The sequence below is a fragment of the Photorhabdus australis DSM 17609 genome, from assembly GCF_000711895.1.
Taxonomy (GTDB): Bacteria; Pseudomonadota; Gammaproteobacteria; order Enterobacterales; family Enterobacteriaceae; genus Photorhabdus; species Photorhabdus australis.
In genome coordinates this window covers 1-57,571 of the sequence record NZ_JONO01000037.1, presented here as the reverse complement: position 1 = coordinate 57,571, position 57,571 = coordinate 1, and the positions used below count along the sequence as shown (strand labels likewise).

Below are 57,571 nucleotides of genomic sequence, written 5' to 3'. Positions count from 1 at the left end.
GTATTCCTGAACAAATGTGACATGGTAGACGACGAAGAGCTGCTGGAACTGGTAGAGATGGAAGTTCGTGAACTGCTGTCTCAGTATGATTTCCCAGGCGATGATACGCCAGTTATCCGTGGTTCTGCTCTGAAAGCGCTGGAAGGTGAAGCAGAGTGGGAAGATAAAATCCTTGAGCTGGCAGAAGCCCTGGACAGTTACATCCCAGAACCAGAGCGCGCAGTTGACCAGCCATTCCTGCTACCAATCGAAGACGTATTCTCTATCTCAGGCCGTGGTACAGTGGTAACCGGTCGTGTAGAGCGTGGTATCGTTAAAGTGGGTGAAGAAGTTGAAATCGTGGGTATCAAAGAGACGGCGAAGACCACTTGTACGGGTGTAGAAATGTTCCGCAAACTGCTGGACGAAGGTCGTGCGGGTGAGAACGTCGGTGTTCTGCTGCGTGGTACCAAACGTGACGAAATCGAACGTGGGCAGGTACTGGCAAAACCAGGTTCAATCAAGCCACACACCACATTTGAATCAGAAGTTTATATTCTGAGCAAAGACGAAGGTGGCCGTCATACTCCATTCTTCAAAGGCTACCGTCCACAGTTCTACTTCCGTACAACTGACGTGACCGGCACAATTGAATTGCCAGAAGGCGTAGAAATGGTAATGCCAGGTGATAACATTCAGATGAAAGTTACCCTGATTGCACCAATCGCGATGGATCAGGGTCTGCGTTTCGCTATCCGTGAAGGTGGCCGTACAGTAGGTGCTGGTGTTGTTGCTAAAGTTATCGCATAATTTTTGATGTGATTACTCTAAAAGGGCATCAACAGATGCCCTTTTTGCACGTTGTTTTATAAAGAACCTATCTCATCAATGGTTGTTTTTAATTATTGGTGAGATAGGCTCTGATGCAACGAATTGGCTATATATCTCTCAGATATGTAATGCCATACTGAATTATGGCGCCAAGTCAGATACAATCACTCAAATTTTTTGGTTCGGTCTGATTTGTTTTGCTCTTGCGAGGCAAGCTGGCTATCTATTTAAATCATAGTTACAGGTTGGTTTATGAGTGCGAATAGCGATGCTCAAGAAAGCAGGCGTAGTCTTGAGGTAATGAAATGGCTATTAGTGGCAGCCTTATTAACGGTTGCTATCGTTGGAAACTACCTTTATCGGGAGTATAGCCTTCCTCTACGCGCGATGGCGGTTGTTGTTATTGTTGCTCTTGCGGGAGCAGTTGCGCTCTGGACTGCGAAAGGGAAAACCACATTGGCTTTCGCCCGCGAAGCCCGCATTGAAATGCGTAAAGTTATTTGGCCAACTCGCCAGGAAGCGCTGCATACAACTTTGATTGTTGCGGCAGTCACTGCATTGATGTCTTTGATCCTATGGGGTCTTGACGGTATCTTGGTGCGTTTAGTTTCATTTATTACAGGCCTGAGGTTCTAAGATGTCAGATTCCCCAAAAAAACGTTGGTATGTTATACAGGCATTTTCCGGGTTTGAAGGTAGAGTTGCACAATCTTTACGTGAACATATCAAATTGCATGATATGGAAGATTCTTTTGGCGAAGTGATGGTGCCAACAGAGGAAGTTGTTGAGATTCGTAGCGGCCAGCGTCGCAAAAGTGAACGTAAATTCTTCCCTGGATATGTGCTGGTACAAATGATTATGAACGATGCGACATGGCATCTTGTTCGCAGCGTACCACGCGTCATGGGCTTTATCGGTGGCACATCTGACCGTCCGGCACCAATCAGCGATAAAGAAGTTGATGCGATTATGAATCGTCTTCAACAGGTTGGTGACAAACCACGGCCAAAAACATTGTTCGAGCCAGGCGAAATGGTTCGTGTCAGCGATGGTCCATTCGCAGACTTCAATGGTGTTGTGGAAGAAGTCGACTACGAGAAGAGCCGCCTGAAGGTATCAGTTTCTATCTTTGGTCGCGCGACACCGGTTGAGCTGGATTTCAGTCAGGTAGAGAAAGTTTAATTTTTAGCTGTATCTTCTCTGACTTGTAATAGGCGGGAAATTAACATACAATTTCGCGCCTTTTGTTTTTAGTGCTTGGCCTGAAAAGGCAGGGCTGAAATAACAGGGGAGCCTTTTAAAAGGCGATATCACCCACATAGAGGAAATTATCAATGGCTAAGAAAGTACAAGCCTATGTCAAGCTGCAGGTTGCGGCTGGTATGGCTAACCCGAGCCCTCCAGTAGGTCCTGCTCTGGGTCAGCAAGGTGTTAACATCATGGAATTCTGTAAGGCGTTCAATGCTAAAACTGACAGCATTGAAAAAGGTCTGCCAATTCCTGTTGTGATCACTGTTTATTCTGATCGTTCTTTCACTTTCGTTACTAAGACCCCACCAGCGGCGGTTCTGCTGAAGAAAGCAGCGGGCATTAAATCAGGTTCCGGCAAACCGAACAAAGACAAAGTTGGTAAAGTAACCAGCGCGCAGGTTCGTGAAATTGCTGAAACTAAAGCTGCGGATATGACAGGTGCCAGCGTTGAAGCAATGATGCGTTCAATTGAAGGTACTGCTCGTTCCATGGGCCTGGTAGTGGAGGGTTAATCGATGGCTAAACTGACCAAGCGCATGCGCACAATCCGCGAAAAAGTTGATGCAACTAAACAATATGACATTAACGAAGCTGTTGCTCTTCTGAAAGAATTGGCTACCGCTAAATTCGTAGAAAGCGTTGACGTTGCTGTTAACCTCGGCATCGACGCTCGTAAATCTGATCAAAACGTCCGTGGTGCAACTGTATTGCCTCATGGTACTGGCCGTTCTGTTCGCGTAGCTGTATTTACCCAAGGCGCAAACGCTGAAGCTGCTAAAGCGGCTGGCGCTGAGCTGGTAGGTATGGAAGACCTGGCTGAGCAGATTAAAAAAGGCGAAATGAACTTTGACGTTGTTATTGCATCTCCAGATGCGATGCGCGTTGTTGGCCAGTTGGGCCAAGTTTTGGGTCCACGTGGTCTGATGCCAAACCCTAAAGTGGGTACTGTAACGCCTAATGTCGCTGAAGCTGTTCAGAATGCTAAGGCGGGTCAGGTTCGTTACCGTAATGACAAAAACGGCATTATCCATACTACCATTGGTAAAGTTGACTTCGACGCTGACAAACTGAAAGAAAACCTGGAAGCTTTACTGGTTGCGCTGAAAAAAGCAAAACCATCTTCTGCTAAGGGTGCTTACATTAAGAAAGTTAGCCTGTCCACGACTATGGGCGCAGGTGTAGCAATTGACCAATCTGGTCTGGCCGCTTCAGCTTAATTTGAGCTGAAAGGGATTATTGCTTTACCTTGGCGTCAGATTTGTCTAAAATTTGGCGCCTTATGTTTGGCTGGTAGATTATTTATTAGTTGAACAAAAAATTTTCGGTTGGAGCTTGGCCTAATCCAAGCCCCGTCCAAGACCGCAGGTGTAATCGATTACTTAATATTCCTGCGTAGACGGTGACAGAGCCAAATGAAATTTATTTCTGGATTCTGCTCACCGTGTTTTAGAGCTCAGGCACCTTTGTCGTGTTATGAGTGATGTGAGTTCCGGGTCTTCCCGGTTAATCCAGGAGCAAGAAGCTAATGGCACTAAATCTTCAAGACAAACAAGCGATTGTTGCTGAAGTCAGCGAAGTAGCCAAAGGCGCGCTGTCTGCAGTAGTTGCGGATTCTCGTGGCGTTACTGTAGATAAAATGACTGAACTGCGTAAAGCAGGTCGCGAAGCTGGCGTTTACGTTCGTGTTGTTCGTAACACATTGATCCGCCGTGCTGTTGAAGGTACTGCCTATGAGTGCCTGAAAGAAGCGTTTGTTGGTCCAACCTTGATTGCTTTCTCTAACGAACATCCGGGCGCTGCTGCTCGTCTGTTCAAAGAGTTCGCGAAAGCGAATCCAGCATTCGAGATTAAAGCAGCAGCCTTTGAAGGTGAGTTTATCTCTGCGGCCAATATTGACCGTTTGGCGACACTCCCGACTTACGAAGAAGCAATCGCACGCCTGATGTCCACCATGAAAGAAGCCGTTGCAGGCAAACTGGTTCGTACTCTGGCTGCGTTACGCGAGAAGAGAGAAGCGGCTTAATCGCCAAGTCTCCTTCGTGCTTTTTAACGTATAAATTATTTCTGAATTTTAGGAACACTTGTTATGTCTATCACTAAAGAACAAATTCTGGACACAGTTGCCACAATGTCCGTTATGGATGTTGTTGAGCTGATCACTGCAATGGAAGAGAAATTCGGCGTTTCTGCTGCGGCAGCGGTAGCTGTTGTTGCTGGTGCGGCTGAAGCTGTTGAAGAAAAAACTGAGTTTGACGTCGTTCTGTCTGCTATTGGCGGCAACAAAGTTGCTGTTATTAAAGCAGTACGCGGTGCAACCGGCTTAGGTCTGAAAGAAGCGAAAGATCTGGTTGAAAGCGCTCCAGCTGTACTGAAAGAAGGCATCAGCAAAGATGACGCTGAAGCACTGAAAAAATCTCTGGAAGAAGCAGGCGCTTCTGTTGAGATCAAGTAAGTTCAGTTTTAAGTTAGCAGCCTGACTTTAGAGGCTGACGGCTGGTGATTTTTTGGTCACCAGCCTTTTTGCGCTGTAGGGTATTAGTAGCATTTCCACTATTTGGCTACTAGTTAACCCCGAATACTTTTTCCTATTGACGACTTAATATACTGCGTTCTCAGCTACGATCCACTCGGGTAGCTCGGTAGTAAGGTAACGCAATGAAATGATTTAAGAGTAATAGTAATGAGTATTACGGAAAATAATTCAATTTTCTGTTCGAAAAATAGTGTCGTAAAGATCTGTCCTTTTAGGACGGGCAGAGTGGGTCACTGATCAGCGAGCTGAGGAACCCTATGGTTTACTCCTATACCGAGAAAAAACGTATTCGTAAGGATTTTGGTAAGCGTCCGCAAGTTTTGGACGTACCTTATCTCCTTTCTATCCAACTTGACTCGTTCCAGAAGTTTATCGAGCAAGATCCAGAAGGCCAGAATGGTTTAGAAGCAGCATTCCGTTCTGTATTCCCAATTCAGAGCTACAGTGGCAGTTCGGAGCTGCAATACGTGAGCTACCGTCTTGGTGAGCCAGTGTTTGATGTTAAAGAGTGCCAGATTCGCGGTGTAACTTATTCTGCACCTCTGCGCGTTAAATTGCGTCTGGTTATCTATGAACGTGAAGCACCGGAAGGCACGGTCAAAGACATTAAAGAACAAGAAGTCTACATGGGTGAAATTCCACTCATGACTGACAACGGTACTTTTGTTATCAACGGTACTGAAAGGGTTATTGTTTCCCAGTTACATCGTAGTCCTGGTGTATTCTTTGACAGCGATAAGGGTAAAACTCACTCATCCGGTAAGGTTCTGTATAACGCACGCATTATCCCTTACCGTGGTTCCTGGTTAGATTTCGAATTCGATCCAAAAGATAACCTATTTGTACGTATTGACCGCCGTCGTAAATTGCCGGCAACAATTATTCTGCGTGCAATGGATTACAGCACTGAAGAGATTTTGAACCTGTTCTTCAGTAAAACGATTTTCGAAATTCGTGACAACAGACTGCAAATGACTCTGGTGCCAGAACGTTTGCGCGGTGAAACCGCTTCTTTTGATATTGAAGCAAACGGCAAGGTTTATGTTGAAAAAGGCCGTCGTATTACCGCACGTCATATCCGCCAGTTAGAAAAAGACGACGTGAATCGTATTGAGGTTCCTGTTGAATACATCGCGGGTAAAGTTGTTGCAAAAGACTACATTGATGTCAATACAGGTGAAATTATCTGTGCTGCCAACATGGAGCTCTCTTTAGATCTGCTGGCACGTTTGAGCCAGGCTGGTCACAAATCTATCGAAACATTGTTCACCAACGATTTAGATCACGGTGCATATATTTCCGAGACACTTCGTGTTGATCCAACTAATGACCGTTTGGGTGCTTTGGTTGAGATTTACCGCATGATGCGTCCTGGTGAGCCGCCGACCCGTGAAGCAGCAGAAAATCTGTTTGAAAATCTGTTCTTCTCAGAAGATCGTTATGATCTTTCTGCGGTTGGTCGTATGAAATTCAACCGCTCATTGAGCCGGGAAGAAGTCGAAGGTTCTGGTATTCTGAGTAAAAATGACATCATTGATGTCATGAAGAAACTCATTGATATCCGTAACGGTAAAGGTGAAGTCGATGATATTGACCACTTAGGTAACCGTCGTATCCGTTCTGTTGGTGAGATGGCAGAAAACCAGTTCCGTGTTGGTTTGGTACGTGTTGAGCGCGCAGTTAAAGAGCGTCTGTCTCTGGGTGATCTGGACACTCTGATGCCTCAGGATATGATCAACGCTAAGCCGATTTCAGCTGCAGTGAAAGAATTCTTTGGTTCCAGCCAGCTATCTCAGTTTATGGACCAAAACAACCCGCTTTCTGAAATTACCCACAAACGCCGTATCTCTGCGTTGGGTCCAGGTGGTTTGACTCGTGAGCGTGCGGGCTTCGAAGTGCGTGACGTACATCCAACGCACTATGGCCGTGTATGTCCAATCGAAACCCCGGAAGGTCCGAACATCGGTCTGATTAACTCATTGTCGGTTTATGCGCAGACTAATGAGTATGGTTTCCTTGAAACCCCATATCGTCTAGTTCGTGATGGTGTTGTCACTGATGAAATTCATTATCTGTCTGCGATTGAAGAAGGTAACTTCGTTATCGCACAGGCAAACACCGTATTGGATGATGAAGGCCACTTTGTTGAAGATCTGATAACCTGCCGTAACTTTGGTGAATCCAGCTTATTCAACCGTGAACAAGTTGAATATATGGACGTTTCTACCCAGCAGGTGGTTTCCGTTGGTGCTTCCTTGATCCCATTCTTGGAACACGATGACGCAAACCGTGCATTGATGGGTGCAAACATGCAACGTCAAGCTGTTCCTACGCTGCGTGCTGATAAGCCGCTGGTCGGTACAGGCATGGAGCGCGCAGTAGCGGTTGACTCAGGGGTAACTTCTGTAGCTAAACGCGGTGGTGTGGTTCAGTACGTTGATGCATCTCGTATCGTTATCAAAGTAAACGAAGATGAGATGTATTCAGGTGAAGCAGGTATTGATATTTATAACCTGACTAAATATACCCGTTCTAACCAGAACACCTGTATTAACCAGATGCCGTGTGTCTCTCTGGGCGAGCCGGTGGAACGTGGTGATGTACTGGCTGATGGCCCATCCACTGACTTGGGTGAACTCGCGCTCGGCCAAAACATGCGCGTAGCGTTCATGCCGTGGAATGGTTATAACTTTGAGGACTCCATCTTAGTTTCTGAGCGTGTTGTCCAAGAAGATCGCTTTACAACCATTCATATCCAGGAACTGGCTTGCGTATCTCGTGATACCAAATTAGGGCCTGAAGAGATCACGGCTGACATCCCTAACGTGGGTGAAGCTGCACTCTCTAAATTGGATGAATCCGGTATTGTTTATATTGGAGCAGAAGTTACTGGCGGTGACATTCTGGTTGGTAAAGTGACACCTAAAGGTGAAACCCAACTGACGCCAGAAGAAAAACTCCTGCGTGCTATCTTCGGTGAGAAAGCGTCTGATGTTAAAGACTCTTCTCTGCGCGTACCAAATGGCGTATCCGGTACAGTTATCGACGTACAGGTATTTACCCGTGACGGTGTAGAAAAAGACAAGCGTGCTCTGGAAATTGAAGAGATGCAATTGCGTCAGGCTAAGAAAGACCTGACAGAAGAGTTGCAAATCTTTGAAGCAGGGTTGTTCGCACGTATCCGTTCTGTATTGGTTTCTGGTGGCATAGAAGCTGAGAAACTTGACAAACTACCTCGTGAGCGTTGGTTGGAACTGGGTCTGGCTGATGAAGAGAAACAGAATCAGTTGGAACAGTTAGCTGAGCAGTATGACGAACTGAAAGCTGAGTTCGAGAAAAAACTGGATGCTAAACGTCGTAAGATCACTCAAGGCGATGATCTAGCACCTGGCGTACTGAAAATCGTTAAGGTTTATCTGGCGGTTAAACGTCAGATTCAGCCTGGTGATAAGATGGCGGGTCGCCATGGTAACAAGGGGGTTATCTCCAAGATCAACCCGATCGAAGATATGCCTTACGATGAAAACGGTACTCCGGTAGACATCGTACTGAACCCGCTGGGCGTACCATCACGTATGAACATTGGTCAGATCCTGGAAACTCACTTGGGCATGGCTGCGAAAGGTATTGGTGACAAGATCAATGCAATGCTGAAACAGCAGCAGGAAGTTGCCAAACTGCGTGAATTTATCCAGAAAGCTTATGACTTGGGTGATGAAACCCGTCAAAAAGTTGATCTGAACACTTTCTCTGATGAAGAAGTTCTTCGTCTGGCAGAAAACCTGAAAAAAGGCATGCCAATTGCGACACCGGTGTTTGATGGTGCGAAAGAGAAAGAAATTAAAGAGCTGCTGAAACTGGGTGACTTGCCAACTTCTGGTCAGATTACCCTGTTTGACGGTCGTACCGGTGAACAATTCGAACGTCAGGTTACAGTTGGTTACATGTATATGTTGAAACTGAACCACTTGGTGGATGACAAGATGCACGCTCGTTCAACCGGTTCGTACAGCTTGGTTACTCAGCAACCGCTGGGGGGTAAAGCGCAGTTCGGTGGTCAACGCTTCGGTGAGATGGAAGTGTGGGCATTGGAAGCATATGGTGCTGCATACACCTTGCAGGAAATGCTCACCGTCAAGTCCGACGATGTTAACGGCCGTACCAAGATGTATAAAAACATCGTGGATGGCAACCACCAGATGGAACCAGGTATGCCGGAGTCCTTTAACGTATTGTTGAAAGAGATCCGCTCTCTGGGTATCAACATCGAGCTGGAAGACGAGTAAATCGTATTCCCGCTGGTACTGCCCTGAATGGATATGACGGGCAGTTTACCAGCCAGTGGTTGCACTGGTTATAGGGGGGAGTGACATGGGTCGCTCTCCTGACAGGTCTAACTCCGACAGGAGCCATTTCGTGAAAGACTTATTGAAGTTTCTGAAAGCGCAAACTAAGACCGAAGAGTTTGATGCGATCAAAATTGCTCTGGCCTCACCAGATATGATCCGTTCGTGGTCGTTTGGTGAAGTGAAAAAGCCGGAAACTATTAACTACCGCACGTTCAAACCTGAGCGTGACGGCCTTTTCTGCGCCCGTATTTTCGGGCCGGTAAAAGATTATGAGTGCTTGTGTGGTAAATACAAGCGTCTGAAACACCGTGGTGTGATTTGTGAGAAGTGTGGCGTAGAAGTTACCCAGACTAAAGTTCGTCGTGAACGTATGGGGCACATCGAATTGGCTTCTCCAACCGCACACATTTGGTTCCTGAAATCATTACCATCCCGCATCGGTTTGTTGCTGGATATGCCACTGCGTGATATTGAGCGCGTACTGTACTTCGAATCCTATGTGGTTGTAGAAGGCGGTATGACCAGCCTGGAACGCAGTCAGATCCTGACAGAAGAGCAATATCTGGATGCACTGGAAGAGTTTGGTGATGAGTTCGATGCGAAGATGGGTGCAGAAGCTATCCAGTCTTTGCTGAAAAATCTCGATCTGGAAAATGAGTGTGAAACGCTGCGTGAAGAGTTAAATGAAACTAACTCTGAAACTAAACGTAAGAAGCTGACCAAACGTATTAAGCTATTGGAAGCATTTATTCAGTCTGGTAACAAACCCGAATGGATGGTTCTGACGGTTCTGCCAGTTCTGCCGCCGGATTTACGTCCACTGGTTCCATTGGATGGTGGCCGTTTTGCTACTTCGGATCTGAATGATCTCTATCGCCGTGTTATTAACCGTAACAACCGTTTGAAACGTCTGCTGGATCTAGCGGCACCAGATATCATCGTTCGCAACGAAAAACGTATGTTGCAAGAAGCGGTAGATGCCTTGCTGGATAACGGTCGTCGCGGTCGTGCAATTACGGGTTCTAACAAGCGCCCTCTGAAATCCCTGGCCGATATGATCAAGGGTAAACAGGGCCGTTTCCGTCAGAACTTGTTGGGTAAACGTGTTGACTATTCCGGTCGTTCTGTAATCACCGTAGGTCCTTATCTGCGTCTGCATCAGTGTGGTCTGCCTAAAAAGATGGCACTGGAGCTGTTCAAGCCGTTCATCTACGGAAAGCTGGAATTGCGTGGTTTGGCGACCACCATTAAAGCCGCCAAGAAGATGGTTGAACGTGAAGAGGCGGTTGTTTGGGATATTCTGGATGAAGTTATTCGTGAACACCCGGTTCTACTGAACCGTGCGCCGACACTTCACCGTTTGGGTATTCAGGCATTTGAACCGGTTCTGATCGAAGGTAAAGCGATTCAGTTGCACCCACTGGTATGTGCGGCCTATAACGCCGACTTCGACGGTGACCAAATGGCTGTTCACGTACCGCTGACACTGGAAGCCCAGTTAGAAGCGCGTGCACTGATGATGTCCACCAACAACATCTTGTCTCCAGCGAGTGGTGAGCCAATCATCGTTCCATCTCAAGACGTTGTTTTGGGTCTGTATTACATGACTCGTGACTGTGTTAACGCTAAAGGCGAAGGCATGGTATTGACTGGACCTAAAGAAGCTGAACGCGTATATCGTGCGGGTCTGGCTTCTCTGCATGCCCGCGTTAAAGTCCGTATCACGGAAGAAGTGAAAGATGGTGAGGGTAATATCACTACCAACACTGGTTTGGTTGATACTACCATTGGTCGTGCAATCCTGTGGATGATCGTACCAAGAGGTCTGCCTTACTCTCTGGTTAACCAACCATTGGGTAAAAAAGCTATCTCTAAAATGCTGAACACTTGTTACCGTGTGATGGGCCTGAAACCAACAGTTATCTTCGCTGACCAAATCATGTATACCGGTTTTGCCTACGCTGCACGTTCAGGTGCATCAGTTGGTATCGACGACATGGTTATCCCAGAGAAAAAAGCGGGGATCATTGCAGAAGCGGAAGCAGAAGTTGCTGAAATTCAGGAACAGTTCCAGTCAGGTCTGGTAACAGCCGGCGAACGTTATAACAAGGTTATCGATATCTGGGCCGCAGCAAACGAGCGTGTTGCTAAGGCAATGATGGAAAACCTGTCTACCGAGACAGTGATTAACCGTGACGGTGAAGAGGAACAACAAGTTTCTTTCAACAGCATCTTTATGATGGCTGACTCCGGTGCGCGTGGTTCTGCTGCTCAGATCCGTCAGTTGGCGGGTATGCGTGGCTTGATGGCTAAACCAGACGGTTCCATCATCGAAACCCCAATTACGGCAAACTTCCGTGAAGGTTTGAACGTACTCCAGTACTTCATCTCGACCCACGGTGCTCGTAAAGGTCTGGCGGATACGGCACTGAAAACGGCGAACTCTGGTTACTTGACTCGCCGTCTGGTTGACGTTGCACAAGATCTGGTTGTTACAGAAGACGATTGTGGCACGCACGACGGTATCTTGATGACACCGGTCATTGAAGGTGGTGATGTTAAAGAGCCACTGCGTGAGCGTGTATTGGGTCGTGTGACGGCGGAAGATGTTCTGAAACCAGGTACGGCTGACATTCTGGTTCCACGTAACACCTTGCTGAATGAAAAATGGTGTGATCTGTTAGAAGAGAGCTCCGTTGACAGCATTAAAGTACGTTCTGTTGTAAGTTGTGAAACTGACTTTGGTGTTTGTGCAAACTGTTATGGTCGTGACCTTGCTCGCGGACACATCATCAATAAAGGTGAAGCTGTTGGTGTTATTGCGGCTCAGTCCATCGGTGAGCCGGGTACACAGCTGACGATGCGTACATTCCATATCGGTGGTGCGGCATCTCGTGCAGCAGCAGAATCCAGTATTCAAGTCCGTAATAAAGGTAGCTTGAAACTGTTTAATGCTAAATCTGTGATGAACTCCGCAGGCAAGCTGGTGATTACTTCCCGTAACACTGAACTGTGTCTGATCGACGAATTTGGCCGTACTAAAGAAAGTTATAAAGTCCCTTATGGTGCGGTACTGGGTAAAGGTGATGGCGAAGCAGTTAATGGCGGAGAAACTGTTGCTAACTGGGATCCACATACCATGCCAGTTGTCAGTGAAGTATCCGGTATCATCCGTTTTGCTGACATGATAGATGGTCAGACTATTACTCGTCAGACTGATGAGCTGACAGGTTTGTCTTCATTGGTTGTTCTGGATAGTGCAGAGCGTACCGGTAGTGGTAAAGACTTGCGTCCGGCACTGAAAATTGTTAATGCCAATGGTGATGATGTATTGATCCCAGGTACTGACATACCGGCTCAATACTTCCTGCCAGGTAAAGCAATTGTTCAATTGGATGATGGTGTAAGCATCTCGGCGGGTGATACGTTAGCACGTATTCCTCAGGAATCTGGCGGTACGAAAGATATTACCGGTGGTTTGCCACGCGTTGCTGACTTGTTCGAAGCGCGTCGTCCGAAAGAGCCTGCTATCCTGGCTGAAGTCAGCGGTATTGTCTCCTTCGGTAAAGAAACCAAGGGTAAACGCCGTCTGGTTATCTCCCCATTAGATGGTGGTGATGCTTACGAAGAGATGATCCCTAAATGGCGTCAGCTCAACGTATTCGAAGGTGAAGTTGTTGAACGTGGTGACGTGATCTCTGATGGTCCAGAGTCTCCACATGACATTCTGCGCTTGCGTGGTGTTCATGCCGTTACCCGTTACATTACTAACGAAGTTCAGGAAGTTTACCGCTTGCAAGGGGTTAAGATTAACGATAAACACATTGAGGTTATCGTTCGTCAAATGCTGCGTAAAGCAACCATCGAAAGTGCAGGTAGTTCTGAGTTCCTGGAAGGCGAACAGGTTGAGTATGCCCGCGTTAAAGTGGCAAACCGTAAGCTGGAACAGGAGGGTAAAGTCCCTGCTACTTATGGCCGTGATCTGTTGGGTATTACTAAAGCGTCTCTGGCAACAGAATCCTTCATCTCTGCGGCATCGTTCCAGGAAACGACCCGCGTACTGACGGAAGCAGCGGTTGCTGGCAAACGTGATGAACTGCGTGGTTTGAAAGAGAACGTCATCGTAGGTCGTCTGATTCCAGCGGGTACTGGCTATGCTTATCATCGGGATCGTATGCGTCGTCGTCAGTTGAACGAAGCTTCTGAAGCACCGCAGGTCAGTGTAGATGAAGCAACTGCGAATCTGGCAGAACTGCTGAATGCTGGTTTTGGTGGCGATAAGAAGTAATTCTTAGAACAGGATAGCTAATTACATGCCCTCTTTTTTGGAGGGCATTTCAACTTGTTGATAACGTGCCAATTTTTACTTGGTGCTCTGTTTTAATCGAGTTTCGTTCACAAAATGGAACTTGCCTTCACGCTAAAAATTCTCTCCCCAGCTTTTTCTTTCCGAAAAGAGTTCACTTGAAGATCTTATTCCTCACAATCATCTGGAGCATAAAAAAGTCGATGCGGACATTGATCTTGAATATATCCGTGGAGCATTTATGGTTAAATGGAAAATCCGTAATGGGTACCGTCGGGTAACTCGATATCGAGACGCAGCTTGCTACCGGTTGCCTCAACGTAACGTTTGAGGGAAGACAATTTCAAGTCACGGCCAAGCTTCTCCATGTCAGAAACCGTAGGTTGCTTGATACCAAGAGCCAAAGCTATTTCTCCTTGGGTTTTTTGTACCCGCTCACGAAGTTCTGCCAGATGGATGTTTAGCAATATCTCTGTTGCCGCAGTTTGTGCATTGGCAACAACTTCGGGCTTTTCGTTTGCTAATATTTGATCAAGAGTTCTTGCCATAGTGTTTATTCCTTCTTTAATTTTTCCAAATGTGCTGTAAATTCACGGTCAGCAATCGGAATCATTGTTTCATAAAACCGTTTCTCGTTTCCGGTTTTGTTACCGGCGCAAAGCAAAATTCCTCTCCGTTTGGGGTCGAACGCAAAGAATGCTCGGAGCGGGTCGCCTTTGCTTTGGACACGTAATTCTTTCATGTTACTGTGGAATGAACCGTTCACAGTATCTGCGTATGGCCTGGGCAACATAGGGCCTCTTTCCTGAAGTGCTATTATTGAAGCTAGCATATTGGCCCTGTCGGTGTCATCCAAAGCATCGAACCATGCATCAAAGGTGTCCGTCGTTTCGATAGCCCACATAACTACTCCTTACTCAATATAGGTTTAATGCTATATAGATAAAAATCTATAGTCAAGAAAATTGGTGTTTTGCGCGAGGGTGTCAGCTTTTTCATGTATAAATATTGAACTTGATTTGGTTATGATCAGGCCCCGGCCAAATGGAAAAACTAAGCTAAATGAAAAACAGTTATATTAAGGATATGATCAAGCTTGCTGGTGCTGAATTTAAGAAGTATCTAGCAGAACTGGAGAGAGAAATATGACTACACTTGATGAGTTGCTTGAAAAACGCAGCCCTGAAAGCCGCCATAGAATTGCTAAAAAAGTTGATGAAATGAAACGAGAGATAGGGCTTTATCAGATCCGTGAGGCTCTTGATGTTTCACAAACTGAGCTGGCAATTGCACTTGGGGTCAAGCAACCGACTATTGCTAAAATAGAACAGCCTGGTAATAACCCTAAACTTTCGACATTGAAACGCTACGTTGCAGCGTTAGGTGGAGAATTAAGCCTTGATGTTCAACTTCCTGATGGTAAACGTATCGTAGTACATATTTGACCTTTGAATGTTGGTGTTGTTTCAGTAAAAGCGGCAGAACTCGTCGTTCTGCCCACTGAGGTTCGTGTCAGCTTTGTCAGGCATGAACGCGACAGCCAATGAAGTGAGAATCTTCGTGTATAGCCGGGAGGAGAATAGTCACAGGATAGCTGATCGTACAGTGATTCAAGCAGCGTTCATGCGCATTGGAATATACATTGATGATCAAGTATTCCATGAACTTGGTACCGGCAAAATCACCTTGGTTATGTAAAGGATATTATTCGGTATGCAGAAATAGCTCATCGTATTTAATACAGGGGGCTTGTTAATGTGATTATTTTATTTAAAGTCCCATCACATAGAATTTATGAAAGATTATTCTCTTTAAAGTCCCTATTTTTATCCGTATTCTTGCATGATTGATGGAGACTTCAATTTAATTTTTCAGGATAAATAATCGCAGTTTTTTATCCTGTTGTGTCTTTAAATTATGATACAGGTCATAAAATACAATATTTCATGATTCATATACTTGGAAATGAATATAAACTGAAAATGATAAGCAATTGCTACCAATATAAATGATGGGACAAAATAATGGAGAATGGAGTAACCCTAGTTTATGAAGATATAACGGAAGAGAATTATGTCCTAATCAATGATTTTTATAAGCGTGATATAGGAAGTTTAGATTATTTTATTTGGAAAAATTTGAAATAAAAGAAATAGGGGCTGTCCTAGATAAGTCATTTGATCTAGGGTATCCAAATGAGAAAAAGTCGGATTAGCCAATACAAGCAAAAACGTCTTCAGGAGCTCTTTGTGGCAGGGGCTACAGCTCGCACTGCGGCTGAGTTAGTGGGGGTCAACAAAACGACTTCAGCTTACTATTTTCACCGCCTCAGAGTCCTTATCGCTGATTATGTCGATGAACACTCCATGTTTGAAGGTGAAGTCGAGATAGACGAAAGCTATTTTGGGGGTAAACGTAAGGGAAAACGCGGGCGAGGTTCAGCCGGAAAAGTCCCTGTTTTCGGGCTTCTCAAGCGAGGTGGTAAGGTCTACACCCGCCTAATACCTAACGCCAAATCCGATACCTTGATTCCGATAACCACAGCGAAAATTAAGCCTGACAGCCTGGTCTACACAGACAATTTTGCCCGCTATGATGTGCTGGACGTGTCCAATTTTAAACACTATCGAATTAACCATAGCACGGAGTTTGTAGACGCTAAAAATGGTCAAAACCATATCAATGGGATAGAGAACTTTTGGAACCAAGCCAAACGTCATATGCGTAAATTTAATGGCATACCAAAGGAACATTTTGAGCTCTTTCTCAAGGAATGTGAGTGGAGATTTAATACACCGGGTGTAAAAGACCAATTACATATTCTAAAACAAATAGTTAAGGGAAAAATATAATCGCTATCTAGGACAGCCCCAATATGTATTTAGACACGCTTGGGGTAACTCCAGGGCGATCTTTATCGCAACAATCTAAAAAGGTTACTGAACTTATTGAAGAGTGCCGACATGAATTAATCGAACAAACAAAATTAAATTGTCATGGGACAGTAATTTTTAACTCGGGAGCATAGAACTGCTACGCAAGATTCAATCACAAAACTTGAAATTGAGTACAACTTGCAAGTTAATTTTTTAAAACCTTATCAAGCATTCACAGAAAAAGAGAAGAAGTTTGAAAAGAGGCTAATCAAGAGCGACTTGAGTATTATATCGGAAGTTATGAAAAATATTTATTTATACGATGACAATATTGCATCCGACAATTTCAATTATGAGATGTTACTTTCTACAAACGATGCCATTTTTTCAGATTTAATGACAATATTAGGTCACAGTGACAGTATAATAGAAATTGCGGCAGAAAGAATTCATGCTAGTTGGTTTGATATAATGAAAGAATTTTATGCCGATGATGAAAGAGTCCAGTCCAAAGAAAAGCCAAATATTAATAATTCAGATTTTATAAAAAACAGAGATGGAATACGCATTGATTTAGCCGCTATTTACATCGTACTCATGGAAATAAAATATAACAGCCTTTGTATGGAGATTTAAAATAATACATTTATTTCTATCCCCCATTTAGATGATGCGGCTTTAAGCACTGGTGGCTTAATACATAAATTAGTTTCAGAAAATCAACAGGTGGTTGTTTTAACATTTTTTACTGAATATGACGAAAATCTTACATCTCATTACTTACGCTCTGAGAGTAATGATAATATGAATTCATTTATAAAATTGTATTCAAAACGAGCTAATGAGGATATTGCTTTTTGCAATAAATTATCAGCCATTCCAATACATGGTAAAATTTTAGATTGCATTTACAGAATCGATCAATACGGTGAACCTATGTATAAGAATTCTGCCGCGATTTATAGTGGCTTAGTACATAAATCAGATTATGCATCCGATATTGCTCAAGATCTCATTGATAAAATATTGCTAAATTATCAACCTGATTATATCTATGCCCCTTTGGGAATAGGTCGACATGTAGACCACATTATAATAAATAATCTTGTGCATAATATAAAAGGCTCACATAAGTTAAAAATATTACTTTATGAAGATTTTCCCTATGTTTTAGGTGAATACCCTATTGTTAATCCCGATAGTTTGGAAAATGCTTTATTACGAAATAATAAATTTGATATGCGTGCTATATTGGTGGATATTGATTTAAAAGAAAAAATGCAAAACATTCTGTTTTATGATTCTCAACTAGAACCTCTGTTTGGGAATGAATCAAATCTTTTAATTCCATTGGAAAAATACCATCTTTCTATTAGTGAAATAAAAGTACAAGAGCGCTTTTGGTTAATTCAATAAGGGATTAATAGTGAAAAATATATTTATAATATACCATGATATTTTCTTGAATGGATATGGCGGGGTAGAAACGGTATGTTCAAATTTAATAAATTTGCTTGACCTTGCCAATATTGAAATTAATTTCATATTTATATCTCTAAATGAGATAAACAGAATTGAAAATCGTGCTTGGTTATCCAATGCTCAACATGTCTCTTTAATGTCAAACAGTGATAAATCTCGCCAGAATATTGCATGTGAATTATCTTTGATATTAGAAAGATTTTATCCTGAGATTATAATAAGTTTAGACACGACATCTTGTAATATTACTTGACTTTCCTGTGAAAAGATTAATTTCCCGGCAAAAACCTATTCTTGGCTGCATACTTCAATTAGGAATCCTACCCCACAGAAAATTAAATATTTATGCTGTGCCGACGAGCACCTTGTTATCAGTTCTGGTTTAAGAGATCAAATGTTATCCTTTGGAATAAAACCAGAGAAGCTTCATCTTATTTTTAATCCTATCAAAATGAATCCCTTTATAATTCTTCAACCAAAACACATAGCTAGATTTTTATATGTTGGAAGAATTCTTGCTTATAAGTCGAAAAATTTAACTGAACTCTTTTTAGCTCTTTCACAATTGCATGGTCATTGGGAGTTACATATGGTAGGTTCTGGAGATGATGAGGGTTATTTAAGAGAACTATCTTCATAACTCAATATAAATAACAATATTATTTGGCATGGTTGGAGAGATCATTTTTGGGAATTTGTGATGGATAATATAAAAGAAGTATCCGCTTTTATTTTAACATCAAAATATGAAGGCTTTGGTATGGTATTAGCGGAAGCAATATCTTATGGTATCTACTGTATAAGTTCAGATTGCCAGTGTGGTCCAAGCGATATTATTAATAATTTAAATGGTGAGATTTATAAATCAGGTAATATTCTTGAGTTGTCTGAAAAATTACAACTCATTATTGATGAATATAAAATAAGAGATCATCAAGCAATAAAAAATTCTATTGCCTTTCTTTACGAATATAATTTCCTGTTAAGAATCACTAAGGCTTTACCTGTATTAGCTCAGATCTAATGTACGACAGTTATAGTTTAAAAACGCGTTGCTATCTATCTCTAGTCAAATCGGAGAATTGGCAGCAGAATATGGCATCGTTTTTCCGTAATGCTCCGCTGCCTGAAGCACTTGAGGACGTAAATAATGGATTAACTGCTATTGCACGCAGGGTTTTGAAACAACTCTATGAAGACTGGCTGATACTGATTCAACAAACAGAGGAAATAGAAGGAACCCTTAAGTCGTATTCATGGCAAACGGCTCAGTGGCAGCAATGCGGTATTTTAGTCTAGGGTGCCAGAGCTGCCATAAAATACATGTAATCGTTATAACTTGAATGGAACGGTGTTGTCTCCTGAAGAATACAGACTCTTCTTCACAGTGGTTAACAACGCCTTTAAGCTCGTCATCAAATAAGTGGAAAATGCCTCTTGTCCTACACTTCTGTTGTATATAGGTGCGGGTATAAATCGTCTCATCTCGTTGTGAAAGTGACCGGAAGCAACAATAATTTCAATCGAGTCGATTCTGGCTTGAAGCAATTCTTCAAAGTTATCAAGCTGATAATCTGATACTTTTCTTTTAATGAGTTCTATACCTTATGCATCTTGAAATCTATTGGGTATACTCTGATGGCTGAAATATTTTGTGTTGTTCTTCTGTTGAGCGGCGAATGAATTGAAAAAAACTCAATTTTATTTGCTGTTTTTACCGGTTTATTCACCTGAGACTATTATCTGAAATCATAAGTTACCAATAATTGCCAATATACGTAGCAATGGCTGGAAAAAGTCAATTAATTTATATCCGCTGATTCACTCTTCCTAGGGATAAAGATGAACAGTAAAAGAGAGGCAATATTATGCAAAGTTATTTAATGAAAAACACAATTTAATATTCTCCAATCATTGATAAGGTTATTTTCGAACAATAAAACGCTTAAAAAGATCAAATTAATCACTTATAACTCATTTATTCTTTTATTAATTCATACAAATTACAACTCACCACCAACAAAAAATACAATTGAGTATTATCCTATTATTGATAAAGTGCCCCCCGAAAAACAAAGCGATTAAAGAAATCAAACTAATTTCTATTCATTTAAAAAGGACTAATATATGAACGTACAAGAAATCCTGAATAACGAAGATTATTCTGATAATAAGAAACACTCTTATAAAGAATTGGTTAACGGTTCATTCGAAGAGGGATATAACGGCTGGAGAATCCCAGCCCCTGAATCAGTAAATATTTTATCTGAAGATGGTATTTACTTTATCAGAATCCAAAGCGTTACGGGTTCTGGCGTCATTGATCAAATTATAGAAGGATTGGAACCTAACACTAAATATAAGCTAACAGGTACAGCGCGCGTTTCAGCAGAATGGGCCTCATCAGCTTATTTTGGTTTACAGAGTCGTACAGATGGTCCAAACTCTTTTGCTGTAAACAGCACCAATTTTACAACTGGCTCAGTAGAATTAAGCACAGATCAAGAAGGACTTTTACGCGTTTACTTGTTAAAAGACCAAGTTGGCCATCGACCAGACGGAGAAACCGCTGACTTTACCGGTTTTATTTTAGAAAGGGCTTAAGCATCTGACTTTGATATATCACACCCGAAGCATATTGCTTCGGGTGTTTTAAAGCCTGTCTTAGTGGAGATAATTTTCCGAAAATGGCTCCATTTAACTTAAATCATGCAATGGTTTTTTTATTGGCGGCGTAAATCTGAAATCAGAAAACCGCACCTGTAACCCTTGACGTTCTGGAGAACAACACATTGCGCCAACAAAGACGGGTTGTTTATCTTCAAAAAAAGGAGACAGTCTTAATAGTGGCCATAGTAAACCATCAATAGAATATTGCAGTCTTAAATATCCTTCTTCACAGGTCAGGCGTAACCAGAATTTATTGCAGTTACCGGGAAATATTCCCATAGACCAATCAGAATGATGACGAGTGAGTACACTGCCAATCGTGGCCTGACCATCAGAATATTCAACACCCCCTTTTAGCCAATGTTTCTCATCTATTAATAACATGATTCCCGCTTGATCGTATAAATGTTCAAAACATCCTTCAATACAGAGTTGAAAGGTGAAATCATCCTCAATATAACGACCAAAAACATGACCATTATGACGTTCAAAGCCATACCATGTTTGTTGCCAAAAGTCGGTTTTATGATCTGTAGTGACATCAAGCCAGTCGCTTCCACATTGCCAATCAGCTGGTTCATTAATCCAATGATATTGTGACAAACTCATAGAAACTCCTTCTATTATCTTCCGCTTGAATGAATAAATTTATATCCTGCAAGTAAGGAAACAGAGAGTAAAGCAACACAAGCAAAAGCACCATGTAATGTCACAATATGCGCTAATCCACCAATAATTGCAGGCCCTAGCAAGATCCCTGAATATCCCATGGTAGAAACTGCGGCAACCGCCAGCGAATCAGGCATAATTTTTTGTTGGCCAGAAGCGGTAAAAAGCATTGGAGCGATATTAGATAATCCAGCTCCAACCATTAAGAAAGAAAGTCCCAGTATTATTGCTGTTGATGCTGAGTAAATAAGGATAAATCCAGAAGTCGCTAATAAAGCACTACAGATAAAAACTCGTCTGTGTCCATAAAGGGCAATGATCCTATCACCCAAAAAGCGACCAGATGTCATAGCAATAGCAAAAAGGGTATAACCTATCCCAGCCTGATGGCTGCTAATATTATGCACGCTGGTTAATAATATACCGCTCCAATCCAGCATTGATCCTTCCATAATATAGGCAACAAAACAGAGAAAGCCCAACAAAATAACAACTCCGCGGGGTACAGCAAAGAATGGTGTATTACCCGATTCTGCTTCGTTTAATAATCCACTCCATGCCGGCAGCAGCAACAGAATAATAGGTAGCACCGCCATGATCATCACCTGAAAAGGTGATACTCCCAGAGACAATAATGCACTAACCGAGCCAGCACCCGCTATTCCCCCCAGACTGAACAACGCATGAAAACCAGACATAATTGGACGCCGAGCCATTTTCTCAATCATGACAGCATGGATATTTACCACAACATCCATTGCACCAATGCCAGTACCAAAGATAAATAGAGCACAAGCCAGCGTCAGCGGTGTAGGTAATACGCTTAGCCCTGGCAACATCACTAACACCAACAAGGTACATAAAGTGAAAATTTGTCGGCATCCGAAACGGGTTGCTAGCATTCCAGCCATCGGCATCATAATGAAAGAACCAACACCAAATGCCAGCATCAGTAGCCCCATCGCACCATTATCAAGTTGCAGGCGTTCTTTAGCTAAAGGAATGAGGGGAGCCCAACTTGCAAGGCTAAAACCAGCAATAAAAAAAGCGGCGCGGGTCGCCATGATGGGCTGTTTTACCAAAGAGACAATATTCTGATCAGACAACTCATGTTCCTTCTATGTCAATAAAAATGCCCTCCGATATGATTAATAATGGAGGGCATTAAGTTACGCAAAATCAATCTTAGAAAATTGCGGAATATCTGTCAGCGCCCCAATAATACGGGTTGCTTGCTGATATTGCTCTGCAACAGATAACGCATGAGGCCAGGCATATACATAGGAAATACCTGCCCGTGTTGCAGCTGTAATCCCTAAATCTGTATCTTCAATCACTAATGTCTGATGAACATCCATAGACTTCAATTTCAACATAGCAAGATAAGGATCGGGATGAGGTTTGGTTTTCACAACATCGTCGCCAGAGATCAAAGCCGGGCTTTCACTCAGCTCCAACAATCCAATATTAGCCAGACATACTTCCCTCGGCGCAGTAGAAACAAAGCCAAAAGGGATATTATGCTGTTGTAAAGCCGATATCAGCCCAGAAATTCCCGGACGAAGATAACTTTTAGACAACTTATCCTTATAAACAGCAACAATTTGGGCGGTGATCTCTTTTTGTTGCTGAGCAGGAACTCCAATGTAATCCAGCGTTTCCTCTAAACTCAGACCAATTAGTTGCTGTGGTTGTACATGCTGTGTGTAGTCAGGAGCCAAATCACAAAGAACATCAAAGTGCAGCTGCTCACTGTCAACAATGACTCCGTCAATATCAAAAATCACATTAAATCTATCCATGTGAAACATTCCATTATTTTAGATCGGAAATACGGATAAGCACTTTACAGTTTGGAGTAAACAGTGGTTTTTGGCTTTTGCACGCAATATCACAACCAACCGTGAGAAAAGCCTGCAAGTAATCATTAAAATCAAAAATCTGGCTGACCAAACGACCGGCTGGAATAACACCATCACGGATCATGGTATAAGCACGCTCAAAACTGTTATTCAGAGAATCAATGGAACCAATCACTGAAAGGCTCTTATCAGCAATTTTCAAGATATCAAGATTGGCATACTTATCTTTAAGCGCGACATTCAATAACTTCCCGCCAGGCGCCAAATGTTCAAAAATGTATTCGGTTAACTGCCCGGTCGTATCCACACAGAGATCGATAAGCGCTAATTTATCACCATATCGTTGCGCTAATGCCTCATCAAAATCAGTGTACAGTTCACATTCCGGTGGCAGATTTTCTTTGGCAAATTGAACACGATTTTCGTTTTTCTCGACCATGAAAGCTTTAACGCCTCTGGCATGTAAAGCCCAGATGTAGAGCATCCCCATTGGACCTGCGCCAGCTACCGCTGCACGAATATTAGTATGAGTAATGCCCAGTTTATCAACCCCGGTCAATGTGCAACTCAATGGCTCAGTCAGTGATGCTTCTTCCATACTGACATGATCATCCAACTTTATCAGTGAACTCTCTTTAGCCAGATATTGTTCAGCAAATGCTCCGTCATAAGAAACCCCCGCTTCGGTTCCCAATTTTTTCTCACAATGATTTGGACTGCCTGTCTGGCACATCCGACAATGCCCACAAGAATAGGTTGGATTGATGACAACACGGTCACCCACATTAAAACGCGTGACACTCTTCCCTATTTCCGCAATAACACCCGTTGTTTCATGGCCCAGAGTGGTTCCCGGAATGGCAACAGGATAAGATCCAGTGATAATCCCAACATCTGTGCCACAAACGCCACACACCGCAATATCAACGACAACATCATCAGGCTCGACACAACGTAACGGTTCAACATCCTGGATTTGCACATCCCATACCCGATTAAATTTAAGTGCTTTCATTACGCTACCTCCTTGTTGTCCAGCATTCCTAAAGTCAGATCAGCAAAAGTTAGATCAAGTTTATGCAGAATTTCGTTTAAATGTGCCTGAGTACAAATTAACGGCGGACGAACTTTAAGTGCGCGGCCTTTACCATAACGAGAGCCGCGGATAATCAAGTTATGAGAATTCGCTATCGCAATTGCTTGTGCCGCAAATTCCGGTGATGGCGTATCAAAGCCAAACATATAACCAACGCCCCTGACACCGGTAATTTCTGGATATTTATGTTGTAATGCTAATAAGCCATCACGCAAATAAGCTTCGTTACACTGAACATTCTCCAGAACATGTTCATCTTCGATGATATCGATAATTTCGTTCAGGGCTGTTAATGAAAGAGGATTAGCACCTGATGTACTGGAATGTTCGAATGATTCCAAGACATCCAATGAACTGCGCATCAGCACACCACCGGTAGGAATACCGATACCACCAGCCCCCTTAGCGAACACAATAATATCTGGTTCTAATTCTTTAGCGTAACCGGTTGAGGAGAAAAATGTCCCAGTACGGCCAAATCCGGTCTGCACTTCATCGGCGATAATAATAATATTATGTTTATGGCAGATTTCTCTGATCTTACGGTAAAAATCAACAGGGAAAACGTTATTTCCACCATTCCCCTGGATAGGCTCGATGATTAAGCAGGCAATATTGTCATTTGAACCCAATTGAATAAATTGCTCCAGGTCAAAATATTGATTAGGTTCTGTATTCGCTTCAAATTCCGACATGACGCTGGCAGGAGTCGGAACTTTTAAAGAACCATCAATATTGACATGGAAGTCTTTAATTCTAAAAGCATTACCCGAAATTTGCGCTGTGGCTAAAGACTGGCCATGATGAGCCAAAAAGAAAGAGATAACCCCTGACCGACCTGTTGCTTTTTGCGCAATACGAATTGCACACTCAACCGCGCCAGAACCGGAAACATCGCGCAACCATATTTTATTAATACCTTCAGGAGTATATTTAACCAATTTACCCAAAATATATTGGGACATTTCATGAGTATAAGCTGAACTCAGATGTGTACATCTATCGATCTGCTGTTTTAGTTTTTCTGCTATTCTGCGATTAGTGTACCCAAGTGGAAGGTTAAATGTCCCAGAAGCTGCATCAATATACTTTTCACCATCTATTTCCAGATAAGGACCGTTTCCAACAAAGCGAGAAAGCATATCTTCAAACCGTTTTCCATTTTCCATGATTTCATTACCTTAATTAATCATTTCTAACTATAAGAAAGCACAATAATCTCGAATAGGTAAGAGAATATTGACTTAAAATTAATTTAGATCAACAAAAAACCTATAAAATTACAAAAAACATTTAAAAAATTAAAGTATTTTGTATAAAATACATTATTATTTTGAATGAATAGTCAATTGCAGCAGAACTGCTGGTTCGTATGGTTAGTGGCAAGAAATTCTGTTCAAAATCCGACAAAACTGTGCCAAAGATTTTCCATCTTACGACGTTGCTACAGGCGATAAGGGCATTTTATGACCTGAAGCTATTTTCTGATAGGTGACGAAATGGACTAAAAAATTCCTGATCATTTCTGATTTGTCAGAAACGGTGTGCTTTTTCCCTGGAGATAGCCAGACTCTCGAGCGATATAAAAATACCTATATAAGCTAGTTGGTTTACACCAGTAAATAGCTCGTATAAAGTTCAGACTTTAAAAAAAGTAAAGGGTTTAGTCCGTTGCGAGATCCTTAAACATGTCTATCGCCAGCTTGAAATGACTTGCCAGTAGATATGGTGTATCCAAGATCTTTTGTCGTGTTAACGAATGAATTTCACTGAACCTATTTGCTAATAAAACCATCACCACTTATTGAAATATCAAAAGAATACACATGCGAAATTACATTCTTCTACTACTTAGTCTGGTACTCTTTGGGCCGCTAGGTATTGATCTGTTTCTACCTACAATTCCTGCTATCGCTGAAGATTTTCAGGTTAATAATGAAGTTATTCAGTCAACAATTTCTTTATTTCTGTTGATCATGGGGCTGGGGCAATTAATCGCCGGACCACTGGTAGACAAATTTGGCCGTCGGCCTGTTGCCTTAGTCGGTATCACTTTATACATCCTCGGTTCTGCAATCGCAGCGCTTTCAACCAATTCCGAGATTTTTATCACAGCACGGATTATTCAAGGATGTGCTGTCTGCTGTACCAGTGTCGTCTGCATCAGCGGTGTACGCGACCGTCTGAACGGTGACGAGGCAGCTAAAGCCTACGGCTTTCTTAACAGTACATTGAATATTGTTCCTGCTTTGGCCCCATTGCTCGGTGGCCTGTTAGCCGAGATTTTTAATTGGCGAGCGCCATTCTGGTCTCTGGTTTGCTACTCCGTTATTGTATTGCTCATTATTGCCACCTGGCTGCCAGAAACACGCCCTACAAACACCAAACAAATTCATGGACTTCCCCTGAAACAATATTATCAAATTCTCAGCAATGCTCGATTCATGCACTTTGCACTGGTTAACGCCGTTGTCATGGGAATAGTGATTACTTACGTTTCATTTGCGCCAACGGTACTCATGACCGAAGGCCATATTTCACCACTAATATTTTCATTGATTTTTGGTGGCAACGGACTCTGGACTATGATCGCTTTCCTGATCGCCAATAAAATCATTCATCGAACTGGCCGCCCTTTCTGCTTACTGTTAGGTTCAATTCTGATAGCACTGGGTAGCCTGTCTCTGTTCTCAGGAATATATCTGCTACCAAACGTAGCCAGCCAACACTGGTTAAGTTATATGTTGCCAGTTGCTTTCGCTTGTGCAGGTCTTGCATTTGTTATGGGGCCCGCGACCAGTTATGCACTGGAACCTTATTCTGACGAGGCAGGAATAGCTTCTGCATTAGTAGGATTCATCCAAATGGCTATTGGATCCATCATCTCGTTGATAGCAATGGTGTTACCATTTTCCCCCAAACAGTCTCTGATGCTGGTAATGCTACTCGGTGCCATGTTAGCTCTATCCGCACGTTCACTAAGTTGCGGTCTTAAGGGACAAATCGTTTCTTTAAAGTCTTAACATCTATCCCCGTCATTTTTCAAGTTGCTTCTTTGTTGGCTGCACTTACTCACCCCGGTCACATAGTTATCTATGCTCCCGGGGATTCGCTCCCTTGCCGTCGCGATGCATCTTGAAATCCATAGGGTATATCACACAGGAATGTATCAAGACGCCGAAAAGTGACTTTGCACAACAGAATAAACAGGAAAATGAAGAAGAAAACGCGCCAAATCAGCTGTTCTTATTGGGCTAATTTTTCACAAACCCTGTACCGCCGAGTCATACACCTAGCCCCATCATCTGCATCAGTTGCTGCGCCTGCTGAATCGCCTCCTGGCGATTCGCAATGCCCAGCTTCTGATACAGATTTCGTATATGGGTCTTAATGGTTGTCGTTGCTACATCCAACTCTACAGCAATTTGATCGTTACTGTAGCCTGAGTAAATCAACCCTAAAACCTGCCACTCACGCTGCGTAAGTGGACTATTACGAATAAGCTCTGGAACATCAGGATGTGTCAGCAATTGTGTGACAAAACTTTCGTCAAAATGAGCAAATTTGTGGCGATGTTGACGATTAATATCCCGCAGAATACGTTGAGCCCGGTGTAACTCCAGTTCCGACAGCGTATTAAGCTGAATAAGCTGGCGTAACTGCTGGGCCATCAACTCACCTTCAATAACAAAATGACTGACAAATCCTGTACGGTTAGCCAAAGCCAGTGCCTCTATAAGGACACTCTGTGCTTCACTTTTGCGCCCGGTATGCCAGTAAAGCAAATTGCACAACAGTAGATTACGGTTCAGATCGCTTATTAATTGCAATTTTCTCGCATGTCGATTCAGTGTATCCAAAATAGGTTCGGCTTCATCATACAAACCAAGTAGGATCTGAGCACGAGCAATATTACGCCACTGTCCCTGATTAAAATGATTATTTACGCTTTCTGGTCGCTCAGTCTGCGCCAACCACCGAATAGCAGCGCTTTTGTCTTCCATACTCTGCCAAATGATAACGCGTAGTTTGTCAGTATTTGTTCGCCAATCCCTGTGATATTGCCCATTATTCAATAGGTTTTCACAGCGAGCCAGATAACGGCGGGCATTATCAATATCTCCCCTGGTCAAAGAACACTTAGCGAGTTGCGTTAAGCACTGCAACTGCTGCTGAGGTTGGAAGTTAGCTAATACTTCCAAACCACGACGCGCTGCCTCTTCGGCTTCATCAAGACGGGACCAGCACCACAAAAGCTGTGAGCGGATACGTAACAGGAATTCATGCATCGGAAGCTGCTCCAGATGCTGCTCCCGAATCAATTCAAATGCTTTGTTCTGCGTTTCATAAGCCGTCTGCAAATATCCCTGAGCTAATAAAATCTCACTTTGCTGCAACAACGCCCACAACGCGTAGTGATGGACCTGGAAACGACGTGCAAGCTGCTCGGTTTGTTGCATCCGAGCCAATGCATTAGTCAACTCACCTTTACAATGTAATACTTCACCTTCCACCGAAGTCGCAACAATACGACTATATTCATTCTGAGGAAGCAGTGCCGCCAAAGCTTGTTTCGCTAACTTATCAGCCACCTCCGGCTTGCCACTGTTCATAGCCACCTGAGCCCGCAAAGCGTCGAATTCAGCCAATAAATCCGGCTCAATAGCAATTTGTTTCTGTTGCAGTGCTTGTTCCGCTTGGTTCAACAATGTATTGACCTCTGAGTAACGGTGCTGGCTCTGGGCCAACCAAGCCTGAAGTAGCACCAAACGCGGACTCTCCAACAGTTGCTCATAAGGCAACGCACTCATGCACTCTTCCAGCAGAGATAGTTCACTGTAGTTAAACAACGCCCAAGCATGTTGCAATAAAATATTACGTAACATGGCAGTATCGCCCGCAGACAACACATGATGAATAGCCTCGCCCGGATATCCCTGTGCCAACCAACCTTCTGCAGCAGCACGGTGCAATTCTGGCAATTGCAACGCCATTTCCCACTGGCAGCGTTGACGTAAAAATGAGGCAAATAGTGGATGAAAGCGAAACCATTCACCAGAGTCATCCATCCGTTGGATAAATAACCCCTGACGTTCAGTTTCTTCAAGGCGTTGCTGGCCATTCTCCTCACCGGTAAGACGAACAATCAAACCATCATTCATGGAGCGCAAGATAGAGCTACGCAACAAAAATTCACGCGTTGACTCATCTATCTGATTTAGTACTTCATCCACCAAATAGTCGGAAAGATGGCTGGCGTTAATACCCGACAAGCGTTTAGCTGACAACTCAGCGGCATCACATGACTGCTGTGCTGAAAGGGCAATAAGCTGAAGCGCCGTTGCCCAACCAGCCACTTCGTTGCATAGACGTTTACAATCGTCAGCATCAAGCGATGTAGTCAAACGCTTATCAAAAAATTGTTGGGTTTCCTGATAATCAAAAGCCAGTAGCTGACTGTCGATTTCCAGCAATTGTTCACGCACACGCAGATTGGCAACCCCAAGCGAAGGCAGATTACGAGATAAAATGGTTAAAGTAAGATTTTCAGGCTGGTGACGCAGGAAAAACCGCATGGCCTCATGAATAACGTTATTCATAATTAGATGATAGTCATCAATCACCAAAAAAATTGGGTACCGCCACTCATTGAGTTCAATAAACAATTGTGCAAAGAGAGCAGGTAAATTGGCATATTGGTGTTTTTGGGCCAGCACTTCACTTTTAACACAGTGTCCCTGCGTAGCGTGTTGTAACGCCGCGATAAGATAACTAGCAAAACGTTCCGGTTGGTTATCGCTTTCATCCAACGAATACCATCCCAGATTCTCCTGTTCAGCTGCCCACTGAGAAACTAATGTGGTTTTGCCATAACCTGCCGGACTGGTTATCAAAACAAGACGATAATTAGACGACTCATTCAACCTGATTAATAAGCGCTTACGCACAACCGTATTATTCAGGCGAACAGGACGACTAAGTTTTGATGGGATAAGCATTGATTTCCGTGCCCAAAAAATAAGAAGCAATAAGTAAAACCTGTGCTGAAACCGTGTGTAATGATTTAGATAATTTATTTCACGGCTCGTAATAATGTCATTAATCAGCCCAACCAAATTTAGTGAAATACACAGCCTTTGCAAACAGGTTTGCGACCCTCATGTATTAAGTTGCGCACCCTATCACATTCTTGCACAGCAAATTCCACCTTCCACTTATAAGCTGTGGAAGCGATTAGCAAATTTCCTCATCGATTCCCGGACAGAAAGTGGATTTAATCGGTGCCAAAATGAAGCAAAATATGATTACTGACTACGCCCTTTTACTCCTCCCTGACTAATACCTCTCCAGGATGATGCTTTAGATCCTGAGAGCATTCAGCATAGTGTCTAAATTTTCCTTTTCAGCTACAGGATGAAGACTCCATGCAACAGTCCAGATTAGATAAAGCTCAGTTTCAGGCTGCGCTGACACGTCAATGGCAGCGCTTTGGCCTCGGTTCAGCACAGGAAATGACTCAGCATCAGTGGTGGCAAGCTGTGAGTATGGCTCTGTCAGAACTGCTACCTGCATGTCCTGTCATCAAGCATTCCGACCAACAACGCCATGTGAACTACATCTCCATGGAGTTTCTGATTGGTCGTTTAACTGCAAACAATCTGATTAACCTTGGTTGGTATGAAAACGTTCAGGATTACCTGGCAGAAGAAAATATCGTCCTGAGTGATCTTCTGGAGCAGGAAACAGACCCCGCATTAGGCAATGGCGGACTAGGACGGCTTGCTGCCTGTTTTCTCGACTCGATGGCAACCGTTGATCAGCCCGCCATTGGCTATGGCCTGAATTATCAATACGGCCTGTTCCGCCAATCTTTTGAGCAAGGACAACAGATTGAAAAACCAGACAACTGGGAGAGAGAATCCTATCCCTGGTTCCGTCACAATGCCCAGTTGGATGTTGAAGTTAATATTGGTGGCAAAGTCGTTAAAGCCGCTGATGGAGGCGAAACCTGGATTCCTGAATTTACCTTGATTGGAGAAGCCTGGGATCTACCGATTATTGGTTACCACAACGGCGTTACCCAACCATTGCGCCTGTGGCAAGCAACACATGCCTCTCCATTTGATCTCTCCCAGTTCAACGATGGACAGTTCCTGAAAGCGGAACAGCAAGGTGTTGAAGCCGCTAAACTGACGAAAGTTCTCTATCCGAACGATAATCATCAGGACGGCAAACGCTTACGTCTAATGCAACAATATTTCCAGTGTGCTTGCTCCGTAGCAGATATTCTGCGCCGCCATCACCAGGCAGGCCGCAAAACAGAAGATTTGCCTAAGTATGAAGTTATCCAGCTTAATGACACCCATCCAACTATCGCTATTCCCGAAATGATGCGTATTCTGCTGGATAAGCACCAGATGAGCTGGGAAACTGCATGGGAGATAACCAGCCATACTTTCGCCTATACCAACCACACCCTGATGCCAGAAGGCTTGGAATGCTGGGACGAACAGCTAGTGAGCCATTTGCTACCACGCCATTACAGCATTATTCAAGAAATCAACACCCGTTTCAAAAAACTGGTGGAGCAAACCTGGCCAGATAATCAAGCCGTATGGGAAAAATTAGCGGTACATCATAACCATCAGGTGCGAATGGCTAATCTTTGCGTCGTCGCTTGCTTTGCCGTAAACGGAGTAGCAGCACTGCACTCAGCGCTGGTAGTTAAAGATCTTTTCCCAGAATATCATCAACTATGGCCAAACAAATTTCATAACGTAACGAATGGTGTTACGCCGCGTCGTTGGCTCAAACAGTGTAACCCTGCTCTGTCGGGACTGATTGATCGCACACTTAATCGTGAATGGATTAACGATCTTGATACACTTAAATTACTTGAACCCCATGCAGATGACTCTGCTTTCTGTGACGAGTATCAGGCAATCAAACTAGACAACAAAGTTCGTCTGTCCAATTATGTGAATAAAGTGATGGGGCTTAAGCTGGATCCTGTCGCCATTTTTGACATACAAATCAAACGGTTGCATGAATATAAACGTCAGCACTTGAACCTGCTACACATCTTGTCACTTTATAAACAGATTCAAGAAAACCCGTCTTTGGATGTCGTGCCCCGAGTGTTCCTGTTCGGTGCAAAAGCAGCGCCAGGCTACTATCTGGCAAAAAGCATTATCTCTGCGATCAATCAGGCGGCAGAAAAGATTAATAACGATCCTATCGTCCAGGATCGCATCAAAATCGCCTTTATCCCCGATTATAAAGTTTCCGTTGCAGAGCTTATGATCCCAGCTGCTGACGTTTCAGAACAAATCTCCACCGCCGGCAAAGAAGCTTCTGGTACTGGCAACATGAAACTGGCACTGAATGGGGCACTGACTATCGGCACATTAGACGGCGCAAATGTTGAAATTGCCGAACAGGTGGGAGATGACAATATTTTCATCTTCGGGCATACCGTAGAAGAAGTGAAAGCCTTGAAAGCTGCCGGTTACGATCCACTGAAGTTACTTCAGGAAAATCAACACCTGGACAACATACTCAAGTCGCTGGCAAGTGGAGAATTCAGCTACAGCGATAAACACGCATTTGACATGCTATTGCATAGTCTCATTGATGGAGGCGACCCTTATCTGGTATTGGCCGATTTTGCCACATACTGCGATGCGCATAAACGGATCGATACCTTGTACCGAGACACTAAAAGCTGGACACGTAGCGCTATTCTGAATACTGCCCGGATGGGTATGTTCAGCTCTGACAGAACAATCCGTGATTATCAGCAACGTATCTGGCAAGCAAAGAGATAAGGAAGAAGCATGGAGGAGAAGCACCTCGATCATTTAGCGACCGAAGCTGGCATTGTCGCCAGCTATATTAATGCTTATGGAAAACTGCAAGCAATTCCAGCAGAAACCAGATATCGCTTATTAGATGCCATGAACATTAACAAACCGGTCAGTGTGCCGGTTTCCCCCCTGCCAACAGTGAAAGTCTTCACTCAAGGACAAAGCTTCACTATCACGTTAAAAAACGAAGGGGACTATCAATGGCAGATACAAACGGAACAAGGAGAAGAATTTCAGGGGCATTGCAGCCATCAACTGATACTCCCTAATACGCTTGCACTAGGGTACCATCGCCTCACTCTGATACAAGGAAGCCAATGCTGGCCTATGCAGATTATCGTGGCCCCCAAACGCTGTTATGAACCAGATGCCCTGCTAAAAGGAGAAAAACTCTGGGGGACTTGCGTGCAACTCTATACTCTACGTTCAGAAACCAATTGGGGAATCGGGGATTTTGGCGACCTGAAATACATGCTAGAAGAAGTAGCGACACGGGGTGGTGCCTTTATTGGGCTGAATCCGTTGCATGCTTTGCATCCAGCTATGCCAGAAAGCGCCAGTCCCTACAGTCCCTCTTCACGCAATTGGCTCAATATCATTTATATTGATGTTAATCAGGTTGAGGATTTCCAATGTAGTGAAGAAGCGCAGAAGTGGTGGCAAACACCGACAATTCAGCACATGTTGCAATATGCCCGCAATGCAGAATGGGTGGATTACACCACAGTTATGGCATTGAAAATAGCAGCGCTGCGTCTGGCATATCAACAATTCAATACCCGCCCAGAACTTGATTCTCAACAGGTGTCTTTTCGCCAATTTATTATTCAAGGCGGAGAATGTCTTTATTATCAGGGAATCTATGATGCCCTGCACTACCAGCTATACACTGAAGATAGTACCTGTTGGGGCTGGCCAGTGTGGCCGGAGAAGTACCGCGATCCGCACGGTGAGGCCATACAAATGTTTTGCCAGTCTCACCCGCAGGAAGTGAGATTCTTTCTCTGGCTACAGTGGTTGGCTGATTCTCAACTTGCAGACTGCTTTGCTCAGAGCCAGGCAAGTGAGATGCCAATTGGGCTTTACCGTGATTTAGCTGTTGGCGTAGCCGAAGGAGGAGCAGAAACTTGGTGTAACCGGACTGTCTACTGCACCAAAGCATCAGTAGGAGCACCACCGGATGCCCTGGGGCCACTAGGTCAAAACTGGGGTCTACCTCCGATGAATCCTCATGTTTTGCAAACCCAAGCTTACCAACCTTTCATTAATTTGCTGCGCACAAATATGACCTACTGCGGCGCGTTACGCATTGACCATGTTATGTCGATGCTCAGGCTTTGGTGGATTCCCTATGGTGAAACTGCCGACAAAGGGGCGTATGTACACTACCCAGTTGATGATCTGCTGGCAATTCTGGCATTAGAAAGTCAACGCCATCATTGTTTGGTCATTGGCGAAGATTTGGGTATCGTGCCGGAAGAAATTGTGGGCAAACTACGCGATAACGGCGTTTATTCTTATAAAGTGTTCTACTTTGAGCGTCATGGCAATGGAGAATACCGCGCACCTGAGAATTATCCGATACAAGCAATGGCGACCATCACCACTCATGATTTACCTACTTTACGTGGATTTTGGCAAAGCGACGATTTGACACTTGGGGAATCACTCAAGTTATATCTGGATAAAGACCTGCTACAAGGGTTATATACCGAACGTCAAACCAGCAAACAAGGGTTATTAGAAGGTTTACATCGCTACGGCTATATCCCAGAACATATCAGCCACATTGCAAAAGAAGTCGCAATGTCGCCCGTGATAAATCAAGGATTACATCGTTATATTTCTCATAGCACCTGCTCACTGCTGGGGTTACAACCCGAAGACTGGCTGGATATGGATAAACCCGTCAATGTTCCAGGCACGATAATGGAATATCCTAACTGGCGACGTAAATTGAATACCACATTGAAAACAATGTTCGATGATGATCATGTCAACCAATTGCTAAGAGATGTGGATAGATGCCGTAAAAAAGCTGGAACAGCCAAAAGTTAAATACCGTAACGCCTATTTCTCCTGTGCAAGTGTTACCCTTTCTAGCTTAATAACAACGTTAATAAACTGATAATTTTCAAGGATGGTTTTAATTTAAACCATCCTTGAGATTGTTGACTTTTTTGCCTCAACTATCACTGCTGTGTTTTTACCAATGAGAAAACTCGTGTTAAGAAAATCCGGTTTCAATTATCAATATGTTTTTAAAAATCTGGAAAAAATGACAAGTGCATTTTGAGAACACAGTAAGAACTTTAATCATCAAAAGTAAAAATTTGATTAAAGATTTTTTAAATCGAGAAAAAAATCCGACGCGATACTGACATAGAGAGAGCAAACATCAAGAAAAACGGATTTTAAATTGATTAATAAGGCAACAAAATAACAACATTAACTCAATAACAAAGACGAGATGATATTAAGACATTTAACAACATTAAAGATGATTAAAGAAATTGACTTTATTCTTAATACCATTTTCTAGCAAGAGGGGACCCGCAGTTTGCGGACAGGTACATGAATAACAGGTGCATCCGTTTCCGGTGCAAGCCAGTTCTGCATTTTTGCACCAAATCTATATGCCGGATTATTTCCTCCTTGCCACTGTGGCATAACCAGTCTGATAGTATTTGAACGGTTAATCATTATTACTCCTTTGCATATATGTAAAGTACATTCAAAACCAGCGAAGCTAACGCTTCGTCGACATACTTTTACCGCCTTATGTCGGCAAAAGTACCCTTTCGGGTAAAGGATAGTTGACAGTCTGAACCATCCTTACAATTGTCTATATCTGACCAATGACTTCTTTACTGCAAAAAATGTCAAATAAAATAACCTAATGGGATAAGCAGTAACATGCTGATATAAGATTAGGATCTTTACCAACAAAATATCAAATTATTCTTACTAAACTATCTATTATTAAGAAGGTACTATGTGGTTTTGCAGATTTAAACAGGCTTTTATCGCTCTTTTACTGCCCTGGTTGTTAGCTGTGGCTACACAAATGGCAGGAAGGATTTTCCTTCTCTTCACTTATGGCAGTCATCAACTCTTTGCAGATTCCTTTCAGGATGTAGAAAGAATGTTCTGGATTGGCGGGTTGTTTGATATCCGTATTGCCAGTCTGCTGTTTGTTCCCTGCCTGCTAATTGCCAGCTTATTGGCTATTAATAAAAACAGCTTCAGCATATGGCAGCGTTTTTGGCCATGGTTAACAACGATATTAAATACACTGATTGGAGCTTTGACTGTAGGTAATATTTACTACTATGCCACTTATGAACGGTCGATTGATATTTTCATTTTCGGTTTGGTAGAAGATGACACAACAGCCGTGCTGCATACCCTGTGGAATGATTATCCTGTCATCCGTGGCTTATTTTGCTTAACTCTGTTCGCAGCTATCGTTTTCCGGCTCTGCCTCCTCTGGCAATGCCGCCTTATCCAACGCACAGAGCGCAAAACTAATCTGCCAACTTCTGCCATAGCAACGCTGGCTATTCTGGCGATCTGTTTCGTTGGAATGCGCGGCTCCATCGGTACCTTCCCATTACGTCAATCCAATACACAGGTTTCAGAAGTTAAAATGCTTAACATGCTGACTCCTAACGGCCTGATGGCTCTAAACTGGGCCTTCAATGATCATTACAAAAACAGCTACTTCCCAGAGGCAACGGATGAACAAGGTAGCAAGCTATTAAGCCAATTTCTGGATAATCCAACTCCGGCTAGCCTGTTGCCGTTTATGGTTAAAACCTCCGACAATCCTGTCGCTCAGAAAAAACCACCTCATGTAATATTTAACGTGATGGAAAGTATGGGCTATCACTTGCAAAGCTTAGATCGTTCAGAGCTTGATGTTTTTGGCGCCCTGCGCCCGCACTGGCAAAATGACTGGCGTTTTGAACGTTTCGTTTCCGAAGGAGATGGCACTATTGACAGTTTAAGCCGCTTCCTTATCCGCAGCCCGAACAGTGCTATCAGTCAGTCTACAGCCCAAAATCTCAATTTCACCAGTAATATGTTTAAGCCCTATCTGGTAAACGGCTATAAAATCATTTTCGTTACATCAGGTAATGGCGCATGGCGTAATTTAAATCAGTTCCTGCCAAATCTAGGCGTCAGTGAATTTATTGATCAAAATGGGCTGAAAAAACGTTACCCAGAAGCCAAGTTCGATACCTGGGGTGTACCTGATGAGTTTATGTTCCGTTATATCAAAGAACGTTTAACTCAGGCAGAAAAGAACGGGGAACATGTTCTGATTATGTCGCTATCTACTACCCATCATCCCCCGTATAAGTCACCAGAAAACTATAAGAAAACAGATATTAAGCTGAACGATATAGAGAAACAGCGCTTAAACCATCTGGCTAGTGGTGATGAACTACAAGAGGTTTTCCATACTCTGCGTTATAGCAACGATCAATTGGGACAATTTATCAGTTGGATGAAATCCCAGTCACTTGCCACCCACACCATTATTGCAGTAACCGGTGACCATAATATACGAGGTATCGGTTATCCAGATGCTCATGAACTGGCTATCGGCCATGGTGTACCATTTTATCTCTACGTCCCCCCTGCTTATCGCCAGAATATGTTTTTTGATGCGACCAGAGTCGGCAGTCATAAAGATATCTGGCCAACTCTCTACCATTTAAGTTTGTCAAATACTGCTTATTACCGTACCGGTTGTAATTTACTGGCTGAACATCTGGATCCTATCTGGTGCCAGGGATACAACCCGGAAGTGATTATTACACCGCAAGGCGGCTACATCATGATAGGCAAAGGTGAGTTTCGACCATGGGCAAACCAGAAAGGATTATTATTAGGTGAACCACAACCAATGACAGCAGAACAGACTAAACAATTCCATCGCTGGCAAGCATTTACCAATCTATTGTCATGGCAATTGAATCGTCAAGTTCACCACCAGCAATAATGGATACTTCCGTGAATCCCTTTAATCTCAATCGATTAAAGGGATTCACACGGATAAGTATCACAATCAGCCCTTTACTCCCCCAGCAGTCAAACCACTGACCAGCCAACGCTGAGCAACCAAGAAGACTATAGTAATCGGGAGCGCTGAGAGTACCGCGGCGGCGGCAAAATCGCCCCAGAGATAGTTCTGTGGGTTAAGGTATTGCTGCATTCCCACAGCCAAAGTGTAATTGTTCACATCCCTAAGAAGCAGTGAAGCAACAGGCACTTCCGTAATGACACCAATAAAGGAAAGAATGAACACGACGGCCAGAATCGGTACAGAAAGCGGCAGCAATACCATACGGAAAGCCTGCCATGGTGTCGCACCATCAAGCGCAGCAGCCTCCTCCAGAGAGCCATCGATGGTCTCGAAATAACCCTTAATTGTCCAGACATGCAGCGCAATCCCCCCCAGATAGGCAAAAATCACACCACCGTGGGTATTAAGGCCGATAAACGGTATATATCCCCCCAGCCGATCAAACAAGGCATATAACGCCACCAGGGAAAGTACAGCCGGGAACATCTGAAAAATTAACATGCCTTTCAGCAAGGTACTTTTACCGCGAAAACGCATACGGGCAAAAGCATAAGCACAGGTAGTCGATAATGTAACGATACCTACGGCGGTAATAAAGGCAACCTTAACCGAGTTCCAAAGCCACAGCATAACCGGGAAAGGGGGCGGTGTAACACGACCATCCGGTGACACCACACTATAGCCAAGTGCTAATTTCCAATGCTCCCAGGAAATACTTTCTGGGAGCAAACTACCCGTAGAAAAGTTCCCCGGCCTCAGGGAGATAGTAATAACCATCAGCAACGGGAATAAGATCATGGCAATAAAGGTTAACATCAACAAATGTGTCACCAACAAACGCCATCTCTGTGATTTGGATTGCACCATCGCCATTGCATTCTCTCCTTAGTCAAATTTAATGCGGGTGGCTTTCAGGTTAATAATCGCCAATGCACCAACCAGCAGAAAGATAACTGTAGCTATCGCAGCAGCCAGACCAAAGTCTTGACCACTACTGCCGTCAAAAGCAATACGATAAGTGTAACTCACCAGTAAATCGGTATAGCCCGCTGGCGCCGTGGTGCCAATGCGATCAGGCCCGCCAAGAGTTAGCAACTGAATCAGAACAAAGTTGTTGAAATTAAAAGCAAAACTGGCAATCATCAACGGTGTCAACGGTTTAATGAGTAACGGGAAAGTAATCTTAAAAAAGTTCTGAAACGGCCCCGCACCATCTATCGCCGATGCTTCATACAGATCGTCTGGTATTGCCTTCAATAATCCCATACAAAGGATCATCATATAGGGATAGCCCAACCAGGTATTCACCACAATCAGCATGGTTCGTGCCATTGTCGGATCAGCAAACCAGGCAGGTTTAAGGCCGAACAGGCCATTAAGTAACAGATTGATTTCACCAAAACTCTGGTTAAATAACCCTTTGAAAATCAAAATAGAAATAAATGATGGCACGGCATAAGGCAAGATCAACAGCACGCGATAAATAGCACGACCTTTCAACGCTTCCCACTGCACAATACAAGCCAGAACCATGCCGACAGCAACCGTCAACACGACAGTGAACAAGGCAAAGACCACCGTCCAAACAAAAATGGCAAGGAACGGTTTCTGAATACCCTCATCCTGTATTACACGCAGGAAATTTTTCCAACCGATGGAAATAGTAAATCCTGGCGTTAAAGTTTCATTTCCCCATTTTCCCTCAGCATTAATAGACTGATAGAAGCCAGTATCCATGTTAGGGCGATAAAGCGTCCCAGTTTGATTATTGGTGAGAGTCTTACCATCTTCTCCAAGAGAATATTGAGGATATACACCAGAAAATTGACGTAGCGAACTCATTTTCACCTGGTTACCACCCGGCAAAACAACAACTAACCGGTTCAATGTCTGTCGATTCTGAGTGATAACACGCAATGTTGCCGCTTCACCGTCTGGAATGTTGTCCTGCTCATACACATGCAGCGTAGTCTCTTTTGTTGCTGACAACGCAAACGGCTCGGACACCAATTGCTTAGTCTGGTCCGGTACGCTCAGAGCCAAAACCCACAAATCTGATTTTGGGTAGAGCTTAAAAGTCAATGTTTGCCCTGACTGATACTGACGGCTCATCAGGACTGATTGTGCACGTTCAAAAGTCAGTTGATTGGTACTACTGTAGTTGGTGAAGGCGATCGCAATAGTGCAAATAAGCGGAAATAATACAAATAATCCCATGCCTGCTACACCCGGATAAGTATAGCGCCAGGCATAAGTATTGCGGTTAGCAAAAACGTAAATACCTGTTCCTAACAATACCAATGTCAGGATTGCGAATAGATATTCTCCCTGTGAGTACATCAATACCACCAAATAACCGGTAAAGAGTGTACACAAGCTCACTGCAAACCATTTCAGAGCAGAATGCTGCCACCATGATGTTTTTTCGAGCGTCGTTGACATAATGCTCTTCCTTTTTACTACGACGTAACAACTTTCGGATAACTTAATCAAGCTTCCTGCAAACAGGCATCCTTACTGGTTGCAGGAAAGGAACACCCTTCAAAAAAGAAGAGCGCCCACGGGTTACTTAGTCATACGAGCTTCCGCATCAGTTAATGCTGCATCGACAGTTTGGCGGCTAGTTAACGCATTAACAACGGCATTGCGCATGGCATACCAAAAACTGCTCATTTGCGAGATATTCGGCATGATTTCACCATTCTTAGCATTTTCCATCGTGGCAGAAATGCGAGGGTCTTTAGCCAGAATATCGTGATAGGATTTCAGTGCCACAGCCCCCAAAGGTTTATCCTTATTTACCATCTCCAGGCCGTCGTTGGTCAGCAAATAGTTTTCCAGGAATTCCTTCGCCAGCTCTTTATTTGGACTAGCCGCATTGATACCTGCCGTCAATACGCCGACAAACGGCTTGGAGGGTTGGCCGTTAAAGGTTGGCAACAACGCGACACCATAATTTATCTTGCTCTTATCGATGTTGGCCCACGCCCATGGACCATTGATGGTCATCGCCGTTTCACCTTTGTTGAATGCGGCTTCAGCAATAGAATAGTCGGTATCCGCGTTCAGATGCTTATTTTTCACCAAATCTATAAGAAAATTCAGTCCTGCTTTAGAACCCGCATTATTAACCCCGACGTTTTTCGCATCATATGAGCCGTTTTCCATTTTGAACGCATATCCGCCGTCCGCAGCAATAAGCGGCCAGGAGAAATAAGGTTCTTGCAGATTAAACATAATGGCACTTTTGTCTTTGCTCTTCAGTGCCTTATCCAGAGCTGGGATCTCTTCCCAGGTTTTTGGTGGTGTTTTCACTAGGTCTTTATTGTAGATAAGAGAGAGGGCTTCAACCGCGATAGGATAACCAACCAATTTACCGTCGTGACGTACAGCATCCCAGGTGAACGGAAACAGTTTGTCCTTAAGATTTTGATCCGGCGTGATTTCTGCAACCAAACCAGACTGTGCATAGCCACCAAAGCGGTCATGAGCCCAGAAAATAATATCCGGCCCATCGCCGGTTGCTGCAACTTGTGAATACTTCTCTGCAAGCTTGTCTGGATGTTCAACCGTAACATTGACACCCGTATCTTTTTCAAACTTCTCACCAACTTGTGCCAGGCCATTGTAGCCTTTATCACCGTTGATCCAGATAACCAACTTACCTTCCTCTATTTTTGCAAAAGCGGAGGCAGATAACGCTAGCGTGGCTAAGGCAGAAAGCGCTAAGGTACGAACGCTCACTTTTAAAGTTGTTTTTATCATCATTCCGTCCTCATAGTTTGAAAGGTTCAGAGTGAACTGTTTTGTTACATTGGCGGAGGGTATTAAGCTAGTGTGCGATCAACAATGAAAAGACTCATCCTCCCCTACTCTACGCCCTACCCGGAATGGCTGTGATCTCTATTCCAAAAACAGAAGAACCGTGCCGTCGACCACAAAAAGGGGCATCTTTTTTTGCGATAATTATCACAAATTATCCCTTAACTCATACCTCACCACCTCAGTAACGCTTATCTCATCCTCCTGACTCCTCCCCCATAAAAAACTTGAGTATGGATGATTTACTCACTCGCTATCTTAAACACACTCTGACGTATCGTTTTTCACCGCGGATTGCGGTGATAGTTCGGGGGAACACATGTCGAGTGTCACACTACGTAATGTATCGAAGGCTTATGGTGAAACCATTATTTCTAAAAACATCAACCTTGAGATACAGGAAGGAGAGTTCGTCGTTTTTGTCGGTCCATCGGGATGTGGAAAATCGACAATATTAAGAATGATTGCGGGTCTGGAAGATGTGACTTCCGGTGATTTGCTGATCAATAACATCCGAATGAATGATGTCCCACCCGCCAAACGCGGTGTTGGGATGGTTTTTCAGTCTTATGCACTGTATCCCCACCTGTCTGTTGCAGACAATATGTCATTTGGCATGAAGCTGGCAGGTGCCAAAAAAAGTGATATTCAGCAACGCGTAAAGCAAATTGCGGAGATGCTTCAACTCGCTCACTTACTTGATCGCCGTCCTAAAGCACTATCAGGAGGGCAACGTCAACGTGTCGCTATTGGCCGTACTCTGGTTGCTGAACCCAGAGTTTTTCTGTTAGATGAACCACTTTCCAATCTGGATGCGGCACTACGTGTCCAAATGCGCATTGAAATCTCACGCCTGCACAAACGGTTGCAACGTACAATGATTTATGTCACCCACGATCAGGTTGAAGCCATGACACTGGCCGACAGAATCGTGGTACTAGATGGTGGAGATGTTGCCCAGATTGGCAAACCTCTTGAACTTTACCATTACCCAGTTAATCGCTTTGTCGCCAGCTTTATTGGCTCACCCAAAATGAATTTCCTGCCTGTTAAAGTCACGGCCACCGCCATCGATCAGGTGCAAATTACTCTGCCCAATCGCCAGCAAATCTGGCTGCCCGTAGAAAGCCGAGGTGTGAAAGTAGGCAGTAATGTATCTCTGGGAATACGCCCTGAACATCTTCTGCCAAGCGATATCGCCGACGTCACGTTGGAAGGCATAGTGCAGGTTGTCGAGCAGTTAGGCAATGAAACCCAGGTTCACATTGAAATCCCATCTATTCATCAGAATCTGGTTTATCGACAGACCGATATTGTGCTCGTGAAAGAAGGAGCGACCTTCACTATCGGGTTACCTCCCCACCGCTGCCATTTATTCAGAGAAGACGGAACAGCATGTCAGCGTTTGCATAAAGAACCCGGCGTTTAAAACCTGAGCCAATTAAAAAAACGACAGGAGAATAATTGATGAAATCAATGCGTATCTTACCTATCTCACTAACAGTTATGGCTGGATTACTGTCCATGCAGGCATTAGCTGTAGAATTCCACGGCTACGCCCGCTCTGGTATTGGTTGGACCGGCAGCGGCGGTGAACAACAGTGTTTTCAAAGCACCGGTGCGCAGAGCAAATACCGTCTGGGTAATGAATGTGAAACCTATGCAGAACTTAAGCTAGGCCAAGAGCTATGGAAGGACGGCAATAAAAGTTTCTATTTCGATACCAACGTGGCTTATTCCGTGGCGCAACAAAATGACTGGGAATCTACCGACCCTGCTTTCCGTGAGGTCAATGTTCAAGCGAAGAACGTCATCGATTGGTTACCGGGTTCAACGCTGTGGGCTGGTAAGCGCTTCTACCAGCGCCATGACGTACATATGATCGATTTCTACTATTGGGATATCTCTGGTCCCGGTGCTGGTCTGCAAGATATTGATCTCGGCTTTAGCAAGCTCTCTCTGGCCGTCACCCGTAACACTGAATCCGGTGGTTCTTATGGCTGGATTGCTAGCCAACGCAAAGAAATTCCTACCTCCAATGATGTCTACGATATACGTCTATCCGGCCTGGAAGTTAACCCAGGCGGCAGTCTGGAGCTTGGTTTTGACTATGGGCGCGCCAATGCACGAGACCACTACCACCTTGACCGTCATGCGTCCAAAGATGGTTTCATGCTCACCGCCGAGCATACACAAAGCATGTTAGGAGGCTTTAACAAATTTGTCGTACAGTATGCAACTGATTCTATGACTTCCCACAACAGTGGTCATTCTGAAGGTGCCAGCATAAATAATGACGGCCATATGTTACGTATCCTAAATCACGGCGCCATTAATCTCGCAGAAAAATGGGATCTCATGTACGTCGCGATGTATCAGGATACTGACCGTGACAACAACAACGGTAATACATGGTATACGGTTGGTGTGCGTCCAATGTATAAATGGACACCAACAATGAGCACCTTAATGGACATTGGCTACGATAATGTAAAGTCCCAGCGTACCAATGACACCAATGATCAATACAAAATCACATTAGCCCAGCAATGGCAGGCTGGTGATAGCATCTGGTCCCGCCCAGCGATCCGCCTGTTCGTCACCTATGCAAAATGGGATGAAAAATGGGGTTATGCGAACAAAAACAAAGGTTACACCAACGGCGTGGCTTACCGAGATACCTCGATGCATAAATTCAGTCGTGGTAATAATGATGAATTTACCTTTGGTATGCAATTCGAAGCCTGGTGGTAATGCCGTTAAAACTTTTGAATTTGAGATAAATAGAATTATTTAGCCACTAATTAGCGCTTGGACTGATACACATTTTGCCCGTGGTATCAGTCTCTTTTTTTCAACCGGACAAAGGTAAAAAATGAAAACTAAACTGCTCTCATTTTGTCTTAGTACCTTACTCTGTAGTGCAATTCCTCTAATTGGGTATACAGCACCTATTACTACAACAAATAAGACAACCACATCCCAGGATGCCATTGCTCCTTACCTATCAATAACAGCGCTGCAAAAACTGAATTGGCAACCAGTTAATACCAACGATACACAGACCATCACCCTCAATGCTACATCCCAGCAACTCAATGAAGGTGATATCCGAGGGTCTATAGCTGCATTCGCGCTACCGGCAAACCGCGGTTCATTGGATATTACATTAAGCAGTTTAGTGAAAGACAAACAGGTTTATGTACCAAACGTTTTAGTATTTGATCAAGCATTACGCCCTGCTGCATTTTACCCAAGTAGTTATTTTCCATATGAACGCCCAGGTGTCATGTCCACAGATCGGCTGGAGGGCTCATTAAAGCTAACACCAGCATTGGGGCAACAACAAATTTATATACTGATCTACACCACCCGCACCGATTTGCAGAAATCTACCCAAATGGTTGATCCCGCCAAGGCTTACGCTCAAGGCGTCGGAAATGCCGTTCCCGCTATTCCCGATCCTGTTGCCCGCCATACGCCAACAGGCACGTTGAAGTTGAAAGTAAAATCAGAACAAAACGCTGGCAACATCACGATTGGTCAAGTTTTTTCAAGTCCGGCACAAGAACCAATCATTGTCGGGCCAACACAAACCACCGTAACACCACCTACTTCGCAAAAAATCAAACCAGTCCTGAGTGATACAGAGCGTTATTTTAGTGATGCCATTAAAAAGGAAATTAATAACGGCAACATCGATAAGGCACTTAAATTGCTGGATGAAGCGGAACGCCTTGGCTCTGCAACTGCACGAGAAACATTTATCAATAGCATCAAAAACAAGGGGTAAACCAGACATTAATTCATTCAATACAAATGCTCTTCGAAAAGGAGGGCATTGGGTCTAACCCCTTTTTACACACATCCCCCAGAAATGGAGTTTTAGGGGAAGGTCTCTGGGTAGCGTATTATTCAGAAAGAGGTGGAAGACATGGGCTATGCATTTTCTGTAATTACCATGACGCAGTTAGATATTTTATCTGGAATTTGTTACGTAATTCAATTGGCAGATAGTGAAAGAGTTCATTATTGCCGGGGTGTTATATTTAAATATTATTCACGATGAGAAAAAATAAGGTAAATAATGAAGTAGTATCTATGGCTGTAATATTAAAACTGTAGTATTAAAGCCATGGCATTAAAACGCCCGGAGTAGTGAGCTTCGGGCATTCAGATGTTAAACGTTTATATTAGGCTTTCTCGAAAATAAAACCAGTAAAATCAGCGGTAACTTCTGGTGGTGGGGACTCAGTTCCCATTGTGGTTTTTGCTAAGAAAACGCGTAAATATCCTTCTGCATCTGTACTTAATGTTACAGAACCGGTGATAAATTCCGTGGAGTCTACAACAAAAGTGTTATGATTAAAGGTATCATTATGTAAACCAAAAATAGCTGGGAAGCCGTCGTCTATTACGCCTATGGCGGGTGATATGCGCGCTTTACCTGTTAGCTTATATTTAGTGTTAGGTTCTAATCCTTCTATAATTTGAAAGATGGCATCAGACTTAGGGTGGATTCTAAGAAAGTTAATTCCATTCTCAGATAAGATTTTTACCGTTTCGGGGAATGGGATTATCCAGCCTTTATATCCTTCATCAAATGAGCCATTAATCAATTCTTTATCAGAACTTTTCTGACCAGAATAATCTATATTATTCAGAATTTCTTTTATATTCATATGTTAATCCTTTTAAAATTGATAGTAATAAATTTAACTTTTCTTAAGCATTTTATTGCTCGGGAATGACTTTATCAATGATAGGAGAATATTCAATTGTGTTTTTTATTAATTGAGAATTGTAATTTGTATAAATTAATAAGGGATAAATAATGGGGAGTTAAAATATATACAGTAAATATAGTATTTTCTATTAATTCGATATAGGTATAAACTGGATTTTTATATTCTTATTTCTGTGAGTAATATATGTATATGTCATAAAAAAACATGCGTAAAATGGCCTTGTTGCAATAGTGTGTTGATGATTGAAATGAATCTTTAATGTTGGTTGGATTGATAGAGATAAAATATTTAATTTTATATTCAGAATAGGTCCTTTGAATAGAGATTATTTTGCAGGTGATAATGATGATGGGGAATATATTGGATTATATAACTGTCTGGTATTAGTGCCAGACAGTTATTTATATTAAATCTTATTTCGTGTAATGATTACCTGTTAAAGGCTCTTACCTAAAATAGAATTATGTTAGAACAGAGAAAATTAAATTATCGACCTAAATAGTTATCCCAATCTTTCCAGACAGGTTGTAACCCGGCTTTAATTAATACGTCCGCGACCTGATAAACAGAACGGTTATCATGCGGCATAAATTGTTCCAATTCTTCGTGACTACTATCTGCGTAACCACCGGGTTGAGTTTTCGAACCGGCACTGACATTGTTGATTGCCAGTGGGATGACGTGATCGCGGAAGAATGGGGATTCACGAGTAGAAATAGAAAGTTCTACATCTGGCGCAAATAGACGAAAAGCGCAAATTAGTTGTACCAGTTCTGCTTCACTCATCAGCGATGCGGGCTCAATGCCTCCAGCACAAGGTCGCAAACGTGGGAATGAAATAGAGTAACGGCTCTGCCAGTATGTGCGTTGCAGAAAGAATAAATGCTCCGCCACCATATAGCAGTCTGTCCGCCAATGATTAGAGAGGCCAATCAGCGCTCCTAAACCGATTTTGTCGATTTTTGCCCGACCAAGGCGATCGGGTGTTTCTAATCGCCAGTGAAAATCCCGTTTCTTACCTCGTAGATGATGCAACAGGTAAGTTGGTTCATGATAGGTTTCCTGATAAACCATCACCCCATCTAGCCCCAGTGTTTTTAGTTCTGAGTACTCTTCCTGTGTCATGGGCTGGACTTCCATCATTATTGAGCTGAAATGTGTGCGGATAAGTGGCAGATAACGGCGGAAATAGTCCATACCTACCTTGCTTTGATGCTCTCCAGTGACTAATAGCAGATTGTCAAAACCCAGCGCTTTAATTGCCTGACATTCTGCAATTATTTCTTCTTTATTCAGTGTCTTGCGTTTAATGTGGTTACTCATTGAGAACCCGCAATAAGTGCAATCATTGGCACATAAATTGGAGAGATAAAGTGGTACATAAAAACCAACGGTATTACCAAAGCGTTGACGGGTCAGCTTTTGTGCTCGCTGTGCCAGCGGTTCTATGTATGGTTTTGCTGCTGGTGAGAGTAGCGCCATCAAATCATCCAAATTTAATTTGTTGCTACTCAATGCCCGTTCAACATCCTGAACAGTTTTGCTGTTAATGCGTAGAGTAATATCATCCCAGTCTAATTGTCGCCAGCGGTGACCAAAACCATTATTCATAAGATTATTAGCCATTAAAGCACCCCCAGAAAATCAGTCAGCGGGCTGGATGCAACAGCATGTTGTTTTGGGCTTGCCAGGCCCGCCTTATAGGATAGTTCGCCCGCTTCAATCGCTACTTTGAAGGCTTGAGCCATTTTTACTGGATTACGTGCAACAGCAATAGCGGTATTGACTAATACAGCATCCGCGCCTAGTTCAATTGCTTCCAGTGCATGGCTTGGTGCGCCGATTCCTGCATCAACAATGACGGGTACTTGTGCTTGCTCGATAATGATTTGCAGGAAATCTCGGGTTAGTAGCCCTTGATTAGAACCAATCGGTGCGCCTAAAGGCATGACCGCAGCACAACCCACTTCTTCCAGACGCTTACATAAAACCGGATCAGCACTGCAATATGGCAAAACGATAAACCCGTCTTTGACCAGCATTTCAGCACCTTTGAGTGTTTCAACCGGGTCAGGCAATAAGTATTTCACGTCAGGATGGATCTCAAGTTTGATCCAGTTTGTTGCTAGTGCTTCACGGGCCAGACGGGCAGCGAATAGCGCTTCTTCGGCGGTTTTTGCTCCGGAAGTATTCGGCAGTAATTTAACACCGAGTTTTTGCAGTGGGGCCAAAATAGCGTCGTTACCTCGCTGTAGATCAATGCGTTTCATCGCCATAGTGACGAGTTGACTACCAGAGGCTTCTATCGCCTGAATCATTAAATCTGCATGGGCGAATTTACCGGTACCGGTAAACAGACGGGAATTAAACGTAGTATCAGCGATTTTTAACATATCAACCTCCTGCAATCGCCTGAAATAGAAGGATATTGTCTCCGTCATTAATCTGATGCGTATTCCACTCCGAACGCGGAATAATGGTTTGATTAATGGCTAGTGATGTTCCCGGTTGCATCCGCCCAAGTTGTTCCAGCAATTGTTGTACAACCAGAGGAGCGGTAATTTCTATTGTCTGGTCGTTTACCGTAATTTTCATGCAATATCTCCGCAAATCGGGCACTGTTGCGATTGGCTGAGTTGTAATGTGCTCCAGCTTTGCTGTTTACCATCAAATAATCGAAGCTTGCCGCTTAACGAAGAAGGAAGTCCAGTTAACATTTTGATGGCTTCCAGTGCCTGTAATGTGCCGATGACACCAACGACTGGACCTAATACACCCGCAGTCCGGCAATTTCGCTGGGGTTCTTCTTGATCTGGGTAGAGACAGGTATAGCAGCCGTGAGGGTAAGGGGGTTCAAACACCATAAGTTGGCCACTGAATCCGACGGCACTACCGCTGATTAATGGTTTTCGCGTTGCCACACAAGCGGCATTGATCGCGTGACGGGTTGCCATGTTGTCGCAGCAGTCGAGAACCAGATCGACTTGTTTCACGATTTTTGTCAGAGATTTCATATCCTGACGTTGATTAAGCACAGCTGTTTTTACCAGTGGATTTAGCGCATTGAGTTGATTGGCTGCGAGTTCTGCTTTTGCGAAAGGAATATCTTCAGTACGGTAGAGTATTTGCCGTTGTAAATTAGAGACATGCAATTGGTCATCATCAGCAAGATAAATTGTTCCTACACCCGCAGCAGCCAGATAGAGAGACGCAGGGGCACCTAGCCCCCCTAAACCAATAATCAGTACATTGCTGGATTTTAGTTTTTCCTGCCCTTCAGGGCCAATATCTTCCAACAGTAGTTGTCGGCTGTAACGCATAAACTCTTGATCATTCAGCATAAGAACCTCTCAATACCTTCGACTCTATGCCTTCAACCAGATGAAGTAATTGTGATGTTGCTTGACGCCAATCTTTTGCTTTAGTAATTGCACTGACCAGCGCCACACCGCCAACTCCCGTTGCAATAACATCCGGCACGCGTTCAAGAGAAATGCCCCCGATAGCGACAGTAGGATAATCTGATGTGTTTTCTACCTGTCGTTTCAGTGCTTCCAGCCCTTGCGGGGAGGATGGCATCTCTTTAGTCGAGGTTGGGAAAATATGGCCGAGAGCGATATAAGACGGGCGCAGAGATTTTGCTCGTGCCAGCTCTTGTTCATTGTGGGTAGAGACGCCCAATCGTAATCCGGCTTCCTGGATTGCATTTAAATCGGCGATAATTAAATCCTCTTGCCCCAGATGGATTCCGTAAGCGCCATGTTTGATTGCTAGTCGCCAGTAGTCGTTAATAAACAAACGAGCGTTATATTGGCAACCGAGCATAATGGCTTGCTGAATATCTTCCTCCACCTGATCTTCTGGCAGATCTTTAATTCTCAACTGAATTGTAGTGACTCCTGCTTTTAATAGACGGGAAATCCACTCTAGTGAATCCACGACTGGATATAGTCCCAATTTGTATTTAATTGGGGCAAATGGCGAATTAGGCAGATTGTTCATGGGATTCACCTTCTGCACTGTGATATAACTCGCTGCCGCGGGCGCGGAATTCTTCAGACATCTGTTCCATACCGGCGGCATAATCACGTACTTCCTGAGAAATCTTCATGGAGCAGAATTTTGGCCCGCACATAGAACAGAAATGCGCAATTTTGCCAGAGGCTTGTGGCAGAGTTTCATCGTGATAGGCCCGTGCGGTATCTGGATCGAGAGCCAGATTAAACTGATCTTCCCAACGGAACTCAAAACGCGCTTTGGACATAGCATTATCGCGGATTTGCGCACCCGGATGACCTTTGGCGAGATCGGCGGCATGGGCGGCAATTTTGTAGGTAATCAGCCCTTGCTTGACATCATCTTTATTTGGTAGACCGAGGTGTTCTTTCGGCGTTACATAGCAGAGCATGGCACAGCCAAACCAGCCAATCATGGCGGCGCCGATCCCGGAAGTAAAATGATCATAACCCGGTGCAATGTCTGTTGTTAGTGGGCCAAGGGTATAGAAAGGGGCTTCGTGGCAATGTTCCAATTCTTCCGTCATGTTGCGGCGGATCATTTGCATCGGAATATGTCCGGGACCTTCTATCATTACCTGAACATCATATTCCCAGGCAATTTTGGTGAGTTCACCTAATGTATGTAACTCTGCAAACTGAGCTTCATCATTGGCATCTTGAATAGATCCTGGGCGCAGGCCATCTCCCAATGAGAGAGAAACATCATAGGCGGTGCAGATTTCACATATCTCGCGGAAGTGTTGGTAGAGGAAGTTTTCTTGATGATGAGATAGACACCATTTCGCCATAATGGAGCCACCACGGGAAACGATCCCGGTGAGGCGTCTGGCGGTCATCGGTACATAGCGCAGTAATACACCCGCATGAATGGTGAAGTAATCTACCCCTTGTTCCGCTTGTTCCAGCAAAGTATCACGGAACATTTCCCAGGTGAGATTTTCTGCCACGCCATTGACTTTCTCCAGTGCCTGATAAATAGGGACTGTGCCGATAGGAACTGGGCTATTACGTAAGATCCACTCGCGGGTTTCGTGGATATAACGGCCAGTAGAGAGATCCATGACTGTATCTGCTCCCCAACGGGTAGACCAGATTAACTTTTCTACTTCTTCTTCGATGGATGACGTTACTGAAGAGTTACCGATATTAGCGTTAACCTTCACCAGAAAATTGCGACCGATAATCATCGGCTCTGATTCAGGATGATTAATATTGGCAGGAATGATTGCCCGGCCAGCGGCGACTTCCTGGCGGACAAATTCGGGCGTGATGTTTTCTGGCAATTGAGCATCGAAACTTTGTCCGGCATGCTGTTGGCGTAATACATCACCATGAATACGTTCGCGTCCCATATTTTCCCGTAGTGCGATAAATTCCATTTCCGGTGTAATGATGCCTTTACGGGCATAGTGTAGCTGAGTAACGCGTTTGCCTTGATGAGCTTTCAATGGATGAGGGCGATGATGGAAACGTAAATGGTCGAGACCGACATCTGCCAGACGTTGTTGAGTAAAATCAGAACTGAGGGTAATTACGGGTTCTGTATCTTGGCGTTCATTGATCCATTGCTGACGTAGTTTAGTTAATCCAACATGTACATCTAGCTTGGAATCAGGATCGCCATAGGCGCCGGAAGTATCATAAACCGGGATAGCTTCGTTTTCCTCATACTGAGGCGCTTCTTTGGTTCCACCAATTAACGTGGGAGATAACTGAATTTCACGCATTGGAACCTGAATATCTTCGCGTGAACCTTGAAGATAAATCCGTCGTGAATTAGGGAAAGTGATTCCCTGAATAGAATTAATAAATTCCTGAGCGGCATCGCGTTGCGCTTTACGTGGGCGTGCCTGATTGGGTTTTGGTGAAATATCGGTTGTAGGGATAACAGTATTATGAGACATAGCAAATTCCTAACAGTGTTATTGGGAAAGTTGCTTGTCTGGAGCTCGCAGGGAGTAATAATTGATGGCTGGATAGACTCTTGGTAAGAAAACTGGGTGAGCCGACAGCGATTGATTACTCTTGTTCCCTTCGCGGGTCTTAACCCGATCAGGTTCCGCGGATCCCGAATTAACGGTCTCAGCCTGTGTATGCTGCGATAAAACAGCTTACGCTAGGCACTCCGACAAGAAAGTAAATAGTAGTATAGGAGGGATTATGAAAACTACAACCCTTGCTGAATAAAAGTATTTACAATGACGAGGTTAATTGTTTCCAGCCACACTGTTGGTTGTTTTGCGATCAGTTTCTCATGTTTATTAATTTTTTAGTGAACAAATGGAAAAATTCCCTTATGTTAAATAATGTTTAGCTAAGCATTAAATTTTTAATTATAACTTGTTAAGGAAATAAGGCATGAAAAACTTTGACTCTTCTAAAGTGGTTGAAATTAAATCACCATTGTCGGGTTGGGCTGTTAATGACAAAAACGATGATTAATTGACGATCACGTCCCTTCGTATTTTGTACGAAGGGGAATAATATGGAGCTTGAAGATGAATATTGCTACGACATGTTATCCACATAAGCAATTCCGTTCTGATTTCGAATTACAAATCCGTAATTCACTTGAATATTTAATTGAAATAACGGAGTCTGATTTTAAAATTCCTGATGAATTTTTCATAAAATGGGACTTATGTGCTTCTCATTATTTATCTATCGATGCAGCCGAAAAGGGTAACAGGGAACTATGTATTAATTACATTCGAAACGTTATTGCAAAGTGTCAAGATTATACGGGAAAGCCAGAGCTATCTATTAAAACTTTGGATTATTTTATCGAACCTGTTTTTGATATGAACATGCTTTTCAAAATATTGGAACAAGACGATAAAGGAGTCAGGGTTGGATATAGATTTGCACATGAAGTTAAAGAAGATATAGGGAAAGTACAGGAAGCACTGGAATTATTGAAAACCTATGGTGAAGATACTTATCTTGAATGTATATCTTTCATTGATACAATATATCTTACAGGAAAAACAGAAGGGAATTATATTAGGTTCGGTTGCAACTTTAATATGTGGGGAATGATCTTGCTTTATAGTGCGGATGAAAATAGTGTACCTTATTATATTGAGCATATCGTTCATGAATGTGCACATCATGCACTAAATGTTATTAATGCTAAAGATTATATTGTCTTGAATGATCCTGAAGAACTTTATAAAGTTCCATTTCGTGAAGATGGCAGACCGATGATTGGCATATTTCATGCCTATTTTGTACTTAACCGCATTTGCCAAACTTTATATAAAATATCTAATATATATTCTGGTATTTATGAAGAAAAAATTAGTACACGATTTAATATTGCATTGAAAAAATTTTTGGATACAAAAGAGATAATAGATAATCATGCCAAATTGACAGAAATTGGGCATGTTATTACAGATAATATCAAATGAAGAGATGAATAGGATTATTCCCAGTGAAGTTGAATGATGATTTTTGGAAAATACGATCTTCGGAAGCATTATATATTTTGAGTTCACGAATAATTGTAGCTCTGGTTACTTTAAGTCTTATTAAGAATAACCAGATAATACTGTCTTCGTATTTTCTTTTTTTCTACTTTTTTTCAAGAACGATTTCAGGTCTTGCTCTGTCACACCTTTTTGACCGTCTTGATAAGAAAAAGATTCTCGTTGTACTCAATATTATATTTCTTTCTTTAACACTATATTACCTTTATAACATTATTCATGGTGGGACAATATATTTTTTCTTTGTCATTAGTATTATACTTGGCTTAATCGATGCTCTTTATTCTCCTGTTGTGAATGCTTATATCCCGTTTATTGTCAGTAAACATGAACTTGATGAAGCATATCGTCAGACATTTTTGTTGCAAGCGTCTCTTAATGTATTTGGTATTGGTTTGGGAATGGCAGGGTATGAAGTTATAGGGATAATTAATATGATATGGGCGTTATGCGGATTAATTGTCCTATCCGTATGTATTCTATATGGGATAAACAACCCGGGGGCAGGAGTCTTGCAGAAGCAGGAAGATAATCCGTCTTCTGCGCTTAACAGCCTAAGACTTTTCTTTCGTTATCGTTTTGAGCCGTATTGGGCACTTTCATCTCTATTAGTGAATATGATTTTGGTTCCGTTTTCTTCTCTTGTTATTCCATATTTTGTGGAGTCAGTAAAACACTCAAGTGCTATTATGATTGGAATAATAGAAGCGAGTGCTGCTGTTGGTGCAATTTGTGCTTCCGTATTTTTCCAATCCTATTTTGAAAAAATATATGGTAAAGCACGTACCGTTATTTGTTCATTTTTCATGATAGGATTATGTCTGATTAGCTTATCTTTGTTTATCAGCTATATCATCTGGTGTCTTTTGGCTTTTCTGATTGGAGTGTCTATTGTGATGAATAATGTTAGCATAGAATCCAGTCGTTCTATAGCTATACCGGAAAGACATAGAGTAAAAATACAGACAATTCATACCGCTGTTATTGGATTGGGGAATCCTTTCGGATTCATTCTTTTTTCTATGATAATAGAAAAATGGAATTATTCTGTTTTACTTATTATTGGTGGTTCTCTAGTGTGTATTATCGCTCTATTACTGAAATATATTCCTATGTTTGATGATTTGCTTAGTAAAGATAAAGAAGAAATAGACTCTATTTATGATAAAAATTATGGTGATTTATGAGCATATTGAAAAAAATTAAAAATTTTTACCAAATTGATAAGGACAAAATATACGATCGTCATCATTCTTCTCACTTGATTAATACTGCTAAATTGTTAAATAAATATGGTTGTAAAGAATCAATATGTAATGCAGGAATGTTACATTCAATATATGATGAAAATTCAATATATAATAATTCTGGTGCGAGTTATAAAGATAGGGAGCACATACAACAAATTGTTGGAAAAGATGTTGAGTTACTTGTTTATTATTATGGGCGAATTCATTATGCAAAAAATTATGATAATATATCAAAGAATGGTAATTTTGTAACACTAGGAACTAAAACCGAAAACATTTCTATTCCTGAAAATATATTCTCTAATTTGGCCAACATTATTGTCGCTGATATACTTGAACAGATAATATGGTGTGTAGAAAAGAAAGGGATTTTCACATACCAAGATGCAAAGGAACATCTTAAGAAGCTGTTTCCGATATTATCTTATTGTTGTCATGGGATACAAATTGCTTTTAATAGACTCTGGAGCTTATCATGAAAAACATAAATTCTATTCATTCAGAAATGGCTATTTTGCATGATAAATATATTCTGGGTGTGATATCTCCTGATAATTTTTTCTTGGCATTCAGCCAGCTTGAGAAAAGATTAGCGGATTGTGTAATACACACTCCAAATTGGTCGGAATTTGCCAAAGATATTTATATTGGGCATGGGGTATATAACAGTAGTATTAATGTTTTTAATGAAATTAAAGATCTGAAAAATATTCTTGGGTCCTTAACTAATAAATTACTGTCTAATATTAGTGGTATGAATTTTATATCTATAGATAAGCACCACCTTAAATCATTTTTTTTCGATTGCAATAATATAGATAATTTACATAGAGCATATGAAGTTAAACACTCGATTAATGATGTAAATAAGGAAATTCTAAATAAAATTTTTTATCTTATAGATAAAATTATTGAAGCAAGAAACTGTTCCGTGCAAAGGCTTGGATATAAGGATTTTGCTTCATATAAATGTAATTATCTTTTCAATAAGGATACTGAGAATGTTAAGAACACTTTGGAAATCTATTATCATAAACTTATAAATTCACTAAAAGCTCTTTGTGATCACTTTGGAATTGATGTAAAACAGTTCATTGATCCAGCTACATTCCGTATGTATCAGAAAAATCTGGTAAATAGACTATCGTTGCCATGTTTTAATTTTCACTTGTTTGAAATACTCGGGTTGATTTTTACTTACTTTAATAAACATAGCCAAGCACGTTTTAGTATTGAGCGTGAGTCAATGAACAGGTATGTTATCCGTGTATCAACTCATTGGGAATAGCTGAAATAAAAACGGTGGTTCATGAAATTGGTCATCTGATTAGTATCGGTATGGCTAGCATTAATGGAGGTCTTTATCACAGTGATTTCCGTGCAACTATTGAAATACCAAGTCAGTTATCTGAACATATTTTTTTAAATGAACTGGTTTGCAATACAGCTATGAACGAATCTCAGAAAATAATTTTCGATAACTTTATTTGTATGGATGTTCTTGATGAGATGCGTCAGATAGAATTCGCGTTTATCGATCTTTATCTTCACAGTGGCATGACTATATCCGACCTTACGCCTGAGAAATTGATAAATGGCTCTCCGTGTTTCTTCAATTATCCTACTATACAAACTAAGCCTGTTTATCTTGAGCATATCATTTCAGGTGGGAGGGAAGGGGCATACAGCCTATATCCTCTGAACAATATAGTGGCACATTCCTTGTCTTCCACTATACCTCCAACCTGTATTTTGGATTACTACACAAATGTAGAGATGTTAAATAACGCAATACACGAAATGATTGTCTAATTAATATGGCAAAATAACTTACGCTAGGCACTCCGACAAGAAAGTAAAGGGAACTCATTCCGATTTTTTGGATCTGAACATACAAGATTAACGTAAATATAAGTAATCGATATTTTGATAAAATGGTTATTATTATGCGAATGTAAGTTAAAAACTGATTTAAATGAATGACTTTCATTGAGTAGTTGTTGTAAATATAATATTTTCTCGTTTTTTCTTTTCTAGTATTTTATTCTTTAGGCTCTTCTATTAATGCATTCGGTAAAGATTTGCCTGAGGAAATCTGAGACAATGTTTTTTGTAACTTGGTAGAAATACTATACCTTGGTAATGAGTGGTAATGACTACCTGATAAGACAGAGAAACAGATTGTGGCAAAGAAAGAAAAATGGCCTCACCATGACGCGTTATTCAAGCATTTTTTAACGCAGCCTGAAACGGCCAGAGAATTTCTATCCCTTTATCTGCCCGAAGAGATCCAGTTGTTGTGTGATTTAACCACATTGAAACTGGAGCCCGGCAGTTTTGTGGATCGGCATTTACGTCAACTGCACAGTGATGT

Annotated in this window: 50 protein-coding genes and 1 riboswitch; of the genes, 31 read left to right on the top strand and 19 right to left on the bottom strand. The window is 42.6% G+C overall.

The features are described from left to right. The 9 genes from BO26_RS12085 to rpoC form a co-directional block, all read left to right on the top strand. Positions 1-789 (top strand): elongation factor Tu (locus BO26_RS12085; RefSeq protein ID WP_036771660.1); only part of this gene is annotated, 789 nt, incomplete at its 5' end. 273 nt (positions 790-1,062) lie between these two features. Then, a complete protein-coding gene (gene secE / locus BO26_RS12080) occupies positions 1,063-1,446 on the top strand; it encodes a preprotein translocase subunit SecE (RefSeq protein ID WP_036771654.1) in 384 nt (127 codons plus the stop codon). 1 nt (position 1,447) lies between these two features. Continuing rightward, positions 1,448-1,993: a transcription termination/antitermination protein NusG gene (gene nusG, locus BO26_RS12075; RefSeq protein WP_012776537.1), complete on the top strand. Its 546-nt coding sequence runs from the start codon at positions 1,448-1,450 to the stop codon at positions 1,991-1,993. A gap of 152 nt (positions 1,994-2,145) precedes the next feature. Then, on the top strand, positions 2,146-2,574 hold the full coding sequence (gene rplK, locus BO26_RS12070) for a 50S ribosomal protein L11 (RefSeq protein ID WP_036771650.1): 429 nt from the start codon (positions 2,146-2,148) through the stop codon (positions 2,572-2,574). 3 nt (positions 2,575-2,577) lie between these two features. Then, entirely contained in the window at positions 2,578-3,279 is a 702-nt protein-coding gene (gene rplA, locus BO26_RS12065; protein ID WP_036771648.1) for a 50S ribosomal protein L1, read from the top strand. Between the two features lie 308 nt (positions 3,280-3,587). Then, positions 3,588-4,085, top strand: a complete 498-nt coding sequence (rplJ, locus tag BO26_RS12060; protein ID WP_036771647.1) for a 50S ribosomal protein L10 — start codon at positions 3,588-3,590, stop codon at positions 4,083-4,085. A 63-nt stretch (positions 4,086-4,148) separates the two neighbouring features. Then, entirely contained in the window at positions 4,149-4,514 is a 366-nt protein-coding gene (rplL, locus tag BO26_RS12055; protein WP_036771646.1) for a 50S ribosomal protein L7/L12, read from the top strand. A gap of 338 nt (positions 4,515-4,852) precedes the next feature. Next, positions 4,853-8,881, top strand: coding sequence for a DNA-directed RNA polymerase subunit beta (gene rpoB / locus BO26_RS12050; RefSeq protein ID WP_036771645.1), 4,029 nt, complete (start codon positions 4,853-4,855; stop codon positions 8,879-8,881). 130 nt (positions 8,882-9,011) lie between these two features. After that, entirely contained in the window at positions 9,012-13,232 is a 4,221-nt protein-coding gene (gene rpoC / locus BO26_RS12045; protein ID WP_036771644.1) for a DNA-directed RNA polymerase subunit beta', read from the top strand. Positions 13,233-13,495: 263 nt separating this feature from the next. On the opposite strand, the gene BO26_RS12040 is transcribed toward rpoC, so the two are convergent. After that, entirely contained in the window at positions 13,496-13,798 is a 303-nt protein-coding gene (locus BO26_RS12040; RefSeq protein WP_036771643.1) for a helix-turn-helix domain-containing protein, read from the bottom strand. 5 nt (positions 13,799-13,803) lie between these two features. Then, positions 13,804-14,154, bottom strand: a complete 351-nt coding sequence (locus BO26_RS12035; protein ID WP_036771642.1) for a type II toxin-antitoxin system RelE/ParE family toxin — start codon at positions 14,152-14,154, stop codon at positions 13,804-13,806. A gap of 241 nt (positions 14,155-14,395) precedes the next feature. Between BO26_RS12035 and BO26_RS12030 the strand changes: the two genes are divergently transcribed. From BO26_RS12030 to BO26_RS12000, 9 genes are all read left to right on the top strand, one after another. Further along, entirely contained in the window at positions 14,396-14,695 is a 300-nt protein-coding gene (locus tag BO26_RS12030; protein ID WP_036771640.1) for a helix-turn-helix domain-containing protein, read from the top strand. A gap of 750 nt (positions 14,696-15,445) precedes the next feature. After that, positions 15,446-16,102: an IS1595 family transposase gene (locus BO26_RS12025; RefSeq protein ID WP_036771638.1), complete on the top strand. Its 657-nt coding sequence runs from the start codon at positions 15,446-15,448 to the stop codon at positions 16,100-16,102. 324 nt (positions 16,103-16,426) lie between these two features. Then, positions 16,427-16,762 (top strand): hypothetical protein, encoded by a 336-nt coding sequence (locus BO26_RS12020; protein ID WP_477707026.1) that lies wholly within the window; start codon positions 16,427-16,429, stop codon positions 16,760-16,762. 12 nt (positions 16,763-16,774) lie between these two features. Next, complete coding sequence (locus tag BO26_RS12015; protein WP_338049131.1) at positions 16,775-17,542, top strand: PIG-L family deacetylase; 768 nt, start codon at positions 16,775-16,777, stop codon at positions 17,540-17,542. Positions 17,543-17,552: 10 nt separating this feature from the next. Next, positions 17,553-17,861, top strand: coding sequence for a hypothetical protein (locus tag BO26_RS24080; protein ID WP_236637443.1), 309 nt, complete (start codon positions 17,553-17,555; stop codon positions 17,859-17,861). Positions 17,862-18,002: 141 nt separating this feature from the next. After that, positions 18,003-18,248 carry a hypothetical protein gene (locus tag BO26_RS24075; protein WP_236637442.1) on the top strand — a complete coding sequence of 82 codons (246 nt, stop codon included), beginning with the start codon at positions 18,003-18,005 and terminating at the stop codon, positions 18,246-18,248. Between the two features lie 6 nt (positions 18,249-18,254). Then, positions 18,255-18,632, top strand: a complete 378-nt coding sequence (locus BO26_RS24070) for a glycosyltransferase (RefSeq protein ID WP_268870613.1) — start codon at positions 18,255-18,257, stop codon at positions 18,630-18,632. 71 nt (positions 18,633-18,703) lie between these two features. Continuing rightward, complete coding sequence (locus tag BO26_RS12005) at positions 18,704-18,907, top strand: hypothetical protein (protein ID WP_157835551.1); 204 nt, start codon at positions 18,704-18,706, stop codon at positions 18,905-18,907. 828 nt (positions 18,908-19,735) lie between these two features. Beyond that, positions 19,736-20,212 (top strand): carbohydrate binding domain-containing protein, encoded by a 477-nt coding sequence (locus BO26_RS12000; protein WP_036771635.1) that lies wholly within the window; start codon positions 19,736-19,738, stop codon positions 20,210-20,212. 93 nt (positions 20,213-20,305) lie between these two features. On the opposite strand, the gene BO26_RS11995 is transcribed toward BO26_RS12000, so the two are convergent. The 5 genes from BO26_RS11995 to BO26_RS11975 all read right to left on the bottom strand — a co-directional run bounded on the left by BO26_RS11995 (position 20,306) and on the right by BO26_RS11975 (position 25,074). Next, the gene (locus BO26_RS11995; RefSeq protein ID WP_036771633.1) at positions 20,306-20,887 is read right to left on the bottom strand and encodes a DUF1349 domain-containing protein; all 582 of its coding nucleotides are present in this window, start codon (positions 20,885-20,887) and stop codon (positions 20,306-20,308) included. Between the two features lie 14 nt (positions 20,888-20,901). Then, positions 20,902-22,053, bottom strand: coding sequence for an MFS transporter (locus BO26_RS11990; protein ID WP_036771631.1), 1,152 nt, complete (start codon positions 22,051-22,053; stop codon positions 20,902-20,904). Between the two features lie 63 nt (positions 22,054-22,116). Then, the gene (locus BO26_RS11985) at positions 22,117-22,749 is read right to left on the bottom strand and encodes an HAD family hydrolase (protein WP_036771629.1); all 633 of its coding nucleotides are present in this window, start codon (positions 22,747-22,749) and stop codon (positions 22,117-22,119) included. A 13-nt stretch (positions 22,750-22,762) separates the two neighbouring features. Continuing rightward, positions 22,763-23,824 (bottom strand): zinc-dependent alcohol dehydrogenase, encoded by a 1,062-nt coding sequence (locus tag BO26_RS11980; RefSeq protein ID WP_036771627.1) that lies wholly within the window; start codon positions 23,822-23,824, stop codon positions 22,763-22,765. Further along, entirely contained in the window at positions 23,824-25,074 is a 1,251-nt protein-coding gene (locus tag BO26_RS11975; protein ID WP_036771626.1) for a class-III pyridoxal-phosphate-dependent aminotransferase, read from the bottom strand. The genes BO26_RS11980 and BO26_RS11975 overlap by 1 nt, the downstream gene beginning before the upstream one ends. A 657-nt stretch (positions 25,075-25,731) precedes the next feature. On the opposite strand from BO26_RS11975, the gene BO26_RS11970 reads away from it, so the two are divergent. Beyond that, a complete protein-coding gene (locus BO26_RS11970) occupies positions 25,732-26,928 on the top strand; it encodes a multidrug effflux MFS transporter (RefSeq protein ID WP_036771625.1) in 1,197 nt (398 codons plus the stop codon). 261 nt (positions 26,929-27,189) lie between these two features. On the opposite strand, the gene malT is transcribed toward BO26_RS11970, so the two are convergent. After that, on the bottom strand, positions 27,190-29,904 hold the full coding sequence (gene malT / locus BO26_RS11965) for an HTH-type transcriptional regulator MalT (RefSeq protein ID WP_036771624.1): 2,715 nt from the start codon (positions 29,902-29,904) through the stop codon (positions 27,190-27,192). Between the two features lie 426 nt (positions 29,905-30,330). Between malT and malP the strand changes: the two genes are divergently transcribed. Together malP and malQ are read left to right on the top strand one after the other, a co-directional pair. Next, positions 30,331-32,733, top strand: a complete 2,403-nt coding sequence (gene malP, locus BO26_RS11960) for a maltodextrin phosphorylase (RefSeq protein WP_036771623.1) — start codon at positions 30,331-30,333, stop codon at positions 32,731-32,733. Between the two features lie 9 nt (positions 32,734-32,742). After that, a complete protein-coding gene (malQ, locus tag BO26_RS11955; protein ID WP_036771621.1) occupies positions 32,743-34,830 on the top strand; it encodes a 4-alpha-glucanotransferase in 2,088 nt (695 codons plus the stop codon). Positions 34,831-35,310: 480 nt separating this feature from the next. On the opposite strand, the gene BO26_RS23135 is transcribed toward malQ, so the two are convergent. Then, positions 35,311-35,475 carry a hypothetical protein gene (locus tag BO26_RS23135; protein WP_201771267.1) on the bottom strand — a complete coding sequence of 55 codons (165 nt, stop codon included), beginning with the start codon at positions 35,473-35,475 and terminating at the stop codon, positions 35,311-35,313. A 292-nt stretch (positions 35,476-35,767) separates the two neighbouring features. On the opposite strand from BO26_RS23135, the gene BO26_RS11950 reads away from it, so the two are divergent. After that, a complete protein-coding gene (locus BO26_RS11950; protein ID WP_036771620.1) occupies positions 35,768-37,783 on the top strand; it encodes an LTA synthase family protein in 2,016 nt (671 codons plus the stop codon). Positions 37,784-37,849: 66 nt separating this feature from the next. On the opposite strand, the gene malG is transcribed toward BO26_RS11950, so the two are convergent. The 3 genes from malG to malE all read right to left on the bottom strand — a co-directional run bounded on the left by malG (position 37,850) and on the right by malE (position 41,632). Continuing rightward, a complete protein-coding gene (gene malG, locus BO26_RS11945; protein ID WP_036771619.1) occupies positions 37,850-38,740 on the bottom strand; it encodes a maltose ABC transporter permease MalG in 891 nt (296 codons plus the stop codon). A 12-nt stretch (positions 38,741-38,752) separates the two neighbouring features. Then, positions 38,753-40,309, bottom strand: coding sequence for a maltose ABC transporter permease MalF (gene malF / locus BO26_RS11940; RefSeq protein WP_036771618.1), 1,557 nt, complete (start codon positions 40,307-40,309; stop codon positions 38,753-38,755). A 123-nt stretch (positions 40,310-40,432) separates the two neighbouring features. Further along, positions 40,433-41,632, bottom strand: a complete 1,200-nt coding sequence (malE, locus tag BO26_RS11935; RefSeq protein WP_036771617.1) for a maltose/maltodextrin ABC transporter substrate-binding protein MalE — start codon at positions 41,630-41,632, stop codon at positions 40,433-40,435. Between the two features lie 376 nt (positions 41,633-42,008). Here malE and malK point away from each other — a divergent pair, with 376 nt between their 5' ends. The 3 genes from malK (at position 42,009) to malM (ending at position 45,482) form a co-directional block, all read left to right on the top strand. After that, complete coding sequence (malK, locus tag BO26_RS11930) at positions 42,009-43,118, top strand: maltose/maltodextrin ABC transporter ATP-binding protein MalK (protein ID WP_036771616.1); 1,110 nt, start codon at positions 42,009-42,011, stop codon at positions 43,116-43,118. Between the two features lie 38 nt (positions 43,119-43,156). Then, positions 43,157-44,443, top strand: coding sequence for a maltoporin (locus BO26_RS11925; RefSeq protein ID WP_036771613.1), 1,287 nt, complete (start codon positions 43,157-43,159; stop codon positions 44,441-44,443). A 121-nt stretch (positions 44,444-44,564) separates the two neighbouring features. After that, positions 44,565-45,482: a maltose operon protein MalM gene (gene malM / locus BO26_RS11920; protein WP_036771611.1), complete on the top strand. Its 918-nt coding sequence runs from the start codon at positions 44,565-44,567 to the stop codon at positions 45,480-45,482. A gap of 400 nt (positions 45,483-45,882) precedes the next feature. Here the strand turns inward: malM and BO26_RS11915 are convergent, their stop codons facing one another. The 7 genes from BO26_RS11915 to thiC all read right to left on the bottom strand — a co-directional run bounded on the left by BO26_RS11915 (position 45,883) and on the right by thiC (position 52,360). Further along, on the bottom strand, positions 45,883-46,371 hold the full coding sequence (locus BO26_RS11915; RefSeq protein WP_036771609.1) for a hypothetical protein: 489 nt from the start codon (positions 46,369-46,371) through the stop codon (positions 45,883-45,885). Between the two features lie 552 nt (positions 46,372-46,923). Then, complete coding sequence (thiH, locus tag BO26_RS11910) at positions 46,924-48,048, bottom strand: 2-iminoacetate synthase ThiH (protein WP_036771656.1); 1,125 nt, start codon at positions 48,046-48,048, stop codon at positions 46,924-46,926. A 14-nt stretch (positions 48,049-48,062) separates the two neighbouring features. Next, positions 48,063-48,830 (bottom strand): thiazole synthase, encoded by a 768-nt coding sequence (locus tag BO26_RS11905; protein ID WP_036771608.1) that lies wholly within the window; start codon positions 48,828-48,830, stop codon positions 48,063-48,065. 1 nt (position 48,831) lies between these two features. Next, complete coding sequence (thiS, locus tag BO26_RS11900) at positions 48,832-49,032, bottom strand: sulfur carrier protein ThiS (protein ID WP_036771606.1); 201 nt, start codon at positions 49,030-49,032, stop codon at positions 48,832-48,834. Further along, positions 49,029-49,778 (bottom strand): HesA/MoeB/ThiF family protein, encoded by a 750-nt coding sequence (locus BO26_RS11895; protein WP_036771604.1) that lies wholly within the window; start codon positions 49,776-49,778, stop codon positions 49,029-49,031. Before BO26_RS11895 ends, thiS begins: the two co-directional genes overlap by 4 nt. Beyond that, the gene (thiE, locus tag BO26_RS11890; RefSeq protein WP_036771602.1) at positions 49,768-50,439 is read right to left on the bottom strand and encodes a thiamine phosphate synthase; all 672 of its coding nucleotides are present in this window, start codon (positions 50,437-50,439) and stop codon (positions 49,768-49,770) included. Before thiE ends, BO26_RS11895 begins: the two co-directional genes overlap by 11 nt. Further along, the gene (thiC, locus tag BO26_RS11885; protein WP_036771600.1) at positions 50,423-52,360 is read right to left on the bottom strand and encodes a phosphomethylpyrimidine synthase ThiC; all 1,938 of its coding nucleotides are present in this window, start codon (positions 52,358-52,360) and stop codon (positions 50,423-50,425) included. Before thiC ends, thiE begins: the two co-directional genes overlap by 17 nt. 108 nt (positions 52,361-52,468) lie before the next feature. Beyond that, positions 52,469-52,594: riboswitch (TPP riboswitch) on the bottom strand. Positions 52,595-52,954: 360 nt separating this feature from the next. Here thiC and BO26_RS11880 point away from each other — a divergent pair. The 6 genes from BO26_RS11880 to BO26_RS11855 form a co-directional block, all read left to right on the top strand. Further along, a complete protein-coding gene (locus BO26_RS11880) occupies positions 52,955-53,869 on the top strand; it encodes an aKG-HExxH-type peptide beta-hydroxylase (RefSeq protein ID WP_036771599.1) in 915 nt (304 codons plus the stop codon). Between the two features lie 23 nt (positions 53,870-53,892). Continuing rightward, positions 53,893-55,134 (top strand): MFS transporter, encoded by a 1,242-nt coding sequence (locus BO26_RS11875; RefSeq protein WP_036771597.1) that lies wholly within the window; start codon positions 53,893-53,895, stop codon positions 55,132-55,134. After that, positions 55,131-55,676 (top strand): DUF6817 domain-containing protein, encoded by a 546-nt coding sequence (locus BO26_RS11870; protein WP_036771595.1) that lies wholly within the window; start codon positions 55,131-55,133, stop codon positions 55,674-55,676. Before BO26_RS11875 ends, BO26_RS11870 begins: the two co-directional genes overlap by 4 nt. Beyond that, a complete protein-coding gene (locus tag BO26_RS11865; RefSeq protein WP_036771593.1) occupies positions 55,673-56,485 on the top strand; it encodes a hypothetical protein in 813 nt (270 codons plus the stop codon). The genes BO26_RS11870 and BO26_RS11865 overlap by 4 nt, the downstream gene beginning before the upstream one ends. A gap of 14 nt (positions 56,486-56,499) precedes the next feature. Next, the gene (locus BO26_RS11860) at positions 56,500-57,009 is read left to right on the top strand and encodes a hypothetical protein (RefSeq protein WP_477707025.1); all 510 of its coding nucleotides are present in this window, start codon (positions 56,500-56,502) and stop codon (positions 57,007-57,009) included. Positions 57,010-57,380: 371 nt separating this feature from the next. After that, positions 57,381-57,571, top strand: a 191-nt coding sequence (locus BO26_RS11855) for an Rpn family recombination-promoting nuclease/putative transposase (RefSeq protein ID WP_036771590.1), incomplete at its 3' end; no start/stop codon positions are given.

What these genes read in the sequence shown, in the direction of transcription:
- secE (WP_036771654.1), top strand. Translation starts at nt 1,063, where the DNA reads ATGAGTGCGAATAGCGATGCTCAAGAAAGCAGGCGTAGTCTTGAGGTA.
- nusG (WP_012776537.1), top strand. Translation starts at nt 1,448, where the DNA reads ATGTCAGATTCCCCAAAAAAACGTTGGTATGTTATACAGGCATTTTCC.
- rplK (WP_036771650.1), top strand. Translation starts at nt 2,146, where the DNA reads ATGGCTAAGAAAGTACAAGCCTATGTCAAGCTGCAGGTTGCGGCTGGT.
- rplA (WP_036771648.1), top strand. Translation starts at nt 2,578, where the DNA reads ATGGCTAAACTGACCAAGCGCATGCGCACAATCCGCGAAAAAGTTGAT.
- rplJ (WP_036771647.1), top strand. Translation starts at nt 3,588, where the DNA reads ATGGCACTAAATCTTCAAGACAAACAAGCGATTGTTGCTGAAGTCAGC.
- rplL (WP_036771646.1), top strand. Translation starts at nt 4,149, where the DNA reads ATGTCTATCACTAAAGAACAAATTCTGGACACAGTTGCCACAATGTCC.
- rpoB (WP_036771645.1), top strand. Translation starts at nt 4,853, where the DNA reads ATGGTTTACTCCTATACCGAGAAAAAACGTATTCGTAAGGATTTTGGT.
- BO26_RS12040 (WP_036771643.1), bottom strand. Translation starts at nt 13,798, where the DNA reads ATGGCAAGAACTCTTGATCAAATATTAGCAAACGAAAAGCCCGAAGTT.
- BO26_RS12035 (WP_036771642.1), bottom strand. Translation starts at nt 14,154, where the DNA reads ATGTGGGCTATCGAAACGACGGACACCTTTGATGCATGGTTCGATGCT.
- BO26_RS12030 (WP_036771640.1), top strand. Translation starts at nt 14,396, where the DNA reads ATGACTACACTTGATGAGTTGCTTGAAAAACGCAGCCCTGAAAGCCGC.
- BO26_RS12025 (WP_036771638.1), top strand. Translation starts at nt 15,446, where the DNA reads ATGAGAAAAAGTCGGATTAGCCAATACAAGCAAAAACGTCTTCAGGAG.
- BO26_RS12020 (WP_477707026.1), top strand. Translation starts at nt 16,427, where the DNA reads ATGAAAAATATTTATTTATACGATGACAATATTGCATCCGACAATTTC.
- BO26_RS24075 (WP_236637442.1), top strand. Translation starts at nt 18,003, where the DNA reads ATGTTATCCTTTGGAATAAAACCAGAGAAGCTTCATCTTATTTTTAAT.
- BO26_RS12005 (WP_157835551.1), top strand. Translation starts at nt 18,704, where the DNA reads ATGGCATCGTTTTTCCGTAATGCTCCGCTGCCTGAAGCACTTGAGGAC.
- BO26_RS12000 (WP_036771635.1), top strand. Translation starts at nt 19,736, where the DNA reads ATGAACGTACAAGAAATCCTGAATAACGAAGATTATTCTGATAATAAG.
- BO26_RS11995 (WP_036771633.1), bottom strand. Translation starts at nt 20,887, where the DNA reads ATGAGTTTGTCACAATATCATTGGATTAATGAACCAGCTGATTGGCAA.
- BO26_RS11985 (WP_036771629.1), bottom strand. Translation starts at nt 22,749, where the DNA reads ATGGATAGATTTAATGTGATTTTTGATATTGACGGAGTCATTGTTGAC.
- BO26_RS11980 (WP_036771627.1), bottom strand. Translation starts at nt 23,824, where the DNA reads ATGAAAGCACTTAAATTTAATCGGGTATGGGATGTGCAAATCCAGGAT.
- BO26_RS11975 (WP_036771626.1), bottom strand. Translation starts at nt 25,074, where the DNA reads ATGGAAAATGGAAAACGGTTTGAAGATATGCTTTCTCGCTTTGTTGGA.
- BO26_RS11970 (WP_036771625.1), top strand. Translation starts at nt 25,732, where the DNA reads ATGCGAAATTACATTCTTCTACTACTTAGTCTGGTACTCTTTGGGCCG.
- malT (WP_036771624.1), bottom strand. Translation starts at nt 29,904, where the DNA reads ATGCTTATCCCATCAAAACTTAGTCGTCCTGTTCGCCTGAATAATACG.
- malP (WP_036771623.1), top strand. Translation starts at nt 30,331, where the DNA reads ATGCAACAGTCCAGATTAGATAAAGCTCAGTTTCAGGCTGCGCTGACA.
- malQ (WP_036771621.1), top strand. Translation starts at nt 32,743, where the DNA reads ATGGAGGAGAAGCACCTCGATCATTTAGCGACCGAAGCTGGCATTGTC.
- BO26_RS23135 (WP_201771267.1), bottom strand. Translation starts at nt 35,475, where the DNA reads ATGATTAACCGTTCAAATACTATCAGACTGGTTATGCCACAGTGGCAA.
- BO26_RS11950 (WP_036771620.1), top strand. Translation starts at nt 35,768, where the DNA reads ATGTGGTTTTGCAGATTTAAACAGGCTTTTATCGCTCTTTTACTGCCC.
- malG (WP_036771619.1), bottom strand. Translation starts at nt 38,740, where the DNA reads ATGGCGATGGTGCAATCCAAATCACAGAGATGGCGTTTGTTGGTGACA.
- malF (WP_036771618.1), bottom strand. Translation starts at nt 40,309, where the DNA reads ATGTCAACGACGCTCGAAAAAACATCATGGTGGCAGCATTCTGCTCTG.
- malE (WP_036771617.1), bottom strand. Translation starts at nt 41,632, where the DNA reads ATGATAAAAACAACTTTAAAAGTGAGCGTTCGTACCTTAGCGCTTTCT.
- malK (WP_036771616.1), top strand. Translation starts at nt 42,009, where the DNA reads ATGTCGAGTGTCACACTACGTAATGTATCGAAGGCTTATGGTGAAACC.
- BO26_RS11925 (WP_036771613.1), top strand. Translation starts at nt 43,157, where the DNA reads ATGAAATCAATGCGTATCTTACCTATCTCACTAACAGTTATGGCTGGA.
- malM (WP_036771611.1), top strand. Translation starts at nt 44,565, where the DNA reads ATGAAAACTAAACTGCTCTCATTTTGTCTTAGTACCTTACTCTGTAGT.
- BO26_RS11915 (WP_036771609.1), bottom strand. Translation starts at nt 46,371, where the DNA reads ATGAATATAAAAGAAATTCTGAATAATATAGATTATTCTGGTCAGAAA.
- thiH (WP_036771656.1), bottom strand. Translation starts at nt 48,048, where the DNA reads ATGAATAATGGTTTTGGTCACCGCTGGCGACAATTAGACTGGGATGAT.
- BO26_RS11905 (WP_036771608.1), bottom strand. Translation starts at nt 48,830, where the DNA reads ATGTTAAAAATCGCTGATACTACGTTTAATTCCCGTCTGTTTACCGGT.
- thiS (WP_036771606.1), bottom strand. Translation starts at nt 49,032, where the DNA reads ATGAAAATTACGGTAAACGACCAGACAATAGAAATTACCGCTCCTCTG.
- BO26_RS11895 (WP_036771604.1), bottom strand. Translation starts at nt 49,778, where the DNA reads ATGCTGAATGATCAAGAGTTTATGCGTTACAGCCGACAACTACTGTTG.
- thiE (WP_036771602.1), bottom strand. Translation starts at nt 50,439, where the DNA reads ATGAACAATCTGCCTAATTCGCCATTTGCCCCAATTAAATACAAATTG.
- thiC (WP_036771600.1), bottom strand. Translation starts at nt 52,360, where the DNA reads ATGTCTCATAATACTGTTATCCCTACAACCGATATTTCACCAAAACCC.
- BO26_RS11880 (WP_036771599.1), top strand. Translation starts at nt 52,955, where the DNA reads ATGAATATTGCTACGACATGTTATCCACATAAGCAATTCCGTTCTGAT.
- BO26_RS11870 (WP_036771595.1), top strand. Translation starts at nt 55,131, where the DNA reads ATGAGCATATTGAAAAAAATTAAAAATTTTTACCAAATTGATAAGGAC.
- BO26_RS11865 (WP_036771593.1), top strand. Translation starts at nt 55,673, where the DNA reads ATGAAAAACATAAATTCTATTCATTCAGAAATGGCTATTTTGCATGAT.